The sequence below is a fragment of the Mucilaginibacter sp. SJ genome, from assembly GCF_028993635.1.
GTDB lineage: Bacteria > Bacteroidota > Bacteroidia > Sphingobacteriales > Sphingobacteriaceae > Mucilaginibacter.
Window position 1 is genome coordinate 6,340,945 of record NZ_CP118631.1, and the last position, 57,671, is coordinate 6,398,615.

45 protein-coding genes (2 of these 45 only partly in view) are annotated in these 57,671 nt (G+C 44.5%); 29 read left to right on the forward strand and 16 right to left on the reverse strand.

Annotated features, from left to right (window positions below; translation table 11 throughout):
- The 8 genes from MusilaSJ_RS25940 to MusilaSJ_RS25975 form a co-directional block, all read left to right on the forward strand.
- A protein-coding gene (locus MusilaSJ_RS25940) for a SusC/RagA family TonB-linked outer membrane protein (protein ID WP_274987659.1) crosses the window boundary here: on the forward strand, positions 1–774 show its end. 2,679 nt of this gene lie to the left of the window's left edge; only the last 774 of its 3,453 coding nucleotides appear in the window; the start codon falls outside the window, past its left edge; it ends in the stop codon at positions 772–774.
- 11 nt (positions 775–785) lie between these two features.
- Positions 786–2,276: a SusD/RagB family nutrient-binding outer membrane lipoprotein gene (locus MusilaSJ_RS25945; protein ID WP_274987660.1), complete on the forward strand. Its 1,491-nt coding sequence runs from the start codon at positions 786–788 to the stop codon at positions 2,274–2,276.
- A 32-nt stretch (positions 2,277–2,308) separates the two neighbouring features.
- Positions 2,309–3,808 (forward strand): DUF5689 domain-containing protein, encoded by a 1,500-nt coding sequence (locus MusilaSJ_RS25950; protein WP_274987661.1) that lies wholly within the window; start codon positions 2,309–2,311, stop codon positions 3,806–3,808.
- 243 nt (positions 3,809–4,051) lie between these two features.
- Complete coding sequence (locus MusilaSJ_RS25955; protein WP_274987662.1) at positions 4,052–5,467, forward strand: calcineurin-like phosphoesterase C-terminal domain-containing protein; 1,416 nt, start codon at positions 4,052–4,054, stop codon at positions 5,465–5,467.
- Positions 5,468–5,528: 61 nt separating this feature from the next.
- On the forward strand, positions 5,529–6,362 hold the full coding sequence (locus tag MusilaSJ_RS25960) for a glycerophosphodiester phosphodiesterase (protein WP_274987663.1): 834 nt from the start codon (positions 5,529–5,531) through the stop codon (positions 6,360–6,362).
- A 265-nt stretch (positions 6,363–6,627) separates the two neighbouring features.
- Positions 6,628–8,028: an alpha-L-fucosidase gene (locus MusilaSJ_RS25965; protein ID WP_274987664.1), complete on the forward strand. Its 1,401-nt coding sequence runs from the start codon at positions 6,628–6,630 to the stop codon at positions 8,026–8,028.
- Between the two features lie 153 nt (positions 8,029–8,181).
- Entirely contained in the window at positions 8,182–10,656 is a 2,475-nt protein-coding gene (locus MusilaSJ_RS25970; RefSeq protein ID WP_274987665.1) for a glycoside hydrolase family 95 protein, read from the forward strand.
- Complete coding sequence (locus tag MusilaSJ_RS25975) at positions 10,653–11,408, forward strand: SGNH/GDSL hydrolase family protein (protein WP_274987666.1); 756 nt, start codon at positions 10,653–10,655, stop codon at positions 11,406–11,408. Before MusilaSJ_RS25970 ends, MusilaSJ_RS25975 begins: the two co-directional genes overlap by 4 nt.
- A gap of 7 nt (positions 11,409–11,415) precedes the next feature.
- Here MusilaSJ_RS25975 and MusilaSJ_RS25980 read toward each other — a convergent pair whose 3' ends face one another.
- A complete protein-coding gene (locus tag MusilaSJ_RS25980; RefSeq protein WP_146750446.1) occupies positions 11,416–11,682 on the reverse strand; it encodes a CHC2 zinc finger domain-containing protein in 267 nt (88 codons plus the stop codon).
- A 346-nt stretch (positions 11,683–12,028) separates the two neighbouring features.
- Between MusilaSJ_RS25980 and MusilaSJ_RS25985 the strand changes: the two genes are divergently transcribed.
- From MusilaSJ_RS25985 to MusilaSJ_RS25995, 3 genes are all read left to right on the forward strand, one after another.
- Entirely contained in the window at positions 12,029–12,478 is a 450-nt protein-coding gene (locus MusilaSJ_RS25985) for a GNAT family N-acetyltransferase (protein WP_274987667.1), read from the forward strand.
- A 350-nt stretch (positions 12,479–12,828) separates the two neighbouring features.
- Positions 12,829–13,302, forward strand: a complete 474-nt coding sequence (locus tag MusilaSJ_RS25990) for a Dps family protein (RefSeq protein ID WP_274987668.1) — start codon at positions 12,829–12,831, stop codon at positions 13,300–13,302.
- A 518-nt stretch (positions 13,303–13,820) separates the two neighbouring features.
- Positions 13,821–15,581: an alpha-L-rhamnosidase-related protein gene (locus MusilaSJ_RS25995; protein ID WP_274987669.1), complete on the forward strand. Its 1,761-nt coding sequence runs from the start codon at positions 13,821–13,823 to the stop codon at positions 15,579–15,581.
- A gap of 4 nt (positions 15,582–15,585) precedes the next feature.
- On the opposite strand, the gene MusilaSJ_RS26000 is transcribed toward MusilaSJ_RS25995, so the two are convergent.
- On the reverse strand, positions 15,586–15,957 hold the full coding sequence (locus MusilaSJ_RS26000; RefSeq protein WP_274987670.1) for a VOC family protein: 372 nt from the start codon (positions 15,955–15,957) through the stop codon (positions 15,586–15,588).
- 161 nt (positions 15,958–16,118) lie between these two features.
- Here MusilaSJ_RS26000 and MusilaSJ_RS26005 point away from each other — a divergent pair, with 161 nt between their 5' ends.
- The 6 genes from MusilaSJ_RS26005 to MusilaSJ_RS26030 all read left to right on the forward strand — a co-directional run bounded on the left by MusilaSJ_RS26005 (position 16,119) and on the right by MusilaSJ_RS26030 (position 25,049).
- Positions 16,119–16,754, forward strand: a complete 636-nt coding sequence (locus MusilaSJ_RS26005; RefSeq protein ID WP_274987671.1) for a (2Fe-2S)-binding protein — start codon at positions 16,119–16,121, stop codon at positions 16,752–16,754.
- The gene (locus tag MusilaSJ_RS26010; RefSeq protein WP_274987672.1) at positions 16,751–17,743 is read left to right on the forward strand and encodes an FAD binding domain-containing protein; all 993 of its coding nucleotides are present in this window, start codon (positions 16,751–16,753) and stop codon (positions 17,741–17,743) included. Before MusilaSJ_RS26005 ends, MusilaSJ_RS26010 begins: the two co-directional genes overlap by 4 nt.
- A 39-nt stretch (positions 17,744–17,782) precedes the next feature.
- Positions 17,783–19,915, forward strand: coding sequence for a xanthine dehydrogenase family protein molybdopterin-binding subunit (locus tag MusilaSJ_RS26015; RefSeq protein ID WP_274987673.1), 2,133 nt, complete (start codon positions 17,783–17,785; stop codon positions 19,913–19,915).
- A gap of 14 nt (positions 19,916–19,929) precedes the next feature.
- Entirely contained in the window at positions 19,930–21,069 is a 1,140-nt protein-coding gene (locus tag MusilaSJ_RS26020) for an XdhC family protein (protein WP_274987674.1), read from the forward strand.
- 459 nt (positions 21,070–21,528) lie between these two features.
- Complete coding sequence (locus tag MusilaSJ_RS26025) at positions 21,529–22,821, forward strand: NAD(P)/FAD-dependent oxidoreductase (RefSeq protein WP_274987675.1); 1,293 nt, start codon at positions 21,529–21,531, stop codon at positions 22,819–22,821.
- Positions 22,822–23,504: 683 nt separating this feature from the next.
- Positions 23,505–25,049 (forward strand): carboxylesterase/lipase family protein, encoded by a 1,545-nt coding sequence (locus MusilaSJ_RS26030; protein ID WP_274987676.1) that lies wholly within the window; start codon positions 23,505–23,507, stop codon positions 25,047–25,049.
- A gap of 101 nt (positions 25,050–25,150) precedes the next feature.
- On the opposite strand, the gene MusilaSJ_RS26035 is transcribed toward MusilaSJ_RS26030, so the two are convergent.
- The 5 genes from MusilaSJ_RS26035 to MusilaSJ_RS26055 form a co-directional block, all read right to left on the reverse strand.
- Positions 25,151–25,630, reverse strand: coding sequence for a hypothetical protein (locus MusilaSJ_RS26035; RefSeq protein ID WP_274987677.1), 480 nt, complete (start codon positions 25,628–25,630; stop codon positions 25,151–25,153).
- 179 nt (positions 25,631–25,809) lie between these two features.
- Entirely contained in the window at positions 25,810–26,703 is an 894-nt protein-coding gene (locus MusilaSJ_RS26040) for a hypothetical protein (protein ID WP_274987678.1), read from the reverse strand.
- A gap of 64 nt (positions 26,704–26,767) precedes the next feature.
- Positions 26,768–27,670 carry a ribose-phosphate diphosphokinase gene (locus tag MusilaSJ_RS26045; RefSeq protein WP_274987679.1) on the reverse strand — a complete coding sequence of 301 codons (903 nt, stop codon included), beginning with the start codon at positions 27,668–27,670 and terminating at the stop codon, positions 26,768–26,770.
- 65 nt (positions 27,671–27,735) lie between these two features.
- Positions 27,736–29,154: a nicotinate phosphoribosyltransferase gene (locus MusilaSJ_RS26050; protein ID WP_274987680.1), complete on the reverse strand. Its 1,419-nt coding sequence runs from the start codon at positions 29,152–29,154 to the stop codon at positions 27,736–27,738.
- 831 nt (positions 29,155–29,985) lie between these two features.
- The gene (locus MusilaSJ_RS26055; protein WP_112654126.1) at positions 29,986–30,672 is read right to left on the reverse strand and encodes an NUDIX hydrolase; all 687 of its coding nucleotides are present in this window, start codon (positions 30,670–30,672) and stop codon (positions 29,986–29,988) included.
- 207 nt (positions 30,673–30,879) lie between these two features.
- Here MusilaSJ_RS26055 and MusilaSJ_RS26060 point away from each other — a divergent pair, with 207 nt between their 5' ends.
- On the forward strand, positions 30,880–31,473 hold the full coding sequence (locus MusilaSJ_RS26060) for an RNA polymerase sigma-70 factor (RefSeq protein WP_274987681.1): 594 nt from the start codon (positions 30,880–30,882) through the stop codon (positions 31,471–31,473).
- A 12-nt stretch (positions 31,474–31,485) separates the two neighbouring features.
- Here the strand turns inward: MusilaSJ_RS26060 and MusilaSJ_RS26065 are convergent, their stop codons facing one another.
- Positions 31,486–32,016 carry a hypothetical protein gene (locus MusilaSJ_RS26065; protein ID WP_274987682.1) on the reverse strand — a complete coding sequence of 177 codons (531 nt, stop codon included), beginning with the start codon at positions 32,014–32,016 and terminating at the stop codon, positions 31,486–31,488.
- A gap of 170 nt (positions 32,017–32,186) precedes the next feature.
- On the opposite strand from MusilaSJ_RS26065, the gene MusilaSJ_RS26070 reads away from it, so the two are divergent.
- From MusilaSJ_RS26070 to MusilaSJ_RS26095, 6 genes are all read left to right on the forward strand, one after another.
- On the forward strand, positions 32,187–33,155 hold the full coding sequence (locus tag MusilaSJ_RS26070; RefSeq protein ID WP_274987683.1) for a FecR family protein: 969 nt from the start codon (positions 32,187–32,189) through the stop codon (positions 33,153–33,155).
- A 258-nt stretch (positions 33,156–33,413) separates the two neighbouring features.
- Entirely contained in the window at positions 33,414–36,752 is a 3,339-nt protein-coding gene (locus MusilaSJ_RS26075; RefSeq protein WP_274987684.1) for a TonB-dependent receptor, read from the forward strand.
- Between the two features lie 11 nt (positions 36,753–36,763).
- Positions 36,764–38,389, forward strand: coding sequence for a RagB/SusD family nutrient uptake outer membrane protein (locus MusilaSJ_RS26080; protein ID WP_274987685.1), 1,626 nt, complete (start codon positions 36,764–36,766; stop codon positions 38,387–38,389).
- A 43-nt stretch (positions 38,390–38,432) separates the two neighbouring features.
- Positions 38,433–39,569 (forward strand): SusE domain-containing protein, encoded by a 1,137-nt coding sequence (locus MusilaSJ_RS26085; RefSeq protein WP_274987686.1) that lies wholly within the window; start codon positions 38,433–38,435, stop codon positions 39,567–39,569.
- Positions 39,570–39,635: 66 nt separating this feature from the next.
- Positions 39,636–40,790 carry a glycoside hydrolase family 76 protein gene (locus tag MusilaSJ_RS26090; RefSeq protein ID WP_274987687.1) on the forward strand — a complete coding sequence of 385 codons (1,155 nt, stop codon included), beginning with the start codon at positions 39,636–39,638 and terminating at the stop codon, positions 40,788–40,790.
- Between the two features lie 98 nt (positions 40,791–40,888).
- Complete coding sequence (locus MusilaSJ_RS26095) at positions 40,889–41,956, forward strand: glycoside hydrolase family 76 protein (protein WP_274987688.1); 1,068 nt, start codon at positions 40,889–40,891, stop codon at positions 41,954–41,956.
- A gap of 562 nt (positions 41,957–42,518) precedes the next feature.
- Here MusilaSJ_RS26095 and MusilaSJ_RS26100 read toward each other — a convergent pair.
- The 3 genes from MusilaSJ_RS26100 to MusilaSJ_RS26110 are packed head-to-tail and all read right to left on the reverse strand — an operon-like array spanning position 42,519 to position 45,494.
- Entirely contained in the window at positions 42,519–42,899 is a 381-nt protein-coding gene (locus MusilaSJ_RS26100; RefSeq protein WP_274987689.1) for a GIY-YIG nuclease family protein, read from the reverse strand.
- Entirely contained in the window at positions 42,899–44,806 is a 1,908-nt protein-coding gene (locus tag MusilaSJ_RS26105) for a DUF294 nucleotidyltransferase-like domain-containing protein (protein ID WP_274987690.1), read from the reverse strand. The genes MusilaSJ_RS26100 and MusilaSJ_RS26105 overlap by 1 nt, the downstream gene beginning before the upstream one ends.
- Positions 44,790–45,494 carry a 3'-5' exonuclease gene (locus MusilaSJ_RS26110; protein ID WP_274987691.1) on the reverse strand — a complete coding sequence of 235 codons (705 nt, stop codon included), beginning with the start codon at positions 45,492–45,494 and terminating at the stop codon, positions 44,790–44,792. The genes MusilaSJ_RS26105 and MusilaSJ_RS26110 overlap by 17 nt, the downstream gene beginning before the upstream one ends.
- Positions 45,495–45,615: 121 nt before the next feature.
- Here MusilaSJ_RS26110 and MusilaSJ_RS26115 point away from each other — a divergent pair, with 121 nt between their 5' ends.
- Positions 45,616–48,291: a glycoside hydrolase family 2 TIM barrel-domain containing protein gene (locus MusilaSJ_RS26115; protein WP_274987692.1), complete on the forward strand. Its 2,676-nt coding sequence runs from the start codon at positions 45,616–45,618 to the stop codon at positions 48,289–48,291.
- A gap of 144 nt (positions 48,292–48,435) precedes the next feature.
- Here the strand turns inward: MusilaSJ_RS26115 and MusilaSJ_RS26120 are convergent, their stop codons facing one another.
- The 3 genes from MusilaSJ_RS26120 to MusilaSJ_RS26130 form a co-directional block, all read right to left on the reverse strand.
- Positions 48,436–49,257: a DUF4249 domain-containing protein gene (locus MusilaSJ_RS26120; RefSeq protein ID WP_274987693.1), complete on the reverse strand. Its 822-nt coding sequence runs from the start codon at positions 49,255–49,257 to the stop codon at positions 48,436–48,438.
- Positions 49,258–49,261: 4 nt separating this feature from the next.
- Positions 49,262–51,925 carry a TonB-dependent receptor gene (locus MusilaSJ_RS26125; protein WP_274987694.1) on the reverse strand — a complete coding sequence of 888 codons (2,664 nt, stop codon included), beginning with the start codon at positions 51,923–51,925 and terminating at the stop codon, positions 49,262–49,264.
- 64 nt (positions 51,926–51,989) lie between these two features.
- Positions 51,990–52,982 (reverse strand): FecR family protein, encoded by a 993-nt coding sequence (locus MusilaSJ_RS26130; protein WP_274987695.1) that lies wholly within the window; start codon positions 52,980–52,982, stop codon positions 51,990–51,992.
- A 229-nt stretch (positions 52,983–53,211) separates the two neighbouring features.
- On the opposite strand from MusilaSJ_RS26130, the gene MusilaSJ_RS26135 reads away from it, so the two are divergent.
- Positions 53,212–54,399: an ATP-binding protein gene (locus MusilaSJ_RS26135; protein WP_274987696.1), complete on the forward strand. Its 1,188-nt coding sequence runs from the start codon at positions 53,212–53,214 to the stop codon at positions 54,397–54,399.
- Between the two features lie 116 nt (positions 54,400–54,515).
- On the forward strand, positions 54,516–55,070 hold the full coding sequence (locus MusilaSJ_RS26140; protein WP_274987697.1) for a dihydrofolate reductase family protein: 555 nt from the start codon (positions 54,516–54,518) through the stop codon (positions 55,068–55,070).
- An 8-nt stretch (positions 55,071–55,078) separates the two neighbouring features.
- Here the strand turns inward: MusilaSJ_RS26140 and MusilaSJ_RS26145 are convergent, their stop codons facing one another.
- Together MusilaSJ_RS26145 and MusilaSJ_RS26150 are read right to left on the reverse strand one after the other, a co-directional pair.
- Positions 55,079–55,666 carry an RNA polymerase sigma factor gene (locus MusilaSJ_RS26145; RefSeq protein WP_274987698.1) on the reverse strand — a complete coding sequence of 196 codons (588 nt, stop codon included), beginning with the start codon at positions 55,664–55,666 and terminating at the stop codon, positions 55,079–55,081.
- A gap of 243 nt (positions 55,667–55,909) precedes the next feature.
- Positions 55,910–56,221, reverse strand: coding sequence for a hypothetical protein (locus MusilaSJ_RS26150; protein ID WP_274987699.1), 312 nt, complete (start codon positions 56,219–56,221; stop codon positions 55,910–55,912).
- A gap of 268 nt (positions 56,222–56,489) precedes the next feature.
- Here MusilaSJ_RS26150 and MusilaSJ_RS26155 point away from each other — a divergent pair, with 268 nt between their 5' ends.
- Together MusilaSJ_RS26155 and rlmF are read left to right on the forward strand one after the other, a co-directional pair.
- Entirely contained in the window at positions 56,490–56,960 is a 471-nt protein-coding gene (locus tag MusilaSJ_RS26155; RefSeq protein WP_274987700.1) for a pyrophosphohydrolase domain-containing protein, read from the forward strand.
- A 24-nt stretch (positions 56,961–56,984) separates the two neighbouring features.
- Positions 56,985–57,671, forward strand: the 5' portion of a protein-coding gene (rlmF, locus tag MusilaSJ_RS26160; protein ID WP_274987701.1) for a 23S rRNA (adenine(1618)-N(6))-methyltransferase RlmF. 276 nt of this gene lie beyond the right edge of the window; 687 of the gene's 963 nt are visible here — the first part of the coding sequence; its start codon is at positions 56,985–56,987; its stop codon lies beyond the right edge, outside the window.

The window sequence follows — 57,671 nt, forward strand, 5'->3', positions numbered from 1 at the left end:
AATGTTACCGCAACATTCAGCGCTAATAAAAACACTATTGAACAGCTTGCCGATAGTGCTGTTGTGTTACGCAATGGCCCAACCGGCGGCGGCCAGATTGTTGCCCGTGTAGGTGGCAGCATGGGCGATATGTACGGTCGCGGCTATTTACGCTCGCCCGATGGGCAGATCGTTTACGATGCTTCAACAGGCTTCGCCAAACTATCAGATGATCTGGTTTATTTGGGCAACACCATCCCTAAATGGAAGGCAAGCATGGGGCATGATTTTAGGTACAAGCAATTTAATCTGCACCTGTTATTTGATGCCCAGGTTGGCGGCGTGTCATATTCGTTATCAAACTATAAACTGGCCGAGCAGGGTAAAACAACGCTTACCTTACCGGGCAGGTATAACGGCATCATAGGTAAGGGTGTTATCCAAAACCCTGACGGCAGCTACAGACCGAACGATGTTATTGCAACAGATGTTGACGGTTACTACCGCTCACACTATGGTATTGATAACGCCGAAGGTAATACGTTTTCAACCAACTTCCTGAAATTCCGCGAGGCAAGGTTTGACTATTCATTAAGCCCGCGTTTAGTTAAACGCCTTGGTTTGCAGCGTGCTACGGTTGGTGTATATGGTCGTGACCTATACATCTGGACTAAGTGGCCAATCTTCGATCCCGAATTTGGTACGCTTTCGGGTACCGACATTGTACAGGGATTTGAAGTGGCACAGTTTCCATCAACCCGCACATTTGGTTTTAACATAGTTATTGGCATTTAATAATTAACAATATGAAAAGGAACGGATATATACTTATATCAATGATGATGTTGTTCGTTAGCATAATGTCGTCATGTAAAAAGGATTTTATTGCACTTAATACTGATCCCAACGGTACGCCTAATGCTTTGCCGCAGCAATTGCTGGCCCCGGCATTGGTGAATACATTGGGTACTAATATGCTTCGTGCCCGAAATTTTAATAACGAGCTGATGCAGGTTACTGTAGATGCAGGCGATTCGGAGGGCAGAGTGTTCAGGTATGATATTAAACGTACCTGGGCCGATGTTACCTGGAATGCATGGTACACGCAGTTAACCAACTTTAAAGATATTTATACTATTGCCGGCAAGGAGGTTACCTACAACAAAACTTATATGGGGATATCGCTCATATGCCAGGCATGGTTGTATTCAATGCTTACCGATACTTATGGTGATGTACCTTACTTTGATTCAAATAAAGGCAAGGACGGAAATTTTACGCCTAAGTTTGATAAGCAGAAAGATATCTACCTGGATATTTTCAAAAACCTGGAAGCAGCAGATACCCTGCTTAATGCATCGGCAAATGTTGTAGCAGGAAGCGATCCTGTGTTTAACGGGATTGCTTTAAAATGGCGCAAGTTTGGTAACACGCTTTATTTAAGGTTGTTGTTAAGGATATCGGGCAAAGCCGATGTTTCGGCTGATGTGATAGCTAAGATCAAACAGATCGTTGACACCAACCCCGATGCTTACCCTATCATGGGCAGCAATGATGATTCGGCAGTTTTACGTTGGACAGGCTCCGGTGCTTTAACATCGCCGTTTATTGGCGGAGTACGTGAACAGGACTGGCGGCAACCCGGCGTTTGTGAGTTTTTTGTAAATAACCTTGCTAAATGGGCCGATCCGCGGTTGACGAGCAACCGCTGGTCGATATCAAGTTACCAGGGTGGCATACAGGGTATTCCGAGTGGTTATGCACCAGGTGAAAATGTTGGTATCAAATCATATTTCCTTTCTACCACATCAACAACTACCTTAATGAACGACCCGTTGATGGGTAATATCATGAACTATTCGGAGTTACAGTTTATCCTTGCCGAGGCTGCTGCCAAAGGCTGGATAGCCGGAGATGCATCAGTCTACTACAAAAATGGCGTTCAATCGGGCATCACGTTCTGGATCCCAACCTATGCGGTGCCTATTGATACCTATTTAGCAGGCGCTGATATCACCTGGGATAATGCTGCTCCGCTTGATGAAAAGATGGAAATGATCCATGTTCAAAAATACTACTCGATGTTTTACACCGATTTTGAGCAATGGTTTGAGTACCGCCGCACAGGTCACCCGGTATTGCCAAAAGGTAATGGTTTAAGGAACAACGGCATTATGCCGGCAAGGCTGCAATACCCGGTTTATGTTCAATCGGCCAATCCCGATAGTTACAAGGCTGCTGTGTCCGTGCAGGGTGCCGATGAGATTAGTACGCAGGTGTGGTGGCAAAAACAATAACAAACCGGTTTTAAAACTAAGATATCCATAAAATGAAAAAGATATATTTATTACTGGTGCTTGCAACGGCTGTCAGTATAAGTTCATGTAAAAAGAATAAATATGCCGAAGGTACATTAAGCCCTATCATAGCTGTTGTTGACCTTAGGAATATTTATAAAGGCTCGGATGTTGTGCTTAACAGCAGCAATATGGGCGGAGCCAAGGAAATAGTAGGTGTTGTAATCTCAAACGCCGCTGCAGGCAACAGCCCGGCTGGCATATTAGTGGTACAAAATAATCGGAGAAATGCAATAAGAGGGATTTCCCTTGAAATAGGAAATACAGCTGCAAACTATGTTCCCGGCGATTCGGTGGTGGTGCAGGTGGAGGGTGCAACGCTTACTAAAGTAAACGGCAGTATGCGTGTTAAAGGCTTTACCGAAAGTTCGGTGAATAAAGTTGGTACTAACAAAACTGTCAAAGTTCAGTCCGTCCCATCAGCAACCTTGCTGGCTTCGCCTGATGTTTATGAAGAAACATTGGTTACAGTAGCAAAAGCCGTAACCAATCCGGAGCCGCAACAAGGCGAAACCTACGCCGGCGATAAAACCATTAATGACGGTTTTGGCAAAATAACCATGCACACTGAGGCTAATGCAAGCTTTGCCACAACTGAACTACCGTTCAGCGCTAATTTTAGCGGGATCCCATTCGCGATAACATCAGGTGCAGATACCAAATTGCAGCTTTGGCCTCGTACTATTGACGATGTATTTACGCTTGCAGCAAGCAAACCATCGCCAATCATAATAACCGGATACCTTACCAATCCTTCGGGCAGCGATGCTGATTATGAGTATATCCAGTTCAAGGCAACTAAGGATATCGACTTTTCGGTAACCAATTATGCTGTAGTAACCTGTAATAACGCTGGTACCAACCCGGCACCTGCCAATGGCTGGGCGCAAGGTTTGGCAAAAACCTACAAGTTTAACCTTACATCCGGCACAGTTAAAAAAGGGCAGTTTTTTTACGTAGGGGGTAATAAAAATATCTGGGGCAAGGGCTCAACAGATATCAGCTCATCCAACTGGATCAACAGCACCATGTATGCCGAAGTGCCGGGTGCTGATTTCGGTAATGTAACTACCAATCTGCTGGCTAACAGTGGTAACGTAGCAGGAGTTTCAGTTTTTGCGGGCATAACAGTTAATGCCTCAAGCGTTCCGCTTGATGTGATCATGTATGGTGGCGGTGGCACCGTGTACTCGGCTGGCCCGCCGGAGATTGGTTACCGCATCACCAATACCGATTACTACAGTACCATTAACCCGGTAACCCGCACCGAGCAGGGCTTTTATGGCGGCGGCTCCAATACGTCAAAACTACCTTTACCAACCGATGGCTTATTTAGCCAGTTAGGCGGTGTTTATGATGCGCTTACCGGAAGATGGGTGGCCGGCCGCACAGTAACCAGCGTTACACTTACACTAACATCGCCAATTAGCACCATTGAAACGGCTACAGGCGTAACAACAATTCAGAACTAAAAAAGCGTAAAGGCTGGTGGTAAATTGATAAAAATAAAAAGCGTCGGATAGTGCGATTCCCCTCTCGAGAGAGGGGTGGAGGGGTGTGTTTCTGCTTCGATAAGCAAGTCGCAAAACACACCCCTGCCAACGCTCTACCTAAAGCGCCCCCTCTCAAGAGGGGAACTTATATTTATCACCGGCCTTCTTTCTTCTACACTTACCAAAGCTCAGCACCTGTTTGAGCTTCGAAAATATTATCAAATGAACAGAAGATCATTTTTACAGGGCGTTGGCCTTATAACCGGCGGTGCATTCATATCGCTCCGTGCAAATGGGTTCACCCAGCTACTAACAACTGATACCGTAAAAGGCCGCGTTACCGTTGGCAAAAAAGGCATAAAAGAGGTTGTAATATCTGATGGCTTTTCAGTAGTGCTTACTGATGATAAGGGTAATTACGAACTTACACCCAATGAAAAAGCCAAAAGCATTTTCATGAGCACGCCATCAGGCTACGAGTTTAAAACCGACTATAACGTTGCCAAACATTACGAAAACATAGGCGGCAGTTCGCATTTTGATTTTAAACTGCAGGCTTTAAATGCAGATGACAATAACCATCATTTCATTATCTGGGCCGATCCGCAGGTAAAAAACAAAAAGGATGTAAAGCAGATGATGGATACCTCGGTTCCTGACACCATCGCTACCATAAAATCATTAGGTAAAAATGCACTGGTACATGGCATTTGCGTAGGCGACATTGTTTGGGATAACCACGAGCTTTTCCCTGCTTATAATGAAGCTGTGGCGCAAATGGCGATCCCGTTTTTCCAGGCGATAGGTAATCACGACATGGATTACCGCCAGGGCGGCGATGAAACATCGGATGTTACTTTTAAGAAGATCTATGGCCCAACCTACTACTCATTTAACCGCGGTAAAGCACATTATGTAGTGCTCGATAATGTTCGTTACCTTGGTGTTGAACGTGAGTATGACGGCTATATCACCGAAGACCAGCTAAACTGGCTGGCTAAAGATCTGCAATACGTTAAGAAAGATCAGTTACTGATCATCAACCTGCATATCCCGGTTTATAACCAGGTGAAAAATAACAAGGACTTTTATAAAGTATTAGATGGTTTCAGCAATGTACACATCATGTCGGGCCATACGCATTATCATGATAACAATATCACCAATGGCATTTTTGAGCACAACCACGGTACAGTATGCGGCGGCTGGTGGACGGGGCCTATTTGCGTTGATGGTACCCCACGTGGATACGGCGTGTATTCAGTAACCGGTACTGAGCTGAAATGGTACTATAAATCTACAGGTTTGCCTGCCGAAAACCAGATCAGTGTTTATGCCGAAAAACTAACCGACCAGATGCGCCTCATTGCCAACGTTTGGAATTATGACCCCGAGTGGAAAGTTGTGTATTATTTAGATGACAAACCGATGGGAGCGTTGTCAAAAGAGCAGGGATATGATCCCTTATCGGTAAGTTTGTATAAAGGCGATCAGCTACCGGCAGGCCGGCATTTTGTGGAGCCGCATGAAACGGGGCACCTGTTTGTGGCGCACTTTGAGCTAACGGTTAAGAAAGTTAGGGTTGAAGCTACCGATCGTTTCGGAAATAAATATTCAAACGAATTAGATGCGAAATAAAATAAACATTGTTACCGGTATAAGTCTTATCTTGTTATCAGGCTTTACTGTTGTTAAAAACATGGAACTAAAAAATGCAGATTTCCCCTCATTCAGTGCCGAAGCGCATCGCGGTGGCAGGGGACTGAGGCCCGAAAATACCATTCCTGCAATGAAAAACGCCATCGATCTGGGTGTTGTCACCACGCTGGAGATGGATACGCACATTACCGCGGATGGGCAGGTGGTTTTATCGCATGATGAATATATTAACCCGCTGTTTTCGCTTACGCCTGATGGTAAGGAGATTAGCAAGGAAGAAGCTAAAAACCTGATCCTCTATAAAATGAAATATGAGGATCTGAAAAAATATGATGTAGGTTCAAAACCGTACAGCAAATTTCCGCGCCAGCAAAAAATCAAAACCTATATGCCGCTGCTGTCTGAATTGATTGATTCGGTACAGCATTATATTAAGGTAAATCATAAAAAGCCGGTATTCTACAACATCGAAACTAAATGCTCACCCGAAGGTGACGGCATTTATAATCCGGCTCCAGACGAGTTTGTGGATAAGTTGATGGCTGTTTTGATCGAAAAAAAGATCCTGCCCTACGTGGTGATCCAGTCGTTTGATAAACGTACGCTGCAGATCATCCACAAAAAATACCCTGATGTACGTACTTCTTATCTTATCGAAAACAAAAAATCGTTTGAAGATAATATGGCCGATCTGGGTTTTACCCCATTCATCTACAGTCCGGATTATAAGTTGGTTGATGCCGACCTGGTAAAGAAATGCCATGATGCAAAGATTAAAGTATTACCATGGACCGTAAACACCAAAAAGGAAATTGAGCAACTTAAAAGTTTAGGTGTTGATGGTGTGATTTCTGATTATCCGGATTTGTTTTAAGTGGGACTATAAATAAAAACATAACTTCTTGCGCTCATTTATAATGAGTGCTTAAAATGGGCTTGCGTTTGTAACGCAACGGGCGATACAATCGCCAAATCATGTTAAGCGCTCGTTGCAAACGAGCGCAAGTTAAAAGTTTTATTTAGGGCGCTCACGCCAAATAAGCTGAATGTAATGTCAATTTCCGATAATCTAAACATTAAATTTAAATGTGATATTGCAATTGTTAAAACGTTTTATCACATTTAACCAACAACCAATCATGTTTAAGTTAAAAGCTATTTGCTTTATTGCGATTTGTGCTGCGTCCCTCTCACTAAAAGCACAAACGGCACAGCAGCCTGTAAAACCGCTTGCCCAGCTTCAGCAGGAATTTGTCGACCTGCGTTTCGGTATGTTCATCCATTTTAACATTCCAACTTATATGGATCAGGACTGGGCCGATCCTGATGCTTTGCCAACCATCTTCAATCCTAAAAAATTGAATTGCGACCAGTGGGCAAAGGCTGCAAAATCGGCCAACATGACTTACGGTTGCATCACCACCAAACATCACAGCGGTTTTTGTATCTGGGACACCAAAACAACCGATTATAACGTGATGAACAGTCCGCTGAAAAAGGATGTAGTAAAAGAGTATACCGATGCTTTCAGGGCTAATGGCTTAAAAGTGTTCCTGTATTATTCTATTTTGGATACCCACCACAGGTTAAGGCCAAACATGATCACGCCAAAGCATATTGATATGGTAAAAGCGCAGATCACCGAGCTGATGACCAAATACGGCGAGATTTCGGCCCTGATCATTGACGGATGGGATGCACCATGGTCGAGGATCTCATATGATGATGTTCCGTTTGAAGAAATCTACACATTGGTAAAATCATTGCAGCCAAACTGTTTGGTGATGGACCTGAATGGCGCCAAATATCCTGCCGAAGGCATGTATTATACTGATATCAAAACTTACGAAATGGGAGCAGGTCAGCGGGTTTCAACTAAAGATAACCGGATGCCGGCCATTGCCTGTTTACCGTTGCAGGCCAATTGGTTTTGGGAAACAAGCCACCCAACAACCCCGGTTAAGGAACCTGCTAAACTGGTTAACGATATCCTGAAACCGTTGAACAATGTCGACTGTAATTTTATTCTGAATGTAGCGCCTAACCGCGATGGCTTGTTTGACGATAACGCTCTTGCCGCACTTAAGGAAATTGGTAAGCTTTGGAAAAACGAAGGCCCGGTAGCTAAGCTTTCTACGTTGGATGCACCGATCATCTCATCAAACATTGCAAAAAATCAGCCGGCAAGCGCAAGCTGGAGCGATGATTCGGCTATTATGGATTTTGCTAACGATGATGATTTTCATAGCTCATGGGTGTCAAACCCAACAGTTAAAAATCCATGGTACGAGATAGATTTTAAGAAAGACCAGGCGCTGAACACCATCGTTATTGCTGTAGAAAAACCGAACATATCGCATTACCGCCTGGAATATTACCTGAACGGAAGCTGGAAACCCTTGTTTGATGGCGAAAACGCTAACAAGATTAAAGTACACCGTTTTGACAGGGTATGGGCCGGTAAGGTTCGGATCTCGATAGATAAAGCCGATCACCAGGTATCAATAGCCGAGTTCCAGGTTTATAACGAAAGAAGATAATACACTATAACTGAAACTTACTAAGGAAGACCCGCCCGCAAGGCGGGTTTTTTTGTTTGCTGTAACCCGTTTTTGTATATTAAAATGCCAATAAGCATTATTTTTTATCGCTGTTGCATTGGTATACTTGTAAAAATAATTTTAACCAATTTTATGAACCAAGGCCTGAAAACAACACTCCTGTTTGTAGTTTTACCGCTATGTATGCAATTGATTGCGCCAAACGCAAAGGCGCAGAACAATACTTTATGGTATAAAAAGCCCGCCAAAGTGTGGACAGAAGCTTTACCTATTGGCAACGGCAGGTTAGGAGCCATGATTTTTGGTGGTGTTGATGATGAATTGCTGCAACTCAATGAATCTACCCTATGGTCGGGCGGGCCGGTGAAGCAAAATGTAAATCCCGGTGCATTTCAATACCTGGCCCAGGTAAGGGAGGCGTTGTTTAAAGGTGATTATCAAAAGGCGCATGAGCTAACGCAAAAGATGCAGGGCTTATACTCTGAAAGCTTTTTGCCAATGGCCGATTTGCATATCAAACAATCATACAATGTTGGTAAAACCGGTAGCTATTATCGCGACCTGAATATCGGCAACGCTGTTGCTACAACCAAATATGCTGTCAACGGGGTAAACTATAAACGTGAAATCTTTGCTTCGGCACCCGATAAAGTCATCGTGATCCGGTTTACGGCTGATAAGAATAAACAGTTAAACCTTAAAATAAATACAAGCAGCCAGCTTCGTTTTCAAAAGGAGGTGCTGAATAAAAACGTACTGCAGCTAAGCGGTAAAGCCCCGGCACACGTTGAGCCAAGCTATGTTGATTCAAAAAATCCGATAATTTATGCCGACGATGATAAGTGCCGGGGGATGCGTTATGAAGTGGTGGCAAAAGCTGTAACTAATGATGGCAAAATTACCACCGATACCAGTGGTATCACGGTGAGAGGAGCATCTGTTGTGACGCTTTATGTTGGCGCCGCTACCAGCTTTAAAGCTTACAACCAATGCCCTGACGGCGACGAAAAGGTTGCGGCCAAAAATCTTGATAAAGCTGCTGCCAAACCTTATGCGCGGCTGCTTGCCGCTCACCTGGCCGACTATCATCGCTTTTTTAACAGGGTAAGCCTTAAAATTAATGATACCAAGGGCAGTCATACCGAATTGCCTACAGATGAACGGCTTGCGCTTTACAATAAAAATCAGGGGGCCGATCCTGGTATTGAAGCTTTATATTTTCAATATGGCCGTTACCTGCTGATAAGCAGCTCAAGAACACCTGGCGTTCCTGCTAACCTTCAAGGCATCTGGAATAAAGAGTTACGTGCACCCTGGAGCTCAAACTACACCAGCAACATCAACGTGCAAATGAACTACTGGATGGCTGAAGACTGTAATTTGTCTGAAATGCACCAGCCTTTATTTGAACTGATCAAAGGATTGTCGGAAACGGGCGCTGGTGTTGCTAAAGATTTCTACCATGCTAAGGGTTGGGTAACTCACCATAATACAGATATCTGGGCTTTGGCTAACCCGGTAGGTGACCTTGGCCATGGTGACCCTAAATGGGCAAACTGGGCAATGGGGGGCGACTGGCTAACCCGCCACCTTTGGGAGCACTATTTATATACCGGCGATAAAGCGTTTTTAAAAAACACAGCTTACCCATTAATGAAAGGCGCTGCCGAATTTACTTTTGATTGGTTGGTGCCCGATGGTCAGGGCCATTTAGTAACTGCACCGTCGATGTCGCCCGAAAATGATTTTATTTATGCTGAAGGTAAAACCGGGGATGTTTCTGTTTCTACTACAATGGATATGGGTATCATCCGCGATCTGTTTGATAACCTCATTGCAGCAAGTAAAGTATTGGGTGTTGATGCCGCTTTCAGGGATTCACTTATCGCCAAAAAAGCTAAACTGATCCCATATCAGATAGGCAGCAAGGGACAATTGCAGGAATGGTATAAAGACCAGGAATCGCCAGATCCGCATCACCGTCACGTGTCGCATTTATATTCCGTTTATCCGGCTAATGAAATTTCGATAGCTGCAAACCCGGAGCTGGCAGCGGCGGCAAAACGTTCGTTAGAGTTACGCGGCGATGAAAGTACCGGATGGAGCCTGGCCTGGAAGGTAAACCTTTGGGCCCGGTTAAGAGATGGCAATCACGCCTACAAATTATACCGCGACTTGCTGCGCTTAACCGGCGAAAGTGGTTACAACTACAGCGAGGGTGGAGGACTTTATCCGAATATGTTCGATGCTCACCCACCGTTTCAGATAGATGGTAACTTTGGCGGTACCTCTGGTTTGGCCGAAATGCTGCTGCAAAGCCAGAACGGTAATGTACACCTGCTACCTGCATTACCCGATGCCTGGGCCAACGGTGAAATTAAAGGTTTGGCAGCAAGAGGCGCATTTGTAATTGACATGAAATGGGCAGCGGGTAAGGTTGTGACCGCCCAGGTGTTATCAAAAGCAGGAGGCACCTGTCATATTGTATCTAAATCAAAACTGACAGTTAAAGGTTTGAATGCTACTCCGGTTAAAGTGAAAGAAGGGTATGAGCTGGTGATCAATACAGAAAAAGGCAAATCATATCAATTAGTAAGCAGCATATGAGCAACAGCAGGAGAAACTTTTTAAAGAAAGCATCATTGGCCGGCGCAGCGGCAATAGCTGCCCCCCAGTTGGTATCCGCATCAGCAAAAAATGATAATTTTATACCTGATGATGGCACCGGTAAAACCTTCCTGTTTCAGGGCGACTCAATAACTGATGGCGGCCGTAGCTATGATAAAGACTGGAACCATGTTTACGGGCAGGGCTATGCTTATTTGATAACAGCCCGCATTAACTTTGACTATCCTGGTAGGGATTACCAATTTTTTAACCGGGGTATCAGTGGCAATACCATAAATGACCTTGCAGCACGCTGGCAAAAGGATACATTGGATATTAAACCCGATGTATTGAGTATATTGGTAGGCATTAACGATGTGCATAAAGTAATAATGCAGGGCGATAAATCAACTGCCGAAGATTTTGGCAAAGCCTATAATCAACTTTTAACCCAAACTACAGGCGCCTTACCCAATGTTAAATTGATTTTATTGGAGCCATTTATCCTACCCGTAGGTATGGTAAACAAGAATCCTGAGCTATGGGCAGCTGAGGTTCAAAAACGACAGGTAGTTGTCAGAACGCTTGCCCTAAAATTTAACGCCATTTTTGTGCCTTTGCAGGATGTATTCAACAAGGCATTGCAAAAAGCCAAAGCCGAACATTGGATCTGGGATGGTGTTCATCCCATGCCCGCCGGGCATGAGCTTATTGCCCTTGAGTGGATGAAGTCGGTTAAAAAGCTGTATTAAGTTTTTCCTAATTACTTCCCGCAATCATTTGAATAGCCTCTTCGCGGGTTTTGTGTTCAATGGCCATTACAAATTCAACGGGGCCGCCGCCTTTACCGCAGCCAAAGCATTGAAAAATGTTTTTTTCGGGCGATACCATTAGTGATGTCGCCTGGTCTTTATGAAAGGGGCAGCGGCCTTTTAAATTTCTCCGGCTTTCTTCAAGCAGCACATATTTTGAAACAATTCGTACAAGATCGGCCTGTACCGGCGACAGGGAATGAGATGCAGACATGTTGGGTAATAGAATGATTAATTATCCGGCTGCGAAAATAATTTTTTACCAGGTTGCAATAAGGGATTGTTGAAAAAAAATTGATTTCCACGGGACAAGGTAATGCCTCTTTATCACAAGTGGTAATTTACATAGCAACTGGGCATCACTTTTATTTAGGCGCCCACATGCTAAGTTGATGGATGTTTAACAGATGGCTTGTCCTGCGCATTCCCAAAACAAGTTCGGTATGACTTTTTTTAAGTAACTGGCCATACTTTCTGCTTTTCTCAGAAATATTTACTTTAGCCACTCAAGCAAATCGCCAAAACCTTTGAGCCTTTACGAATGAGAAAAATCAAACACCATGAACTACACTCAAATTTGCAAAGCTTTTAATGATTTAACCGTTACCGAATTGTACCAATTATTAAAACTCAGGAGCGAGGTATTTGTAGTTGAACAACATTGTGTGTTTTTAGACACCGATGATAAAGACTACGCTTGCCACCATCTGTTATTGTTTGATGGTGATCAGGAACTGGTGGCCTATGCCCGTATTGTACCCGCAGGTAAATCATACGCCGAAACATCGATAGGGCGTATAGTAAGCAGCAAAAAGGTGCGGGGTAAAGGTGTAGGTAAAATACTAACCCAGGCCGCCATCGATCAAACTAAAAAGATCTATGGAGATGTGCCTATCCGGATAGGGGCACAGTACTATGCTGTCAAATTTTATGAACAATCGGGTTTTAAAATTGATGGTGAAATTTATGATGAGGATGGTATCGACCATATTGAAATGATCCTGTCCTGATAGATATCTATCTGAAAATAGCTTTAATGATTGCTTATGCCTGCTTAACTAATTCGACGCAGCTGTAAATGTGATACCACTAATTTTATGATAATACTCCCGGAAATCTGCATACTACGAAGGTCATGATCCGTGGGACGCTGATGTCTACCTCGCCTGTATTGTCATCTATTAGTTGACATTTGTCATACACATACCATGATCATTATGCCCCGTTGATTTTTTACTTTGGGGTAACTGCATTTACGTTATATTGGCCCCGCAAAAAGGCTGTTCAGCAGGTAATACACATCCGCCAAAATATGAATAAGTTTATAACAAGAAAATAGCAATCACAAATTACATATATCATGAAAACAAACATCGGAATTAATGAAGCAGACCGCCAGGCCGTTTCAGATCAGTTAGCCAAATTATTAGCCGACGAATTTGTACTGTACACCAAAACCCGTAATGCCCACTGGAATATTGAAGGTCCCGACTTTCATTCAATGCATGTGTTTTTTGAACAACAATACAACGAGCTTGATGAAATTATGGACAGCGTGGCCGAACGAATCCGTAAAATAGGTCATTACGCACCGGCTACTTTAACCCAGCTGTTACAACTTACCCATTTAACCGAAAAGCTCGATCACAAAAATGATAGCCCGGGCTTTTTGAAGGAATTGCTTGAAGACCATGAAAGCATCATCGAGTTTATCCGCGGTAATATCAACCCCTTCGCTAACCAGTTTAATGACGCCGGTACCAGCGACTTTATTACCGGTCTTATGGAAACACACGAGGGCATGGCCTGGATGCTGAGGTCGCATTTCAGATAAAATGATCTCCCCTTTAAATAAAGCTTTTCGGCTCAAATGATCTTCCGGATGCAAACGGAAGATCATGAGCGAAAAGTAAAATAATTATCTCTGCAATATTATTCAGCTTGCTCATGGTAAGTTAGTTGTTGATGATAATCCTATTGCCATGCAAACCTTTTGCACCTTCGGCACATTTTTACTTGTTCCTGAAGTAAGATCTCCAGGGAGAGCGTTAAATACCATCGATAATATAATGTATTAAAAAAAGATAGTACAGGATGCCAGATCATGATGAAAGCGTTAGTATTGTTTAATTATAAACTTACCGGCTTTCACGATAAATCTGTATTATTTTGTATTTAGTCTCCCGTAATATCTTCAAAGAAAGTGCGGTTAACGAACTTGAATCGATGAAAAAGACTGCGTTTAACCGGGCAACTAATAAAGCAGTGCGAAATACACCTTTGCTGTGGCATTTTCCATTGTGCTCCTTCTCAAGAGCGGAATTTTAAAGACAGACAAAAAGATATTTTCACATGAAGAAAATCATCGGTATACTCATATTGACTATCATCTGTTTTATTTGCAAGGCCCAAAAGCTTCCTCCGGTTTTTGATGCTAAGCGATCTGCCGAAGCGGAATCGACAGAAACGGTGAGGAAATATCTTTCACCGGTCCGCATCCTTTGGAAATCGCCCGATGCAGCTACCAATATTATCAATGCCGAAAAACTGCTGAAGCAAGGTGATGGACAAGCCAATCTTTCAGGTAATGACTTGTGCATTCTTCAAAGTAATGAAAAGGGCAAACCCGGTTTATTGCTTGATTTTGGTAAGGAATTGCACGGCGGTTTGCAATTGGTAACCGATCAGTCGAGGGGTGGCAAGCCAGTGAGGGTGCGTATCCGTTTTGGCGAATCGGCGGGCGAAGCTATGTCAGATATCGATACCATAAAAGGCGCTACTAACGACCACGCTATGCGCGACATGATCATGTCCCTGCCATGGTTGGGTAAGCTGGAAATTGGCAACACCGGTTTTCGTTTTGTACGGATAGATTTGGTGGACGATAATAGTCAACTTAAGCTGAAAGAAGCGAGGGCTATTTTTGTTTACCGCGATATCCCTTACCTCGGCTCATTTAAATGCAGTGATACGCTGCTTAACAAAATATGGCTTACCGGTGCATACACCGTACATCTCAATATGCAGGATTATCTTTGGGACGGTATTAAACGCGACAGGCTGGTTTGGGTAGGCGATATGCATCCCGAAACATCAACCATTGCCGCTGTATTTGGTGATAATCCGGTAGTGTCCAAAAGTCTTGATTTGGCCCGCGATATTACGCCATTGCCGGGCTATATGAACGGGATGGTATCTTATTCCATGTGGTGGATCCTAATCCAACGCGATTGGTATATGCACACCGGTAATTTGAAATATCTGCGGCAGCAGAAAGCTTACCTGGTAAAGTTGCTGAATCAGTACGCTGTACAGGTTGATGCAAATGGCAGCGAAAAGCTGGACGGCGCCGGTCGGTTTTTGGACTGGCCATCGAGCGAAAATAAACCTGCTATTCATGCCGGTTTACAGGCCATGCTGGTGATGACCCTGAATGCCGGTGCCGAACTCTGCAAAATATTGAAAGATCCGGCCACCGCCAAAAAATGCGAAGATGCGGTTGCTAAACTAAAAACCAATGTGCCGGATGCCAGCGGTTCAAAACAGGCGGCAGCCTTATTGGGATTATCGGGTTTACTCCCTGCCCGAAAAGCAAACGATATTCTTTCTAAAGATGGAGTACACAATTACTCAACGTTTTTTGGTTATTATATGCTGTTGACCAAAGCCAAAGCCGGCGACTACCAGGGTGGCATTGACGCTATCCGTAACTTTTGGGGGCCGATGCTGAACCTTGGCGCTACTACTTTTTGGGAAGATTTTAATATCGACTGGCTGCCCAACGCTTCGCGGATAGATGAGTTGGTGCCCAATGGTAAAAAAGATATCCATGGTGATTATGGCGCTTATTGTTATAAAGGTTTCAGGCATAGTCTTTCGCACGGCTGGGCATCAGGGCCAACACCGTGGTTAACTGAGTATGTGTTGGGTGTAAAGATAATAGCGCCAGGTTGTAAGGTAATTAAGATTGAACCCCATTTGGGCGATCTGAGCTATGCCGAAGGAACTTATCCAACGCCATATGGTATTGTGAAAATTGAACATGTTAAGCAGGCTGATGGTAAAGTGAAATCGGTGATTAATGTCCCAGCCGGGATTAGGGTAATTCAATAAATATCTACCGTTGCCGCTGGCAAAACCGTAAAGTATTGCCGTCAGTATCCGTAACATAAAACTCGCGCGTTCCCCAGGTTTGGTCGGTTGGTCCCTGGTGAACGGGCGACTCTTTTTTAGCAGAGGTATCCAACCCGCGGGATACGTAATATGTAAACCGGCTATCCACATCATCAATCCAAACATTTACCACCGAACCAAATAAGCGGTCGCTTTCATATACGGTTAACTGCAGCTCTCCAAATTCGCTTATTAGGTCAACAACGCCGTCATCATTGGTGGCTTCAGGGTATTTGAACCTGAAATCAAGCACGTTCGTGTAAAATCCAATAGCCTGCCGCAAGCTCTGGCATTTAAAAAGTGGGATCATTTTCATTGTGAAGTATTTGCTTAAAGTTAGCCCTAAACTTTTGTTGGAGGAAATATTAAAATTGTAGTTATTGATATAATTGGATTTTTCATTGTTCAAAACAAATTTGTTACGGAGTTATTGATATTAAAAGTGCTATCTTGGTGTAATTATAAATCGCTGTACCTATGTCTACAATAAAGCCCTGCACTCCAACCGACGGCGAAGACATCTCAAACGGAACGCGCCGTGATTTTCTTAAGCAAACATCGCTGTTAACGGCCATTGCCTTAACACCGGTTACTGTAGTTAAAGCGGCCGAAAACCAATGGGATGAGAAACTTGCCGGCGTTTTTGAAAAGCAAGCCCTGCACCTGGAGGTGAACGGTGTAAAACATGAATTGATGGTTGAACCGCGTGTTACCCTGCTGGAAGTGCTGCGCGAATACCTCGATCTTACAGGTACAAAAAAGGGTTGCGACCGCGGCCAATGCGGCGCTTGTACGGTGCATGTAAATGGCGTACGCATTAACTCGTGCCTGAGCTTGGCATTAACAAATGATGGTAAAAAGATAACCACTATTGAAGGCCTTGCCAAAGAGGAAGAGCTGCATCCCATGCAGGAGGCATTTATTAAGCATGATGGTTTTCAATGCGGATATTGTACATCAGGACAAATTATGTCGGCTGTGGCTTTGCTTAAAGAGGGACATGCCGGTTCTGAAACCGAGATCAGAGAGTTTATGAGCGGTAACATTTGCCGTTGCGGCGCTTATCCCAATATTGCTAAAGCTATTCAGGAAGTTAAGGGGGGTATGGTATGAACCAGTTTCAGTATGCACGGCCAGCCGAAACAGCTGCCGCCGTTAAATCATTGGCGAAAGAACCCAATGGGTACTTTTTGGCAGGCGGAACCAATTTGGTTGATATGATGAAGATGGGACTGGTGGTACCCGATAAGCTGATTGATATTAACCGCCTCCCGCTTAAAAAGATAGAGAAAACAGCCACAGGTATGCACATCGGTGCTTTAGCCTCCAATAGTGAGGTTGCTGAGTACGCTTATATAAAGGCGCAATACCCGTTGCTGGCGCTGGCGATCAATGCCGGTGCTTCGCCGCAGCTGCGCAACATGGCTACCGTTGGGGGCAATCTTATGCAGCGTACCCGCTGTCCTTATTTTTTTGATACTGCTATGCCTTGCAATAAACGTACACCCGGAAGCGGTTGTGGAGCGTTGGAGGGGATTAATCGCATGCATGCCCTTTTTGGCGCCAGCGATAAATGTATTGCTGTTAATCCCAGTGATATGAATGTGGCGCTGGCCGCGTTGGATGCCACCATACACGTAACGGGTATAAAAGGCCCGAGAACTATTAAGATCGGCGATTTTCACCGCTTGCCAGGCAATCATCCGGAACTTGATAATACCTTGCAAAAAGGCGAGTTGATCACTTCAGTTGATCTGCCTGTAGCATCATCTGCTTATAACAAGCATGTTTACTATTTAAAGATCCGCGACCGTACATCATATGCCTTTGCTCTGGTATCGGTAGCTGCTGCTCTGCATATCGAAAATAATACTATTACAGGCGCAAGGCTGGCCATGGGCGGGGTGGCACATAAGCCGTGGCGTTTAACCACTGCCGAAACATTTTTAAAAGGTAAAGCTGTTACTGAAGATAATTTTAAGCAGGCTGCTCAAATTGCCATGCAGGGAGCTAAAGCTTATGAGTACAACAAGTTTAAGTTAAAGCTTGCGCCCAATGCTATCGTACAATCCTTGAAATTGGCCACCGGCCTTGCAACATAATTAACGATTATTTAGCTAATAGATTTAATACTGATCTTCATGAAAAAAGACGCAATTGGCGATTCCTTAAGCCGTGTAGATGGCCGGTTAAAAGTAACCGGCAGAGCTAAATACAGCGGTGAATATAAAGTGCCCAACCTTACCTATGGTGTGCTGGTATCGGCAACCATTGCTTCGGGCACGGTAGCTACGCTTGATACCAGGGCTGCCGAGCGCGCGCCGGGGGTGCTTGCTGTCATTACGCCATTTAATGCGCCAAAAGTACCGGGCTACCAGGCCGGCGCCGAAAGACCGGTACGCGGGCTTAAGTTATTTAATGATAATAAGATCTATTTTAACGCGCAACCCATTGCGCTGGTAGTTGCCGATACCTTTGAACGGGCTACCTACGCCGCAAGCCTGGTTAAAGCAACTTACAATACGGAGCCTTTTGAAACTGATTTTCATAAAAACATAGATAAAGGGGTAACACCTCAAAAGGGTAATTATAAAGATTACGTGCGCGGTGAGGCAAATGCTTATAAAAATGCGCCGGTAATGGTTGAAGAGGAATATCTGCTTCCCACAGAAGTACATAACCCTATGGAGTTGCACGTTACCACCGCTTTTTGGGATGGGGATGATAAGGTTACACTGTATACCAAATCGCAGGGCGTAAAAGGCTCCCAGCGATCCATTGCTGCGGCATTCGGACTTAATCTCGATAATGTGCAGATCAATTCAAGGTTTGTCGGTGGAGCTTTCGGCTCTTCGTTACGTACCTGGCCACATGAAATTGCAGCCGCACAGGCAGCTAAACTGGTAAAACGTCCGGTTAAACTTACACTCACCCGCGAACAGATGTTTACGCAGGTAGGCTATCGCCCTTTAACCATCCAAAAAATAGGACTGGGTGCCACTGCCGATGGTAAGCTGATTGGCATTACCCATGAATCGCATTCGCAAACAGCCGTTTATGAAGAATTTACTGAAGGGGCGGTAAATGTATCGCAGTTTTTATATAACAGTCCTAATGTAAATACGCTTTACAAGGTAGTGCCTTTAAATGTAGGCGTGCCTGCGCCTATGCGCGGTCCGGGTGAGGCTACAGGTTCTTTCGCACTTGAATCGGCGCTGGATGAGTTATCTTACAAGCTTAATCTCGATCCCATAGAGTTAAGACTGAGAAACTATACCGATACTGATCCTGAACGGAACAAGCCATGGTCGAGCAAATACCTAAAGGAATGTTACCAGAAAGGGGCCGAGGCCATAGGCTGGGCCGATCGTAAAGCACAACCCGGCACCAATAAAGAGGGCGAATGGCTGGTAGGCTACGGGATAGGCTGCGGTGCGTTTGGCGCATATCGTGGTAATGCCATGGCTAAAATAAAGTTAATGGCTGATGGCAGCGTAAATATTCAGAGCGCTACCAGTGATATTGGCCCGGGTACGGGAACATCAATGGTGTTGATAGCTGCTGATACTTTGGGGATCCCCGCAAATAAGATCACATTTGAGCTGGGCAATTCGGCTTTTCCTAATGCGCCAACGCAGGGTGGGTCGGCAACGGTATCATCTGTTGGCTCGGCGGTTCATGATGTGTGTGTGGCTTTGAAACAGAAGCTGTACACCATGGCCGGTAAGCCAGCCGACAGCATGGAGCCTATTGATTACGTTGCCGTGTTAAAGCAAAACAATATGCCGTCGGTTGAGCTTACACAAGAATCAAAAGGCAATCCCGAAGCGCAAAAATATTCCATGTACTCGTTTTCGGCACATTTTGCCAAAGTGCATGTACACCCGCTTACGGGGCAGGTTAAGATCAAAAAGATTGTAGCCTGTGTTGATGCCGGAAAAATAGTTAACCACAAAACCGCCAGCAGCCAGATGATTGGCGGTGCGGTTGGCGGTGTAGGCATGGCCATGACTGAAGAAGCTGTTTTTGATGATCGTTACGGGCGCTACATTAATGGTAACTTTGCGGATTACCACGTGCCGGTAAATGCCGATATCCAACAGATAGAAGCTATATTTATTGATAAGCCCGATCCGGTTTTAAATCCGGTAGGCACCAAAGGCATTGGCGAAATTTCATTGATAGGGGTGGCCCCCGCTTTGGCAAACGCCATTTATAATGCTACGGGCAAAAGGGTAAGGGAACTGCCCATAACGCCCGATAAACTGATATAGCTGTAAAGCTGCTGATGAAAGAGATCATTGACATTGTCGCCGCCTATGATGAGGCACATGCGCTGGGTAAAAAAACTGCCCTGGCTACTGTTGTATTGGTGGAAGGTTCTGCCTATCGCAGGGCTGGTGCACGCATGCTGATAACTGAAGACGGGCAACTTACCGGCGCCATAAGCGGCGGGTGTTTGGAAGGCGATGCCCTGCGCAAAGCCCGACTGGTGATCCTGCAGCAACAACCTTTACTGGTAACCTATGATACTACCGACGATGACGATGCCAAACTGGGCGTGGGGTTAGGCTGCAATGGCATTATCCATATTCTTATTGAGCCTATAACGGGCGATATCGATAACCCAATTAGCCTGCTAAAAGAGATCATCAGTAATGTCCGGAACGCTGTACTTGCAACTGTGTTCTCCATTAAAGACAGAAAAACGCCACAGCCGGGCACTTGTCTTTGCCTTACCGAAGACAAACTTACGGTGAGCCATTCCGGGCATCTGCAATACCAGGTTGCTTTGGTAAGTGATGCTGAAAGGGTACTGGAGGAACAGCGATCAGAAATACGGTTTTACCAGGCTGATACCGAGTATACCGCTTTTGTAGAACATATTAAACCTGTGATTTCGCTCGTGATTGTGGGGGCAGGTAACGACGCAATTCCTTTAACACGAATAGCTGCGGTTTTAGGCTGGAATATTACCGTGATAGATGGTCGGCCTAATTATGCCGTTAAGCAACGCTTCCCGTTTGCTCAAAATATTGTAACTGCCAAACCAGCCGATGTATTATCACATATAAAGATCAATGATCGTACGGCTATTGTTATGATGACCCACAATTATAACTATGAGGTAGCACTGCTTAAAGAACTATTACCTACATCGTTACCTTATATCGGCATCCTCGGCCCTAAAAAGAAACTGGAACGTATGCTGGCAGAAGTCAAAGATGCAGGCATATCTATCAGCGAGGCACAATTGAACGACATCTATGGCCCGGTAGGCTTGGATATAGGCGCTGAGGGGGCAGAAGAGATAGCCTTATCGATTATGTCTGAAATTAAAGCGGTGTTATCAGCACGCCAGGGATATTCATTGAAATATAAACCTGCGCCCATTCATATTTCTAATCTTCAATACCTGGTTAAATAGTTGTCAGGTATCTTGATTTGAAAGCTAAAAGCAGAATGCAAAAAGCCGAAAGCTCAAATTCCAAAGATTGCCTATTAACTTTATTCAAATATTTTATATGAAATTAGTAGACTCTCTATATAATTACTTTAGTTAGTTTTTCAATTCTTCTTCGAATTAACAGTTTTGATTGCGATTTGTCATACCGGAATCATTAATTGTCCCGAACCGTAAAATAGACAAAAACATCAGAACTTCAGCCATTTTTAATCAGGTATTACTGCGCAATTTTGTATTGCATAGGCGAGGTAAAGCAGCCAAACCGAATGGGTTTTTAACTGTGTAATAATTACACTAAGATGAGGCCTGTTGTCATAAACTTTAGTAAATTTATGGTAGAAAAACGAGGCAAATGAAGCCGGAATATTTTTCAGATCAGGACCTGAGCCTGCTTTACCTGCCTATAAAATATTAAGTATCATGACAAGTATAACACCACAAAACGGCAAAACAAAGATTGTAATAGTTGGCGGTGGTTTTGCCGGACTCAACATTGCACAGCAGCTATATAAAAACAATTATTATGATGTTACCCTGGTTGATAAAAATAACTACAATTATTTTACGCCGCTGCTTTACCAGGTGGCAACCAGTTTTCTCGAACCATCAAGTATCAGCTATCCGTTCCGTAAGCTTTTCATGGATAAAAGATTGAGTTTCCGTATGGCAGCCGTGGTTAAGGTTGATCCTGCGGCAAAGATTGTTTATTTAAGCAATGGCGAGCTATCTTATGATTACCTCGTTTTCGCGGCCGGTGCAAGTACAAATTTTTACGGTATTGAGAGTATCAAACAAAATGCTATCTCCCTTAAAGAAATTGACGACGCGCTCCGAATGCGTAACAGCCTTATTAAAACAATGGAAAAGGCGGCCATTACTACCGATCCCGTTGAGCGTCAAAAGCTTTTAACTATAGTAGTTGCTGGGGGTGGCCCAACAGGTGTTGAGGTAGCGGGTATGCTTGCCGAAATGAAAAACTATATCCTGAAAAAGGATTACCCCGAGCTAATGAATGCCAAAGGCAAAATTTACATAGTTGATGGCGGCCCTGATTTGCTTGCCCCCATGAGCGATAAAACTCACAAGGAAACCCGCCAGGCGCTGATTGAGTTGGGTGTCGAAGTTAAATTAAATGCCCATGTAAACGATTTTAATAACGGTGTGATAACCTTTGCCGATGGTGAAACACTTGAAGCCAAAACCCTTATTTGGGCTGCCGGTATCGTAGCCAATACTTTTGAGGGGATCCCTGCAAGTAGTTTAGGTATAGGTCGCCGCATGATCACTGATGAATATAACCGGGTTAAAGACCTTGAAGATATATATGCCATAGGCGATATCAGTGTGCAAATAACCGATCCGGTTTATCCAAAAGGGCACCCGCAACTGGCACAGGTTGCTATACAAATGGGACGCAATACCGCCAAGAACTTTATAGCCATGGCAAAAGGCAAAGCCATGAAACCATTTAAGTATTTCGACAGGGGAGATATGGCCATTGTTGGCCGGCATAATGCCGTGGTCGACCTGTTTAAGCACAAGGTACACCTTAGTGGTATTGCAGCTTTATTTGTATGGCTATTTATCCACCTGATGTCCTTAGTAAATTATAATAATAAAATTAAAACTTTGTATAACTGGGCGGTAGCCTTTTTAACACGCGACCAGGCACTAAGGATGATATTCGGGAGCGGGCAGAGCCGGGCAGATTAATCGTCGGTATTAAATGGTTTGCTTATTCAAAAAAGGGGCAGCGCCTGGTGTAGGTTGCTGCCCCTTTTTTGTTGCTCAAATAATGTGCAAGCGCCTTTATGGCCAGGATCAATTGTAACAAATGAGGTGTCCCAATTTTTTGATTCCCGAAAAAAAAAATGAAAAAAGGCCGGTGCTCTTTTTTTGAAAATCCATGTGTTCCATTTTTTAAGTGTAAAATAACGGAACAGGTTAAAAATGTTATTCGTTGATAATCAGCGGTTTGTGCTTTTGGATGGGATATAGTTAAATTATTGATAATCAGTATTTAAAACTTTTTGGAGTATTTATTTAGTGTTTCACCTTTAATCCAAACGGGGGCTTATTTTTGAGTTTATTTTTATACTTTTTTTAATGTTTTTTGATAAGGCCGGTTAACGGAGTCTTGATGGTGACAAAGTACTGCCACCATTGCTTAAAGCCGGTGAGATTAGCTTTGCGCTTTTCTGTGTATATGACGAAGCGAAGCTTCGTCGGCCCCGAGGCTTGAGTCACTTTATTGCCGGTGTACATATGCTGCATGTGCTTTACTGATATTAGTTTTAGAGATACCCGAGAAACGCGCAGCAGCACGGTAAAATACTTGTTTTCACAGTTGTGAATTAGCGGTTTAATGGTAGTTTTGAACAACCAATCGCAATTTTATGAGACGTTTAATTTTTATGCTTGCTTCAGTGTTTACTGTGGTAGCTGCCAATGCACAACCGGCTCCTGTTAAGGTAAATGAAGGGCTGCTGCAGGGTACCTTTGAAAATAGCCTCGCAGTTTATAAAGGCATTCCATTTGCCGCTCCTCCGGTTGGCAAATTGCGCTGGTGCCCTCCGCAGCCCGCCGCGAAATGGGATGGTGTGCGCCTGGCCGACAAATTTGCCCCGGAACCCATGCAGGGTGGCAACCCCGTGTCGGGAAAAAGTGAAGATTGCTTGTACCTGAACGTTTGGACGCCTGCTAAATCAACCGATAGCAAAATTCCGGTCCTTGTATGGATTTACGGCGGTGCTTTCAATGCCGGCGGCACTGCCGAACCGGCTTATAATGGCGCCAACCTCGCGAAAAAAAATGTAGTGCTGGTAAGCATCGCCTATCGCGTGGGCCAGCTTGGATTTTTGGCGCATCCTGAGTTAAGTGCCGAAAGTCCGAATCACGTATCCGGTAACTACGGCCTTCTTGATATGATAGCAGCACTTAAATGGATTAAACAAAATATCGCGGCCTTTGGGGGCGATCCTGGCAAGGTAACTATTTTTGGCGAGTCGGCAGGAGGCATCGCGGTTAGTATGTTATGTGCAAGTCCACTGGCTAAAGGACTGTTTCGCGGGGCCATTTCCGAAAGCGGGGGCTCATTCGGCCCAACGCGTACCACAACTTTTCCGGGCGAAAATATGAAAAAGCTGCATGATGCCGAAGCTGCCGGCGAAGCATATGCTAAAGGTGCCGGGTATCCCTCAATTGACAGTTTGCGAAAAGTTGATGCTGATAAGCTCCCTGCCGTACGCGGGCTTGCATGGCCCATTGTTGATGGCTGGGTAATTCCCGATGATCAGTATAAGCTCTACGAAGCCGGGAAGTACAACGACATACCGATACTGGTTGGCTACAACTCTGATGAAGGGGCCAGTTTTTCGCCGCCCAAAACTACGGATGACTATATAGCCGCGGTAAAAAACCGTTATGGAAAATTCGCCGATGAACTTATTAAGGCTTATCCGCCCGGCACCGGTACGGTAGCAAAAACCGCGCGCGACTTAACACGTGATGCGGCGTTTGGCTGGCATACCTGGAGCTGGGCTACATTACAGGCGAAGAGGGGCAAATCCAAGGTTTTTTATTATTATTTTGATCAACACCCCGAGTATCCGGCAGGTTCCCCGCAGGCAGGTTATGGATCACCGCATGCGCAGGAAGTGGCTTATGTATTCGGCCTGCTCAATGCCTCAGGTGCGCAGGCTAAAGCAGACCTGGATATTTCGGATGCGATGAGTACTTACTGGACAAACTTTGCAAAGTATGGCGACCCCAATGGTGCCGGAAAGCCCCAATGGCCGGCCTACAGCCCCGCCCGTCCGGAAGTAATGTATTTTTCCCAAACGGCGCATACCGGCCCTGTTCCGGACCTTGCGTCGCTGAAAGTATTGGATGCTTATTTCAGATGGAGGCGTTCGCCCGATGGCCAGGCCGGTGTTAAGTAAACCGGGGTGCCTGGCTCGCATGAGTATCAGGCATTTTTATAAGGTAAATGCCTGAAAGCGTCATGCCGTTAAGCTGAAAGCTTAACACATTTTAGGAAGCTTCAAATAAAATCGATTATTTCAGCCTCTCCAATGCAAACCGGGCCCTCGTGTATTCGCCATTTCCGGCCCACGCTCAGATATTGTTCTATTTGCGGACGGAACAAAAATCTAACAGTTACTACTTTTTCTTCCCCCGGCTCAATAGCAAGTCCATTATACCAGGTAATATCACCCATGAATGCTTCAAGTCTGCCATTGTTTTCGGCGTATTCAAAAAAATGATCGGGCCTGTACCCGCTCAATATTCCGGTTCGTCTTCCGCCATCCGCGGTTGCTTTTAATTTTAATAGGGCACTAACTGCTACCTGTTCGCATTTTTCCTGCTGCTCTGGATCCTTGATGCTTACAAGCGTATTTTTATTATAAGCCATAACATCAAATACTTTTGATGCCCCGGTATCAAGCCATCTTTTGTAAATGAGTTTGCCGTTCATGTATACGTAGAGTTCGCGATCTTTGATTTCTTTGTGGATTAGCATGGTATTTATAAAGGTAGAAATTGTGCGTGTAAACACCATGAACTATAAGACTTAAGCTGGTCTAAGTTTAGCTATAGAGTAACTTAGACCTAAAACTATGCAAGCATTTTGCTTGCGTAGTCCGACTGGCAGTAAAGTAATTACCACCGTCAAAAGTTAAGCTGAAAGCTTAAATCATTTTAGGACGAAGTTACGCTGTCGCTAAACTTCGACCAGTTGGGGGAAAAAATTAAGCAAACGCCGCGATGATTGTCAGCATAGTGGCCCCAAATTGCCGAATTTGTACAGTTCCCAAGAAATGATGCCGAATACCAATTTGAGTACATAATAGTTTCCAGCTTGTCCAGAAAACTATCGGGTAACTCCATGGTTAGAAAATATACATTCGAATTTAAATGCTCAGCGGTCATTTCATTGTATTTCACCGCGAGTTGTTGCTGTTTTCTGATTTGATCAGCTATAGAAAAGATTAAATCAGCAGAGTTAGTGTTGCCAACAAGTTTTTTTTCGAGCCGATTAATCAATTTAATATAGATATGGCTTCTGGAAATGTATTTTTCCATTTCTGGCAGTTCATGATAAAATAAGCGCTCTTTACTAAAACCTTCTTGGTAATATATTTGAGAAACTGTATTAATAGCATAGTGTTGAACGAACGAAAGATATGAAGATAATTCACGTCTGCGAATTGGAGCCCCGCGTTTCGAGAGTAAATCGGATAAGTTGCTAATAAACTTATGTTTAAAAAAAGCTGTTTTTATCTTTCTAAAGAGCGCTAAGCTTTGAGGGGTTTCGTAAATATTCCCGTAGGAATTAAGCGGTAAATCGTCGGCGGTAAGCTTTTTTGATTCTCCCAATAGTAAGTATAAAAAGAATATACGGCTTACGCAACGCAAATAATTAATCAGAAAATTCTCCCAAACAATTTGGTCTCCTTTCCAAAAGATGTCACGATAGCCTTCCATCGGGTCATTTAGCTGATCGGGAGAAGCAAAATATATCTGTTGTTTGGCTAATTCCTGATGCTTTCCTAAAAGATTCTCAATTCTTCGGAAGCGATAAATTTCGTTCATGCGATATTGGTTTAAGTGTTTTTAGCAAATGCATTATTAAAGGAAAATAAAATCTTTCCTCTTTTCACCCACAAATCAACCCCGCCACGCTCCTCACCTCTACAAAATCATCGCCCTCCAGATCCTTACAATTCACATGTGTATCGGTGCAGATCAACTTCTTAATAGCCCCGCAGGCTTTTAACTTACCAATGCCATCGTTCACAAACAAACCATGTGTGGTGATCACATAAATATCCCCTGCACCGGCATTTTTATAAGTCAGTGCGGCGTTTACGATGCTGCCGCCTGAGCGGATCATGTCGTCATAGATAATAACCGTTTTCCCGGCTACGTCGGCGTTGATGGCGCTTACCTCGGTATGGTCGCCTTTGAGGCGGCGTTTGAGGATGAAGGCGGCGTTTACACCCATATCATTAGCCAGTGATTCTACCCATTTGGCCCTGCCCGCATCGGTGCTGGCCATTACAAAGTTGTCGCCGCCGTATTGGGTGGCAGCCTGTATTACAATATCCTTACAGTATACGTGTACGGGGTAAAGGTCCTGCTCAAAGTAGTACTGGATACCTTCGCTATGCAGGTCGAACAGCATCACTTTATTGCCCCGGTTTGATTTGGGTATGGCCGAAAGCAGGCGGGCGCGGGTTTTGGCGGTCACAATTTCGCCGGGTTTAACGGCGCGTTCCATGGTGCTGTAACCAAAGTAGGGGATCACCAACGTAAGCGAATCGGCTCCATAACTCACCAGTGATGAAGCAAGGTCATACAGTTCAAGCGTGGCGCTGTCACTCACGGTTCCGCCGATCAGCAACGCCTCGCGACCTTCCACGTTGGACAGGATGCGCTGGTAACGCTCGCCGTCGGTAAAGTGGCTTACTTCAATTTCGCCGCGTTCGCAATGGCCAAGGGCAAGCACTTTTTCGGCAAGGTATTCATATCCGGTTATGGCGAATAGTAATTTTTTCATTTGAGCATCTATATATGAGCTGAAAGCAGAATGCTTAAGGCTTAAAGCTTTTTTGTTAATGTGACTTATTGGTTCTGTAAGGCGTCGATCACCTGTTCAAAGGTAAAATCTTTCATGATATGGCCGTTCTCGAAAACGGTTTGTAACTGGTCGGCCAGTTCGGGTTGTTTATTCTGCTGAATGGTTTTGTAGCCTTCAGTAGTTTTTACCAGTTTAAGGCGGCCGCCTTTGCTCTTTTTAAAGCTGGTGGTAATGTTGCCATTGGCATCCATTTCGGCCGGACTTTTCTCAACGGCTACCTCTTTGCTATTTATCACGGCGCTGCTGCATTTCAGGGCAAACTTTTGCGTATCACGATCAACCTTTTGCAGTAAGGCCCCGCCCATGCCCAGCACCAGGTTTTCGGCGCTGATTGCATTTTCTTTTAAGGCTTTGTAAATCACGCCTATCTCGGTATAATTAACCCCATCGCCCTGGATCACCCTAACCTGCGGAGGCAACACTTTATAGCCCTTGGCATTGGTGGTAAAGCCGAATTTATCAAACAGAATTCCGAAAATCTCCAATAAGGTCATGACCGGGTCGCCGCTATCCGGGCGGATCACCAGTGTACCATCGCGTTTCAGGATCTCTTGTTTCAAATCCTCGCCCCAGTACTCGCTGCAGGCACGGAAAATGTTGTAGCTGTCGCTTACACAGGCAATGACGCCGGTAGGGAAGCTGCGCAACACATGTTTAAATACTTCCAGTTCGCCTTGCTGCCCAAGCAGGGTACAAATGCTGTGCTCGGTAGCAGGGATGCTGAGGCCGTATACTTTATCGGCGTGGTAATATTTAATAGCCATGCCGGAGCCTGCCAGGTTATCACTGCCTGCAAAGCTAAGCAGGTGGGCAGCCCCGCCAATTTTGGCACTCTCCACGCTGCTCACCCCACGGAAACCAAAATCATTCAGCACAAAGCCTATTCCGCCGAAAGCTTCGGGTGTGGCGGTATCTTCGTAGTACCGGGTAACTACTTTTTTAACCTCGTGGCTAAGTGTGGCCACGGTACAAGGGTACCAAACCTGCATCAGCAGGGTTTCGAGGAAGTTGGTGAGCCAGTAACATTCCGGGTCGGTATTTTCAATGGTCATGAGCACGTTGCCGGTGGGTACGCTGCTGCCTTCGGCAACGGCTTTAATGCGCACCGGCAGGTGACCGTTATATTTATCCAGTATGTACTGAAACTTGCTGCAGTCAAACACATCATCGCGGCCAAATACCTGTTTCAGAAATTCGTCGGCCTCATCCAGATCAACCTGGTTAAAGGCCGGTCCCTGCAGGTATTCCTTCAAAAAATATTGCAGACCGAAAAAAACAGTTTCGTTGAACATTCCCCCGCGGCTTTCCAGGTAACTGTAAATATTGGTGGTGCCGGGGTAGTAAAATTTATGGTGGGCGTATTTATATGCGTCGGCTAAGAGGATCAGATTTTCCTTTTTCATGGCTTTAATTTTTAAGGTATTTGCCGGTGATGAAATTAAACAATTCAATGTGTTCTTCGCTTACAGAGCTATCTTTTATCATTAAAGGCAGGTCTGTTAGTTTAAACCAGGCCAGGTCGGCAATATCATCCTGGGCTTTTGGCTTATATTTACCCGTGTTTTATTATATTGTGTCAATTATACGCAAATATAAATATGTGTTTTTTATACACAAATTATTTTTTAGAAATCTTTGATAAGCTCGTCATGCTGAGTGATTGAATCCATGGACTCTGAAGGTTAGATGACAAAGAGGGCATGTCAGTCTGAGCTTGTCGAAGACTCGTGTGCAGAGGCCTGCCCGCCATACTTCGACGGGCTCAGCATGCAATGTCATTAAGTTAAGAAAAATCCCCCAGAGGGGGAACAGGTTTGTAGCAAAATATTATACCAATAACAACCGTGCCAGAGGTACGGAACACCGGAGTTGTGTACCGCTGGCACACCAAAAATCTATTCAAAATGGTTTCTACAAACCTTTTGCACCTCTGGTGCAGCTTGTCAATCTCTTAACTTAATGACATTGCTCAGTATGACACCCATTTTTTAAGTTGTCATGGGTAACTTGTTTCAGCACCCCACAAGCCGAGGCGCAAGCATAGCGGAGACTTAGCCTGTGGGATCCCGAAATAAATTCGGGATGACGAATGGGGCATGCTGAACTTGTTTTAGTACCCCATAAGCAGAGGCGCAAACATAGCGGAGACTAAGCATGTGGGATCCCGAAATAAATTCGGGACGACGAAATAGTAAAAGTCTCCCCAACCGGGGGGGATTTAGAGGGGGCTTGGCTTATATCTCGAAACTAATTCCCTCTTTCTTCAACTGAAAATACTTTTCCTCATTAAAGCGAAAAAGGTTACCCGGTCTGCCGGCGCCTTCGAGGGCTTGTTTTTCGGTAGTTTCTTCGAGGAAGCCGTATTTGGTGATCTTCTTTTTAAAGTTACGGCGGTCGATAGGACGGTCGAGCACGGCGAGGTAGAGTTTTTCGAGTTCGGAGAAGGGGAACTTTTCTTCAAGCAGCTCGAAACCTACGGGCTGATAAAGCATTTTACTTTTAAGGCGTTCGCGCGCTACGCTGATAATGGTTGTATGATCGAATGCCAGGGCCGGGAGCTTTTTGATATTGAACCAGTTTACATCGCTGGCGTCGGTAGCGGCTTTAACAACAAAGGCATCAGGCCGCACGAGGCCGTAATACGTTATGGAGATCACCCGGTTACGTGGGTCGCGCCCTGGCTGGCCAAAGCTGTATAACTGCTCCAGGTAGGTGATGTTTACGCCGGTTTCTTCCCTTAGCTCACGCTGAATAGCTTCCTCTAATGATTCATGGTCGGCCACCAGGCCGCCCGGCAGCGCCCAGCTGTTTTTAAAAGGCTCAATATTGCGTTTGATGAGCAGTACGGACAATCCCTCTTTGGAGGTATATCCAAATACTACGGCATCAACGGCAACCTTTATATTTTGGGCGACTGACATAATACAAAGTTAGATATTGAGAAGCGGTGGGGCAAGAGAAAGGCAACTATTCAATCAATTAAAACCAGCGTATGGGCCACTATTTCATTATGTTTTATTAGCTGATGAGGTAACCTGTTTAGCGGGAGGAATATTTAAAAGTTTTTTTATTTAAAAATTTTCTTGTAAATATGCCCTACCAATCAGTAAACCGTTTTACCGCCGCTTATGCTCCACGATAAGGAATATCAAATGTGGCCTGATGCCCGGTTATTGGAGCAGTTAAGGCTTGATGACCGTAAGGCATTTGAAATCCTGTACCATAAATATTCGTCGAAGTTGTTTTACGCGGCTTATAATCTTTTCAGGGATAAGGATGTTTGTGAAGACCTGGTGCAAGAGTTATTTATTGATTTATGGACAAAGCGCAATCAGCTAAATATCACTTCGCTCGAAGCTTACCTCAAAGTAGCCATCAGGCACCGCGTGTTATTTTATCTTCGCACTAAAAAGGCATCGGTAGATCTTGCGGTGATTGAAACGCTCGTTGAAAAATATTCGGCAGATAGTAAATTGTTCCAGGATGATATTGCTCATTTACTGGAAGATGGCGTGGCTCAGTTACCCGAAAAATGCAGGCAGATCTTTACCCTGAGCCGTAAAGAGTATCTCAGCAATAAAGAAATAGCTGCCCGGCTAAACATTTCTATTAAAACCGTCGAAAACCAGATCACTATTGCTTTGAGGTATCTGCGTACCGGTTTAACCGATTATCTGCCGTCGGTGGTGGCACTGGTAATGCTGCATATGTTTGGCAAATAGTGGTGTTAATAATCAGCGATTATTTCCTCGTGTTTTATTTTTCTTTTCTGGCTTCACTTTACTATCTGTGTTGTCGAAACTAACCTTTCCTGTAGCATCATCTTGTTTGCTGTTAAAGTTAAAGTCAACCGTACCAATTACCTCTTCGCCCCTATAATATTCTTCTATTAATTTATCTATACTATATTTTCCTGAATGATAAAATAACAATGCGGTATTAAGAATGCGCCATGCTTTTCTGGTGTCGTTTGATTTACGAACGATATTGAATGCTGTTAATAATGTTAATGAAATGCTTGAAACAATTGCACATATTTTTAATATTTGAGGACATACTGCTAATAAAGCCGAATCTTCCTTCTTAACTCCAATAAAACCAGCTACAAAAACAGAGGTGGATATAGAAATGAACCCCAATATATAAATCGCGTAATTATAAGCCGTTGAAATTAGGTTCCAAGTTTTTAAGTGACCTTTTATCTTATGTACAATTTCGCCCTCTGTCATTGCATAGGTGCTGTAAGGTGATCTTTCGGTAGGCATCGGTTTGTTTTTTTAAGTGTTTAGGTGTGGCAGGAAATAATTAATTATCTAATTTAATAAATATAATTTTCTTATTATCAATTACTTGTATGTTTTTGGTGGTTTTTTTAAAAATATTTTCAATTGCTTTGGGGGGTACCCCGGTTTATTGCATCCTGCAATTATAAACCATGGCAAAATTCCCTTTCAGAAAAAAACAATCCGGTGCAAATAACAGGCATTTGCAGGAAGAGCTTGTAAATAAATATTTCGACGAGCTCGATCTCCGCGGCGTACAAAACGAGGCAGGTGATGAGGTGGAATTTAACGCTGATGGCGTATACAGCAGGATCAATGCAGCTATAGATAATAGGGAAAAGAAAACATCAGGTAAATCAAAAAAATGGATGGTTGCCGCCTCGCTTCTTGCGGGCCTATGTGTTTCAGTAACTGCGGCCTATCATTACCGTTATGCCCTGCTTGATCGTTTGGATCCTATCGCCAGTAAACAATTGGTTGCAGCCAACGGGCAAACTGTAAACTTTACCCTTGCCGATGGTACTAAAATATGGTTAAACGCAGGCAGTAGGCTTATCTATCCCGAAACTTTCCGGGGCGAAAAACGGGAGATTAAGCTTGAAGGCGAAGCTTTTTTGGATGTAGCCCACGACCCTGCCAAAGCTTTTATTATACATACGGGGCAGGTGAGCACCCATGTATTGGGTACCAGTTTCAATATCAAAGCCTACGCTAACGAGCGCTTTATAAAGGTTGATGTTTTAAGTGGAAAAGTAGGGGTGGTTACCCCCGCAGGTAAGGCGAAAAGTACAACTACATTTTTAACCCCCGCCGAGGAGGTTGTGTTTAATAAGGATGGCCTATCTGTTACCAAAAATAAACAGGTTGATGTGAATGCACTAAGTAGCTGGAAAGACGGTGAACTGGTATTTAAAAACATGGCACTGCCCGAAGTGCTCAACACCATTAACCGCCATTTCAACGTAACCGTAAAGGCCGATGTTAACCTGGCGCGTTGCTCCATCACGGCCAATTTTACCAATGTTTCACTGGAAAATATTATGAAGATCATATCGAAACTGGTGAAGGGAAAAGCTGTGCAGAAAGGCTTGGCTTATCAGCTAAAAGGCAAGGGTTGTTAACATAAAAACCAATTAATAAAAGAGATATACCAATTATCAGTTAACCTAAATACAAGCTATGATAACATAAATACATTAAAAAACCCTGCTCAAAAGGGATTTTGACAGGGTTAAACTAAAATGCCGGGTTATTAATAAGTGCAGCGTTTAGAGGTCCAATTCAGAACGAAGCACTTGAATTTCAAACACTTTAATTTTCTCAAATCTATGAATATATCTCTATTTTCAAATGGAGTAATTCGTCATGTATTAATATTAATGAAAATTACCTCGCTCGCCTGCTTTGTGGTTTGCCTCATGTGCTTTACGGCCGTGGCAAACAACTCGTTCGGGCAAAAATTTCTGGAGGTATCGGTTACGCTCAAATTAAAAAATGCCAAACTAACCGATGCGCTGGATAAGATCTCGAACGAAAAGCATATCAAATTTGCCTATGCCGATAATGTACTTAAACCAACTTATGTCATAAGCCTTAAGGTCAAGGACAAAAGTATCAGGGAAGTACTCGACCAGGTTTTAACGCCCTTTAATCTCAGCTATAAGATCATTGACGATGTTATTGTTATTGATGAAAAGCCCGAGATTGAGAGTAACACAGGGGGCATTGAGCATGGCCCCAGGCAACCCATCAAAGTTAAAGGTAAAGTTACCGACGAAAACAACTTAGTGATACCCGGCGCAAGCGTGCGGGTTAAAGGTACAACCATTGGCACCGTAACCGATATTAACGGTAATTACACCATTGATGCGCCCGATGCTGACGCTGTACTGGTGTTTAACTTTATAGGCTATGCAACAAAAGAGCAGCCCATCGGCAACCAGGCTACGCTGAACGTGCAGTTGGTTCCTGAAAGAACTTCGCTTAATGAGGTAGTGGTGGTAGGCTATGGTACCCAACGGCGCTCCAATGTTATAGGCGCGGTTGACCAGATCAGCGCGAAAGCCATTGAATCAAAACCTTCAATAAACTTAACGCAGGCTTTGCAGGGCACATCGCCCAACCTTATTATACAACAAACCAGCTCCGAACCCGGAGCTTATGCCAATGTGAACATCAGGGGGGTAAGTACGCTTAATGATAATACGCCCCTGGTGGTTATTGACGGTATTACCGGCGGGGATATCAACTTGCTTAACCCTTTGGATATCGAAAGTGTTTCGGTACTAAAAGATGCCGGTTCGGCGGCTATTTATGGTTCGCGCTCGGCAAATGGGGTTATTTTAGTAACTACCAAAAAAGGTAAAAATAATTCGCGCACTACCGTGAATTACAATGGGCAGGCAGGTATCCAGTCGCCGCATGTTGGTTATAAGCCTGTGCATAGTTATGAAAATGCCATTTTGCGCAATGAAGCGATGGTCAATGCCGGTTTGCAGCCAATTTATGGTCCGCAGCAAATTCGTGATTTTCAGCAACAGGGCGACCAGCAATGGTTTTTGGATGCCATTTTGAAAGACTCATGGCAGCAAAGTCATAACCTGAGTTTAACAGGAGGCAATGCCACAACATCGTTCCTGGTATCGGCGGGGGTAACTGATCAGCGAAGCAACCTGGTTGGTCCCGATTACGGTTTAAGGCGCTACAATTACCGCATGAACTTAACCAGCAACTACGGTAAATTGAAACTAACAAGTATCCTGGCTTACTCACGTTCCGAAATTCGTGAACATTCTTACAGCACAGGTACCCTTATAGTTGATGCCGGCCGTACGCCTACCTATTATAAAATTAAAGATGATCAGGGACGGTATTTAACCAATGATGTACTCACAGAGTTTAATCCGCTTGGCATCCTGGAACAGGGCGGTTACCGTACCCATGATGATGACAACCTGCTGGGTAATTTAAATGCCGAGCTGTCGGTTACTAAAGATTTTAAACTGAAAGCTGTTTTTGGCGGTCGTTTGCTCGCAAACCATCAGTTTACCAGGGTTAAGCAGGTTAACTTTTATCCTTCAGGTACTTATGGCGCCGACAGGAATACCAACGATGATAATAACAAGAACCTGTTTACCAATACCCAGCTATTGGCCGAATACGCTAAAACCTTCAATAAATCGCACAATGTTGATGTATTGGTAGGTGTGGCTAACGAATCTACCACGGCTAAGGCAAACAGCATCCATCTTAAATATACCGACCCGGAACTGGGCACACCTACCACAGGTACTATTATCGACCCCAGCTCAACAGCATCTAATAACGGAACTACCGAAACCAGTCTTAATTCATTATTTGGCCGGGCGAGTTATTCATACATGAACAAATATTACGGTGAGTTTGATTTTCGTGTAGATGCTTCATCAAAATTTGCACCGCAAAATCGCGGCGCTTTCTTCCCATCGGTATCGGGTGGTTACCGCCTTACCGAAGAGCGCTTCATGCAAAACTATCGTAACAATATCGGCGATTTGAAACTGCGTGCATCATACGGTATTTTAGGTAACCAAAGTGTTGGCGATTACCAGTACCTGCGTACTTACGGCCCCTTCCAAAATGCTTACGGCTTTAACAACTCGGGCGTGGGCGGTACGGCTATAGCTTTTGCCAATCCCGATTTGCGCTGGGAACGTGCTGCAACCCTTAATATTGGGGTTGACGCAGGTTTCCTGAAAAACAGCCTTACCGTTGCTATCGACTACTTTAATAAAACTACCCGCGATATCCTGCTGCCGCCCATTGTGCCGGGAACATTTGGAGCCGGCTTGCCAAGTTATAATGCCGGTAAAGTACAAAACCATGGCTGGGAGCTAACAGTTAACTATTACCTCACTACGCAAAACTTTAAACACTCCTTTAGCTTCAACGTGGCCGATAGCAAAAACAAGGTGCTTTACCTTGAGGGCGGCGATCAGCTAAAAAGCTATGATGAGATGCAGGTGATCAACCGCGTAGGCTTGCCGATAGGCTCATATGTTGCTTTAAAACGCGACGGCTATTTCCAAAACCTTCACGATATTCAAACAGGCCCTAAGCCAACCGGTTTAACCGTATCGCCCGGCGATAACCGCTATGTTGATGTTAACGGCGACGGCGTAATTGACGATAATGATAAGTTTGTTTTCGGTAACCCGTTCCCCCGTTTAACTTTCGGCTTTACATATAATGTAAGCTATAAAGGCTTTGACTTTAACCTGTTTTTACAGGGCGTAGGTAAACGCAGCATGTTTATCAGGGGCGAGCAGGTTGAGCCGTTTCACGTAAACTACTCGCAGGTTATCTATCAGCATCAGCTTGACTACTGGACACCTCAAAACCCCGATGCCCGCTTCCCCCGCCTCGCGGCCAGCGGCAGTCAGTCAAACGAAAACAACTTCAGGCGTGGTTCGGATATGTATTTGTTTGATGGCAAATACCTGCGCGTAAAGAATGTACAGGTAGGTTATACACTTCCTAATGCCTGGGCCAAACTGCTGGGTTTACAAAAGCTGAGGGCGTATGTATCGGGCCAAAACCTGCTTACGTTTTCGGGCGTGAGATTTATCGATCCGGAATCGACGGAATTTAACAGTAACCTGGGGGCCGGTGGTGCCAACAGCGCGCGATCATACCCAACGCCAATTTACTATGGCTTTGGTTTAGATGTAACCCTATAACACTATCCATCATGAAAAAATATTCGACATATAAAACCGCCTTTTTAGTGTTGCTGGCCAGTTTATCGGCCTGTAAAAAACTCGATCTGGCGCCTACCAATAAGTTCACCGACAGCAATTTCTGGACTACCACCGAAAAAGCCGGCGCGGTGCTTAATACCGCTTATTCGCAAATGTTCAGCAACGACTATTTCTTTTACAATGAAGGAGCGTCGGACAATGCATACAATGGCCGCGGTGACAACCAGGGTGCTGCCTCGCTTGCCGCTGGTACATATGATCCGTCGTTAGGGCGTATCAAACAGGAGTGGGGGTTCCACTACAGCGGTATCAAAACCTGCAACATCTTTTTAGAGAATGTGGACAGGGTAACTGCTATGGATGCAACCCTAAAGGCGCGCATGAAAGCCGAAGCAAGGTTTATCCGCGCTTTTCATTATTTTATGCTGGAAACCTGGTGGGGCGATGTGCCTTTGTTTGATAAAGACCTTAGCATTGATGAATCAAAAACTATTGCCCGTACGCCGAAGGCTCAGGTAGTTGATTTTGTTTTAAAAGAACTTGACGCTGCCGCAACTGATTTGCCGGTGAATACCGCTTATAAAGATGCCGACAGGGGCCGGATCACTAAAGGTGCAGCCATCGCTCTTAAAGCCAGGGTGCTGCTATATGAAAGTCGCTGGCAGGATGTGGCAACCACCTGCGAAAAGCTGATGAACGATAACAGCAATGGTACATATAGCCTGTTCCCATCGTACGAAGGTTTGTTTTTACCGCAGAATGAATACAACAGTGAGGTGATCCTCGACCTGGAGTATGTACCGGATGTGAAAACATACAGCAACTTTTTTGATATGGCGCCGCTTGCCGTTGGTGCCCGCTTAAATGCCCTTGCCCCAACCCAGGAACTGGTTGACAGCTACCTGATGGAAAATGGTAAAAAGATTACCGATGCGGGTTCGGGTTATGACGAAAACAATCCGTATGTAAACCGCGACCCAAGGCTTACCTATACCGTGGTGTACAACGGTTATAAATGGAAAAAGCCGGATAACAGCGTACAGGTTATTTATACCAAACCGGGCGATGATCCTGGAGCCACCAAGCCCGATGAATACGCGCCTGGCAAAGTAAGCTCGCCTACCGCTTATTATACCCGTAAGTATTACGACCCTACATCTGCCGTAAACTTCCAGTCTGCTTTAAACCTCATCCTGATCCGTTATGCCGATGTGTTGCTGATGTACGCCGAAGCCAAAAATGAGCTTGGCCAGTTGGATGCCGGTGTTTGGGATAAAACCATTAAAGCGCTTCGCGCCCGTGCCGGTTTTACCGATGCTCCCGCACTTAACTTCAGTGCAACCGGGCAGGCAGAATTGCGGAACATTGTACGTAACGAGCGCCGGGTAGAGCTGGCTATGGAAGGCCTGCGCGTGTTTGATATCCGCCGCTGGCATACAGCCGAAACCGTATTGAATGGATGGGCCCACGGCGCAAAATTTGGCCCGGCTTCGGTTGATAATGGTTACATCAGGGCTAACCTGCGCACGTTTGACAAGGGTAAAAACTACCTGTGGCCAATCCCACGTGATGAGCGCGCCGTTGATCCTAACCTAACTCAAAACCCGGGCTGGTAAATCATTAATTATTTATAAAAAGACATTATAATCAATTACGATCATGAAAAATATTACATACTGCCTCATGGCAGGCATCATAGCCATTTTAATAATTACAGGCTGTAAAAAGGACAAAACCTTAAAACATACACAGGTATCGGCAGTAACCAACCTGTTTGCTCCTGCAAATAACAAATTCATCCAGTTAGAGCCGGTAACAGGTTCGGCCACCTTTGAATGGGCAGAGGCTCACGCCGAAGACAATGGATTGGTTTTGTACGAGGTTGCCTTTGATAAAGAGGGCGGCGATTTTTCAAAGCCGATTTACACTATTCCTTCAGATGCTAACGGACTCTACAACAAGCTTACCATCTCCTACAAAGACCTGAATAAGGTGGCCGATTTAGCGGGGATCCAACCGCAGGCTACCGGTAAATTGAAATGGACTGTAATGTCATCAAAAGGCATCAACGTTGTTAAAGCTACGGCTTCGAGCATCATCGAGGTTCAGCGTGCTGCCGGCTTTACCGATATTCCTGCCGATCTGTACCTGACAGGTTCGGCTACCGAAGGCGGCGACGACTTAAGCAAAGCTGTGCATTTTAAACAAACTGCTGCTGGTGTATTTGAGGCCTGGACTTCATTAAAAGCAGGTACTTATCACTTCGCCGAGCGTAACACAGGCACGCCCGCTACCTATTCTATCGATGGTATTAAGCTGCTGAAAGATGGTAGCACTACCGTAACCGGCGCAACTAAAGTTGAGCGTATCGTAGTTGACTTTACATCTGCATCGGCTACTATAACCGAAGTAACCGAGGTTGGTTTATGGTTTGCGGCAGATAATAAAGTATGGTTCCCGCTACCTTACAAAGCCGGTGGTAAATGGGAAATAGATAACGCTTCTATTGTATTTCACCAGGAATCGTGGGGTAGGGATGAGCGTTACAAGTTCCGCTTTACCTTTAAAGATGCTGCGGGTAACACTTCAACCCAGTTTTATGGCAGCAAAAATTCGGATAACAGTCGCCCGGATGCCAATACAGCCAAATCATTCTGGTACATGGTGCCGGTTAACAACTCGCAATATGATTTCTGCTTTAAGTTTACCGGTGCAGCCGATAATCACAACGCCGATATCGTGGTTGACTTTAGCGCTGATGCTGCTGCTTATACCCACTCTGTTACTGTTAAATAATATTAACCGCCTACCTGCCACCGTGTTGCCAAAACATGGCGGCAGGTTGACGATAAAAGATATTTTATGAAAAATAAATTACTCAACATAGCTACTGGTGTCCTTGTGGGCGGCATGGCCATGACTTTTTCATCATGCCTAAAGGATAAACCGTTCCCCTTGTATGGTAACAAAGCTTCGGCAAAGGTGCAATATAAGTACGCCGAAACAGCCGATTCATTACAGGAAAAAACATACACAACTTTCATATCAGCCAACGGCAACTACTTTGTAGCGAATAACGCGGGTAGTACCACATTTAACTACTGGCCTAACGCGCATACGCTTGATATTTTTACCGATGCCTATCTGCGCACCAATAATGATATCTACAAACAAAGAATGAGCTCGCTTTTAGCCGGGATAAAAACTACTAACGGCGGTCTTTCCAATAATTTTTACGATGATATGGAATGGTTGGATCTGGCTACACTAAGGGCTTACAATGCTACCAAGGATGCCGCTTATCTAACAGCGGCCCATACGCTTTGGACAGATATTCAAACCGGCGAAAACAGCAACCAGGGCGGCGGCATAGCCTGGCGTAAAAATCAGTTGGATTATAAAAATACACCTGCAAATGCTCCGGCCATCATCTTTGCGGCCCGTTTATATGCTTTGGAGAAAAATGAGGCCGATCTCACGACAGCAAAACGCCTGTACACCTGGCTTAAGAAAACCCTGCTTGATCCTTCGGGCATTATCTGGGATGGTATCAACGCCAATGGCGACGGGCAGATCAGCAAGTGGAAATTTACCTATAACCAGGGTGTGTTTATCGGGGCTGCATTGGAGCTTTATCATGTTACCAAAGATGCTGCCTACCTTACCGATGCGGTAAACACAGCCAATGCCACCATTAATGATACAGATATTTCACCCGGCGGCATCCTGAAATCGGAAGGACAGGGCGACGGTGGTTTATTTAAGGGGATCCTGATCAGGTATCTTACACTGCTGGCCCTCGACCCCGATGTTGCTGAAACCGACAAGACTAAGTTTATCAGCTTCCTGAAATTTAATGCCGAAACGCTATATACGGCAGGTATCGAAAGACCATCGCTCATGATCAGTCCTGATTGGAAAAAGAAACCATCGGGAACAACAGACCTTACCACCCAGTTAAGCGGTGTGATGATGGTTGAAGCTGCCGCAACGCTGAAAGCGGCCGGTAAATTTTAAACAAACAGCTTTGTAACAATAAAAGCCATAAAAGTATTCAACCACTTTTATGGCTTATTTTAGTACCTGAATTATACCTGTCTCAAATACAATTATCTATGAAAATTAAATTGATTACCCTGCTTTTCCTCTCTGTTGCTTTAAGTACAAGTGCCCAAACGCCCGGTTATAAAGAGCGAATAAAGATCATCAATCAAAACATCAACAGCTATTTTGCCGACACAAAGACGGGGCTGTATCTTGAAACTACCGACTCGGTTGAGAATAAGGGCAACCATTCGTTTTTGTGGCCACTTTGTGCCCTGGTACAGGCTGCTAACGAAATGGAAGTGCTGGAGCCTTCAAAGCAATACCTTAAACCCGTAATGGTTGCCATTCAGCAATATTATTCACCGCGCTCACCGGCACCGGCTTACCAGGCCATGGTAGCAAAAGAAAAACGGGATTCGCGTTTTTATGATGATAACGAGTGGGTGGCCATTGCCCTGATGGATGCCTATGATCGTACCCATTACAAACAATATCTTGAAACCTCTAAAATGATCTACCGCTTTTTACTAACCGGTTATACCAATGAGGCCGGCGGCGGTTTTTATTGGGAAGAAGGCAACCGGAAAAGTAAAAATACCTGCTCAAATGGTCCGGGGATTTTGGTGGCATTGCAGTTGTACAAAGCAACCGGCCGTAAACAGTATTTAGATACCGCGTTGCTGGCTTATAACTGGACAAACAAGAACCTGCAGGCGCCATCCGGCTTGTTTTATGATAACATAAAGGTGCCGTCGTTAAAGATTGACTCGGCTATTTATACTTACAACGCGGGTACCATGCTGCAGGCCAATGTGCTGCTCTATAACATCACCCATGATAAAAAATACCTGACCGAGGCCCGCCGCATAGCCAAAGCTTCCGAACAATATTTTTACCGCAACAACCGGCTGCCCGGCAATTACTGGTTCAATGCGGTTTTACTTCGCGGTTATCAGGAACTTTACCGTGTTGATAAAGATAAAACACAATTTCGTTTTTTTGTTGACGACGCCAACCGCATATGGCAACAGGAACGGAACGATAAAAACCTGCTCGGCCCGCATCGCATCAAAAGCCTGATAGATCAGGCAGCGATGATAGAGATTTATGCGAGGCTGGAGGAGATGGGGGGGTAAAAACGTCGGTGTACAGCAAAAAAATGGATGTCATGCTGAGCTAAGTCGAAGCATGGTGGGCAGGGCCTCTGCGCGCGACCCTTCGACAAGCTCAGGGTGACAGGCCGGCGCACAGCAAAAAACCGGTGTCATGCTGAGCTAAGTCGAAGCATGGTGGACAGGCCTCTGCGCGCGACCCTTCGACAAGCTCAGGGTGACAGGCCGGCGCACAGCAAAAAACCGATGTCATGCTGAGCTAAGTCGAAGCATGGTGGGCAGGCCTCTGCGCGCGACCCTTCGACAAGCTCAGGGTGATAGGCCGACACACAGCAAAAATGGGTGTCATGCTGAGCCCGTCGAAGCATGGTGGGCAGGGCCTCTGCGCGCGACCCTTCGACAAATTTATGGGGACATGCAGCCTCATGGTGATAAAAACGGCTGTCATACTGAGTGTTTAAATCCGAGACCTCTGAAGGTGAGATGATAAAAGCTGGCCTGTCAGTCTGAGCCCGTCGAAGACTCGTGCGGAGAGGCCCTGCCCACCATGCTTCGACGGGCTCAGCATGACACCCATTTTAAGTTGTCATGGGTAGGCTCTCGAAGCATGGTGGGTAGGCCTCTGCGAGCAACCATTCGACAGGCTCCGGGTGACAGGGCTATTTTTTTGATTTTTCGCTTTAGCTAATTCCGGTAAAAGATCCCAGGTGCCGTTTATGATAGCTTCTTTCTTCTCCCTCCTCCAACCTTTAACTTGCTTTTCAAAAGCAATAGCTTGATTAACGTCGTTAAATACTTCATTAAAAACCAGTTTCAATGGTCGTCGTTTAAAAGTATAACAAGTAGGGTTCTCGCCTGATTGATGCTCAATCAATCTTCGCTCAATATTATTAGTTATTCCAGTGTAATATGAGCCATCAGCACACTTCAATATGTAAACGTGATATTGATTAAGACCAACATTCATCACCCAAACAAATTATTCGTAAACTCCATCTTTATCCTTGTTTGAAAGTTATCTATTGTTTTAAAGATCTCCTTTAAGGCCACTTTTTCAATTTTGGTGAGTTTATCCGGGTCGATGTAGTTGTCGGGTTCGGTGCGGTCCCGGATAATTTGGGAGGCCTGGTTGCGGAGGCGCAGACCCATTAAAAAATAGTACGACTGGATCAGCTCATGAACCTCTTTTTCGTTGAACACACCTTTCTCTTTTAGCGCCTTCAACCGCTCGCCTGTATTCATCTCAAAAATACGGTGGCGCAGGGCGTACATCCGCACCAGGTCGACGATAGGGGTCATTGATTTTTTAATGTCGAAAACTTCCTGGCTACCTTTGGTAAACGTTTTGATGTTTTTGAAAAAGGTGAGGGGGGGCTCGTACTGCAAAGCATTTTTAGCCATATGGAAAAAGATCTTACCCAAAGGTTTTTGCAATTCCTCGTCCAGAAACTCTTTTAACTCATCCATAATGCCGGCTTCGCCATAGAGGTACCGGCAGTCAAAAAAGGTAGAGAACTGGATCACAGTTTCGGGTACGGCCTCGGTCATCCAACTTTCATAATTGCGTTTCCAGTGGGAGAGGGAGTGCGTCCATTTGGGGTTTTGGGCCATGTAGCCGCCGGTACAAAAGCTGAAGCCGATATGATCAAGCTTTTCGGATACCTGCTGCGCAAAGTTCAGGAAATATTCGCGCACTAACTCACGCTGCTCGTTGGCTTTATCTTCATAAATAATGGCGTTATCCTGGTCGGTTTTAAAGGTTTGCTCTTTACGGCCTTCGCTGCCAAGCACCATGAAAACAAATTTGGCTGGCGGTTGGCCCATGGTTGCAATAACGCTTTCAATTACTTTTATGGCGATGGTATCGGCAATAGTGGTGATCACCTGGTTTACAATTTCGGCGTTTACACCGCGACCAAGCAATTGCGTAACCATTTGCGGCACCGATTCCCATTTGCGCTTAAGCTCCTGTACTGAAATGGCTTGTTTTACCGATTGAATGAACACCAGGGGCGATTGCGCCTGCTCGGACAATAATTTATTCCTGCTGATGCTGCCTACAAATTCATCCCCGTTTTTGATGAGTAAATACCGGGTTTTGGTACGGAACATCATCAAAATAGCTTCGTATACATAAGCGTTGGTGCTGATGCAAACGATAGGGTTATCCATAATGTTGCCGACCGCTTGTGCGGTATCAGCCTGTTTGGAAACCACATTATCGCGCAGGGTGATATCGGTTACATAGCCCACAATTTTGGCTTGCTCATCGCGGATAAAAATGCAGCTCACCTTGTGTTTGGCCATCAACCGTGCCGTTTCATAAACCGGGGTACTTTGCGGACAGGAAACGATCTCACGGTATTCAATGCTTTCAATTTTGCGCGAATACATTTGCTCGGAAGCTATGTAGCTTTCCTCAAACGTTGCCGGGCGTTTATAAAAATGGGCAAACTCATCATTGAGCATCCGTTTGCCAAAATCGGCAGTAAAATATTGTACAAAATCCTCGTAAGCTTTGCACAGCGACCGGAAATCTTTGCGATGTAAAAAGAAAACGGTAGTTCCTTTCTTAGCAACCACCGTACGGATAGATTGCTTGCGGTTCAACAACACCGAAATACCGCCATAGCAATAGCCCGAATGGTGGTGCTCTAACAACCGCTTATTTTGCTGGGTGTCGTAAAAAAAGGATTCGTATTCACCTTCGGCAATGATGTCTACGCCGCGCATTTTGGTTACTTCCTGCTGGTAAATAACCGTGTCTTTACTATAACGGATCTCCTGCAATTGGTCGGCAACCTGTTCAAGTACATCGGCCGGGAGCAGGTTAAAAGGGGATACTTTACTTAAAAATTCAAGACGTTGAACCATATAACCAAAAAGCTATGATGATGATCAGTATTAAAACGATGGCTGCGGGTAAAAGGTATTTTTTTTCGGAGCGGATCTTTTGCAGGTAAACTTCCTGGTGTGCTACGCTCTCTTCGGTAATGTCGCCGCGTTTAAGCATCTCAAAAAAACATTCGGCAGTAGCCTCGGCATCTTCAAGGGCGTTGTGCTGCCTGTCGAATGTTTTGTTAAACAGTACTTCGTACAGTTGGTTTAACCTTAAATACTTGGTTTGCGGGTTTTGTACCCACTTGGTGGTAGCCAGCATGGTACAAAAGGTTTTTAAATTTTGAAGCGGATTGGTGATCCCTGTGCGGTAAAACTCAACGCCGGCAACATTCAGGTCAAGCTCAATGAAGTGACCTATTACCAATGGTTCATATTCAAGCAGGTCATTAGCCAGCATGGTCATTACATCTTTGCGCCATTCGCCGTGCTCAACCAAATACTCCTGCGTAAGGCCATGAACAGCATATGCTTTTGGACTGATGGTAAAGTCATTGTCTTTAATATAATGATCTTCACGCTTTACCTCCTGCATGTCATTGGTGTACACAATCCACGACACCTGCAGGGCATAAGGCCAGTTGTCGTTATCACAATAGGGCAGGTCCCACTTTTTGGGCAGGCCGGAGGTTTCGGTATCTATGAATAAAAGGTAATCTTGCACATGCTAAATTTATGAATTTATTTGAATGATGATATGATCTGCGTTTTTGTAACTGATTGTGAACTGCGTTTTTTAAAAAATACCCCTATTTTAGCCCCACCTTTTAAAACCGGTCTGCCAGATGTTCAAAAAAACCACTGTTGCCCTTACCCTGTCCTTCTGCAGCGCATTATTGTTCGCGCAAACCACTATTAAACAAAGCATCAATACCAGCTGGGCTTTTCACAAAGGAGATATTGCCGGTTTGCCCGCCGCAACAACCGATGCTTCGGCCTGGCAAAAGATTTCCCTGCCCCACAGCTGGAACACTACTGATGCCAATGACGATGAACCGGGATATTACCGTGGCATAGGCTGGTATAAAAAGACTATCTACCTGCCCACCCAATGGAAGAATAAGCAACTTTCGCTATTTTTTGAAGGAGCTAACCAGGTGGCCGAAGTATACGTAAACGGTAAACTTGCCGGAAAGCATATTGGTGGATATACCGCTTTTAACATCCCGGTAAACACTTATTTGAAGCCTTTTGCAAAAGATAGCTTAACCGCCAATGAGGTGATGGTGAAGCTGGATAACAGCCACAATGAAGATATCCCGCCGCTTGATGCAGATTTTACATTTTACGGCGGTATTTACCGTGATGTATACGTAGTGGCTTCCAATCAGGTAGCATTTGATAGTGAATTGGCTTCGCCCGGCATCCGAATAAAAACACCTTCTGTGAGTGCCCAAAAAGGGGAATTGCTGATTGAAGGAACAATAAATAACCTGTCAGCGAATAAAACTAAAGTTAAGGTCATAAGTGAAGTAGTGGATGCCGATGGCAAAGTTGTCACAAAAATACAAAGTGCGCTTGTTTTAACTGCTGGTAATAAGTTTGCGTTTATCCAGAAGCAAACAGTGCCTAACCCGCATTTATGGTCGCCGGATGCCCCTTATTTGTACCATGTGGTTTCAAAGATTATGGATACTTCAAACGGACAACAACTCGATGAAACAAGCACTGTTTTGGGTTTCCGCTGGTTTAGTTTTGATGCTGATAAAGGTTTCTTTTTAAACGGAAATGCTGTTAAGCTAATAGGCACCAATCGTCACCAGGATTTCCAGGGGATGGCCAATGCTATCCCCGATGCCATCAATATTCATGATGTGGAGTTACTGAAGGCAATGGGAGCTAATTTTATTCGCATAGCGCATTACCCACAGGATCAATCGGTATTGGAAGCTTGTGACAAACTGGGTATCCTGGCATCGGTAGAAACACCTGATGTTAACCGGATCACCGAAACCGCAGCCTTTGCCGAAGATGCCAAACACATGCAGTTGGAAATGATTGGCCAGAATTATAACCATCCAAGTATTATCATCTGGGCTTACATGAATGAGGTGGAGATCGTGCCGCGGTATAAATGGGGATCGGATGAGCAGAAAAAATATTTCGTTAACCTTGTTAATTTGGCTAAGCAAATAGACAGCCTTACCCGTAAGGAAGATCCGTCGCGCTATACCATGATCCCCTGCCATGGTGATTTCGACAGGTATTATAACACTGGGCTTGCCGCTGTACCGCAAATTGTAGGCTGGAACCTGTACTATGGCTGGTATATTAAAGATTTTGCCGGATTGGATAAGTTTTTGGAAAAGCATCATCAAATGCTCCCGACCAAGCCCATGATCATTACCGAATACGGGGCCGATGCCGATAGCCGTCTGCATAGTTTTGATCTGCAGCGGTTTGATAAAACGGTTGAGTACGAAGTAAAATACCACCAATACTACCTGGAACGCATTAAAAAGCTGCCTTTTGTGGCTGGTGGCGCCATCTGGAACCTCATTGATTTTAACGCCGAAATGCGGCAGGAGGCCACCCCGCATATCAATACGAAAGGCTTGCTAACCAATGATCGCCAGCCAAAGGAGGCTTACCTTTTTTACCAGGCCAATTTGTTGAAACAGTCTTTTATCAAAATAGGTACAAGTACACTAAAAGCAGGTAACGCCAACGGGAATAACGTTTGCCCTCAGCCGCTAACCGTGTATAGTAACCAACCCCAGGTGAAATTATGGCTTAACGGCAAGCTATTGGAAAGTAAGGCTGTGCAGGATGGCCTGGCGACTTTTACTGTTCCTTTTGTGTCCGGAAAAAATACCCTTAAGGCTACAGCAGGTGAGGGGGATAGCCAGGAAGATTTTATGACGGTTGATTTTAATCTTATCCCTCATGATTTGAACAATCCGCAAACACCATTTACCGAACTCAATGTAAGCCTTGGAGATAAGCGCCAGCTGGTTGACGATAAGCTTCACCAGGTTTGGGTACCGGAGCAGGCTTATGCCAAAGGCAGTTGGGGCTATGTGGGCGGCGAGGTATTTACCCTCGGCCAAAACGTACAGTTGCCGTATGGCTCCAACAAAAATATCCTCGAAACCAATTACGATCCTATTTATCAAACACAGCGCGTAGGTTTAAATGATTTTAAGCTGGATGTGCCTGCCGGGAAATATGAAGTTACGCTGCACTTTGCCGAATTGACTACTAACGATAATTCGCCGCAACTGGTTTATAACCTCAATAATTCAACCCAAAAACAAACCGCCGTTACCCGGAGTTTTGATGTGCTTATAAACGGGCAAACCGTTATTGAAGGTTTGAGTAACAGTAACTACCTTGAGCCGTTAAAGGCTTATTCGACTAAGTTACCTGTTACCGTTGGTGCGGAGGGCATAACGATCAGCTTTAAAGCGATAACCGGGCAAGCGATATTGAATGCGGTACAGGTTAGGAAGGTTTATTGAAAAATTCCCTCTTGAGAAGGCGCGTGAAGGAGGCAGCGATAGCAGGGGTGTGTTTCATCGGCGTTTATTATCGCACAGAAAAACACACCCCCTGAACCCCTCTAAAGAAGGGAATCGCACAGACTGGCCCTTTTTACTCTGGCTTTAAGGCGCTGTCAACACCTTCCTCTCCACCGTATGCACACTAAAATAGCCCAACGCGCCGCCCTTGATATTGGTTAACGGATTTGCCGGGGCGGCGTTATTGCCATCGCCGTTGGCGCTGTTACTGAGGCTGTAAAAGTATTTGTAAACGGCCTGGTCAATGCTCATCATTTCAATGGTTACCTGGTTGCCGGGGCGGATATCACGTGCCGGGTTATCGTTGCTGTTGTCAAACCTGAGGTTGTTGTTCACTTCCTGTCCGTTGGTAAATTCGTCATCTTCCAGCATAATTGTTTCCTCTTTGCGGCCGTTTACATACTGTACAAAGCGGTAATAGTTTTTGGCAGCTATAGGGTCGTCATATCGTACGGTAACATATTTACGAGGGGTGCCGTCCTTGTTATTTTCAAGTTCGTCTTTAACCAGGTAAATACTATCTAAGGGAACGGCGGGATGCATTAAGCAGCTTGAGGTGAATGTTTTGCCATCAACACTCACACTAAGCTGATAGGTATGGCCAGGGGTGCCTGTTAAAGTACTGTTCTGGTAAATGCCGGTACTTGTAGCTGTAAGCGGGTAAACATTGTTATTATCATCGGCAATGGTGACGATAGCACCGCCTATCCCATTGAAATCATTATTATCAGTAAAGTTTTTGGTCTTACTTAATAATACTTTACAACCGCCGGCCTCGTTGGTTAATACACCTTCAACCGCATATTGCGGAGTGGTATCTTTCAGTTTAAGGTCGATGGCTTTTTCGCAACTGCTTAAGGTTGCTGCAAAAAGCAGAATAGTTATATAATTTATAGTGTTTTTCATCGGCTTAAAATTTAAAGTTATAGGTAACCGAAGGTACAAAGGTGAATAAAGTAGTACGCACAGCTTCGGTACGGCTTGCGTCGGTTTTGTTATCGCGGAAAAATATGCGATAGGCGTTAGGGTTACCGTAAGCATTATAAAGACTGAATGTTAAATCAGACTGAAACTTAGCCGTTTTCTTAAGTTGCCTGGTGGCTCCCAGGTCTAAACGGTGATAAGCCGGCATCCTGTCGGCATTTCGGTTGGTATAGTAGTAATAAGTTACGCCGTCAACCTGGTATTTACCACTCGGAAAGGTCACGGCATCGCCGGTATAGTAAACAAAGTTGGCCGAGAATGTCCATTTTTCGCTGGCTTTGTACATGGCTACAATGGCAATGTCATGGGTGCGGTCTTGGCGGGCATTGTACCACTGATTGTTATTGATGCCGTCAATCATCCGTTCAGATTTTGACAGGGTATAGCTGATCCAGCCGCTAAGCCTGCCGGTTTTCTTCTTTAGCAAAAACTCGGCACCGTAGGACCGGCCTTTCCCGAAAAGCAACTGTGTTTCTATGGGTTGGTTGGTAAACACATTGGCGCCATTGCGGTAATCTATCTGGTTTTGCAGTTTTTTATAATAGCTTTCAACGGTAAATTCATAATTATGCTCGTTAAAATCCTTGTAATAGCCTACAGAGAACTGATCGGCAATTTCGGGTTTGATCAGGTTGGTGCTTGCCACCCATTTATCCGTTGGTGAACCCGAATTAGAGTTGGAGATCAAATGCAGGTTTTGCGCATTACGGGCGTATGATGCCTTGATAGAACTAACATCATTTAGCTGGAAAGCTGCTGCAATTCGGGGCTCAGGATTAACATAGGTTTTTACCTCCTGGCCGGAAGTGTAATGTTTAGAGCCTACGATGTTCCCGTCAGCATCAATGTCATAATAGTCGCCTGAGCCAAGTATGGTAAAGGCTGACAGGCGTACCCCGTAGGTTAGGGTAAAGCGGTCTGTTACTTTCCAGGTGTTGGTAACATAAGCGGCGTTTTCAAGGGCATACCTGTTTTGCAGGCTTTGAGATATAACGCCGGAGTTACCGGTAGCAGAAATTTCGCCCGGTTTAATGGTATGATAAATGCTGTTTACACCAAAACTGATGGTGTTTTTGCCGCCGGCATACCATTGCATGTCTTCCTTAAAGTTAAAGTCGCGGATCTGTGAATAAATATTGTATTCGTTTACATCCTGCTTAATGTTAAGCTTATAGTCATAATTGCTGTAGATGAGCGAGGTGTTTGAAAATAGCTGACTGTTAAAAATATGGTTCCAGCGCAGGGTAGCCGTGGTATTGCCCCAGTTAATACCGGCTATATCGGCAGCCTTAAGCACATCCTTTCCAAAATATCCCGAAACAAACAACCTGTCTTTATCGCCTAAAACATAATTGGCTTTAGCATTAAGGTCATAAAAATAAAGCTGGCTTTTTTTGGCAATACTGTCTTTTGATAAGGCCAGGAAAGCATCGGCATATGTACGCCGTGCGGAAATCAGAAAGGAAGATTTGCCCTTTTGAATAGGCCCTTCGGCATTGATACGCGCGGCTATAAGGCCAATGCCGCCACTTACGCCAAACTTCTGGTTGTTACCATCGTTCATTTTAATATCCAGTACAGATGAAAGCCTGCCGCCATATTGCGCGGGCATATCGCCTTTATAAATATTGATGTTCTTGATGGCATCCGAGTTAAAGGTGGAGAAGAAACCCAGCAGATGCGATGCATTGTATACGGGGGCCTCATCCAACAGGATCAAGTTTTGATCGGTTGCGCCACCGCGAACAAAGAAACCGCCGCTGCCTTCCCCGGCCGATTTGATCCCGGGCAGTAATTGGATGGTTTTGATCACATCACGCTCGCCAAGCAGCACCGGAATGTTTTTGGTTTCCTGGATGCTGAGGTGTTCAACGCCCATTTGCGGGCTGGCCAGGTCGCGGGCACCGGCAGGCGCCGCTTTAACGGTTACTTCCTGTAATTGCTGGGCATTGTCTTCCAGTTCGATATTTAAACGAAGGTTACCGGCTAATGATACCGGAACAACCGCGGCTTTTTGCCCCATGGCAGTTACCAAAAGCTCGTGATTGCCGGCAGGCAGCGTGAGCGAATAAAAACCGTATTCATTGCTGGATGTGCCCGCGTTTACACCGGCAACCCTGATGCTTACCCCGATGATCGTTTCGCCGGTTTGTTTTGATTTAATGGTGCCGCTTACGGTGTATTTCCCGTCTGCCGGAGCGGCTGCCCGCTTTTTTATCTTAGTCTCATCATATTTGATCAGTACCTCATTATCCAGCACCGTAAAACTAAAAGGGTGCAGAGCAAGGGCTTTGCGTAATACATCGCCTAAAGGTTGATTTTTGGCGTTGAGGCTAACCTTTACTGTGCTTTTGGCAACAGTTTCGTTATAGGTGAACCTTACACCGCAGGCAGCCGTGATCTTATCCAAAGACTGTTTAAGCGGTTCGTTATCGATGCTGATAGTAAAGGGTTTATCTAAAGGCCCCTGTGCTTGTGCTTCGCTTACTGCCATCATTAAAAGTAATAACATGCAGAGTGCCGTTCGGAAGGGTATTCGCGTTATTTCGCAAATCAGCATGGAGGGCCATGCCGGTCTGTTGGTTTTCATAGTTGCTTTAAATTGTTGGTGTGGTTTTCTATCCTTTAGGGATGATGTTTTTAGAATGAAAAGGTTAATTGCTGGATGATAAAGATTGCAGGAAATATTGGCCTTCGACCAGTTTCCAGCGAAGGTCCATTACGGCGCAAAGTTTATTAAACGTTTTGTCGATGGGCTCATTCGTGTTGATATGGCCGTAAAAGCCTTTTTGGGTGATATCCGGCGTGAGGTTTATGCGGATACCATACTGATGCGACAGGTCGTCAACTACGGTTTGCAGTGACGCTCCGTCATAACTGAACAAGCCGGTACGCTGTGAAAGAAATTTGGAGGCATTGGGATAATTTTCCTTAATTAACGATCTCTCAGCTTTGTTATACAAGGCCCTTTGATTAAGTACCATAATAGCTTGCTGGCTTTTGGGCAGGTTATGCTCCTGCACGGCCACTTTTCCGCTGATAACCGTAACTTCAGAGATAATCTGATCGGGATAGGCTTTAACATTAAAGCTGGTACCCAATACAACGGTTTTAAGCTGTCCCGATTGGATAACGAATGGATGGTCCTCATCATGTACTACATCGAAAAACGCCTCACCCTCCAGTATTACCAAACGTTCTTTAGTCCTGAATTTGTCCGGGTAGCTGATCCGGCTGCCGGGACTAAGCCAGATCCGGGTACCATCGGGCAAACTGATTTGCCGGTGTTTGCCAGGCTCTGTAACCAATTCAACCTGTTTGGCTGGATCAATAACTTCCAATACCTGGTTTTTGTAAAGCGCGGCAAACGTAACCAGTAATACCACAGCCGCTGCAGCAGCTATGTTTCGCCATAAGGTAAGTACCTTACGCGCAGGTTGCCCCGGTGTTTCCATTTGCGCGGTTATCTTACTCAAAATACTTTCCCGCAGTTGCTCAGGGGTTTGGTATTTCGAGGCAGATAACAATACTTCCTCATCGCTAAAGTTGGCATACCAGGCATCGAGCCAGGTTTTTTCATCCGGACCGATGGTGCCCTGCATTAACTTATGAGCAAGCTCCTTTACGTTGTAGGTGTTGTTTTCCATTGTAACTGATCTTTCAACCTTTTGCACATATAGTCAGTGATGGAAGCAGATACCCTTAGTGGGAGATTAAATTTTATTACAGGCTTGTTTTCTTTTAGTGAGATTTGTCACCTATACCGTTCGCCGATACTGTTCTAATAGAATCCGGCATAAGATTATCTTCGTGAATCATTATACTATTTGATTTAAATTTTATCATATAGTATTGTTATTTGACTATTTTTACATCATGAAGGTAAGAGGAATCTATCAGGCACTACTTGAACATTCTACCAAAAAGCAGGTAACAGTTATTACCGGTATGCGCCGCGTGGGCAAAAGTACTGCAGTAAAATACCTGTTGAGCCAGTTGGACAATGGTAACAGACTTTATTTGGATTGCGAAAGGATAGAGATCCGTGTGATGTTTTCTTCTACTCATTACGAGAATATTAAGAATGAACTTGAATTGATGGGGTTGGATTTTTCATTGCCGGCGGTTATCGCATTAGATGAGATACAGTTGGTTGAAAATTTGCCCAGCGTCATAAAATATTTCTACGATACTTATGATATTAAATTCATCGTTACCGGGTCCAGTTCCTATTATATGAAAAACAGGTTCTCGGAAAGTCTGGCCGGTAGAAAGCGGATATTTGAAATGTACCCTTTATCTTTCAGTGAATTTCTGGATTTTAAAGGTAAAACGCCACCTGGCGTTGCTAAATATGCCTGGAAAGTTTTTGACGTGGCCTGGTATAACCGCTTTCAGGCCGCCTATACCGAATATATCCGTTTTGGCGGGTTCCCGGAAGTGGTATTGGAAGAAAATCCAGCCGACAAGGTAGAATTGCTAAGAGATATCATCAATTCCTATATCGAGATTGACGTTAAGCTGTTGTCCGATTATTCATTGAGCGAAGAGTTGTATAAACTGGTCAGGGTATTGGCCGCACGTGCCGGCAACAAAGTGGACTACACCAAGATCAGCAGCATTACGGGTATTAACCGGCAAAAGATAGCTTCCTATATTCAGTTACTGGAACATACCTATCTGATCTACCAGGCGACGCCGTTTACCCGGAATATCGACCGCGAGATATCCCAACAAACTAAACTGTATTTTGCCGATACCGGTATATTAAACACATTGGCCGGCGGGGTGTTATCGAGTGGGCAGGTGTTTGAGAATGCAATTGCAATACAATTAAAAAGCCTGGGGAGTATCCAATATTATCAGAAACGAACCGGGCAGGAGATTGATTTTATTTTTAACGGGGATACGGCCATTGAGGTCAAAGAAACATCTGCGCCGAGCGACCTCGCGACACTTATCCAGCGAGCGGCGGCGATTGGCATAGAAAAATATTTGCTCACAGGAAGATATTTGCCGGCGGGCGACTTCAGGGATTTCACCTGGGGCGGCAACATTTTTTAGTATCTCCAAGGCCTATAAAAGTACCATGAAGCTATATAAGTAACAGCATTGCAAATTGAGCGGTTTTGCCGCCCGGAAAATTGCTAATTTTAGTTAACCAAATAAAAACCAATCAAATGAGAAAAGTAATCTACGGTATAAACCTGAGCCTGGATGGTTGCTGCGATCATACCAAATTTAGCGGTGGCAAGGATATATTAGCATATTTTACCCGACTTATGGATGATGTAGACCTGATTGTATACGGGCGTAAAACCTTCGAGCTTATGGTTCCTTATTGGCCGGATGCCGCAAAAGATCCTTTATCAACCAAAGAGGAGAGAGAATTTGCACAGGCATTTGACCGTATTGAAAAACTTGTTTTCTCACGGACGCTGACCAGTACCGACGATAAAAACTCTGTTATTAGTCAAGCAAACCCTGGCGACGAGATCCGCAAACTGAAGCAACAGGCCGGCGGTAATATTTCAATAGGAGGTGTGAACCTGCCCTTACAACTCATTGAACTTGGTTTGGTTGATGAGTTCCATTATGTTATACATCCCGTAATTGTAGGCGAGGGAAGAAGTCTGCTGGAAGCCGCAGGTTTAAAGGGAAATGTAGGCTTAAAACTAATTGAATCAAAGGTCCTTGAATCGGGCTGTATCGCGCTTCATTATGTTAAAAACTGAAGTGTATATTAACTAAGGAGTAAAATTAGCACCGGCAGAGAAATACCCAGCGATTGCCTTAACGAACTTAGTGCCTTTGACATATGAGCTTCAACAGTTTTTTGTGATATGCCCAGTTCAGCAGCTATCTCGGCATAGGTTTTATTTTCATCGCGGCTAAGCAGGAATACGATGCGGCATTTTTCGGGCAGGAGGCTGATGCTGTGGTTAAGTCGTTGGCGCAGTTCTTTCTCCTCCAGCCATTGAATGGTGCTATCGTCTATTTCAGGCAAGGTAAAAGCGAGTTCATCCAGGTGCTGTTGTTTCCTGTATTGGCGATCAAGATGATTGATCACCTTGTATTTAACTGCTACCGACAGATAAGTAGCCATGGTATGGGTTAACTTAAGGCTTGCCCGGCGCTGCCAGATGCTTAAAAATACTTCCTGCACTACTTCTTCGGCCTCATGCTCATCATCTAAACGGTGATAGGCTACAGCAAAGGTTTTATCCCAATACCGGTTATACAACTCCGTAAAGGCATCGCGGTTGTCGCGGGCCATCAGTTGTAATAACTGCTCATCAGTGTAGTTTTTGGGTAGATCAGGGATAGGCATTTTTACATTTTTCGCGTCGGACCTAACGTTTACTTCAACAAGGCGCTTTAAAGTTAGAGTTTTAGCCTAAGTAAATGTTACGTTGAATTTTAATTTTGTAAACGCAAATTGCCCTGGCTTTGGTACAAGCAATAGCATGAAATTGTTCAACGCGATAGCCCCAAAATGTAAAAAGCCAATCATTAAAGCGATAACCTTTAATAATTGGCTTTTGGGGATTTAAAATAAATAAGATGCCTTTTGTTAGGCAGTTGGTTCAGTCTCAGTAGTTTTGGCCTTTTTGCTTGTTGCTTTTACAGGAACAGCGTCATCCGCTTTCTTCTCTTTTTTTACTTTGGGTTCAGCGGCAGCGGCATGTACTTCAGGACTTAATTTAGCCGCCAATATTTTTGCCAGGTTTTTTGCAGCTTTGTCTATAGCTTTTTTAGCTTTGCCGGCATCGGGGCCAAACTCACTTACCAGGGTTTCAATCTGGATTACTAATTTTTCTTTTAATTGTTTCTTAAGGGTTTTACGGGCTTGTTTAGTAGCGGCTTTATCTTTTATGTTTTTCATGTGAATGGATTAGAGATCGGGTGAAGCACAGTTTTTTTCTGCGCGGTGCAAAGTTAGGTTAATATAATGTGGTTTTAATATTATGTTTATGTTAATAATTGCTATTGATGTTAACTTTTTATTAATTGATAATCAGCATTATTAATTGGTGTTGCTTTATTTATTTTTTTGTTTTATAACCTTGCCCCTAAATATAGTTAACACTAATTTTTTGAAAGCCTTGGGGTTAATTGTTAACTTAGCCGTTTATTTATCGCCCTAAAACAACATGATCAAAGATTTAAGTGCATTAACCCAGGTAGCCGAATTTCATGCCACTTTTAAGCACCCTATAATTGAAAAACCTGCAATACCCTCAAAAGCACGTTGCGATCTGCGTATTGAACTTATTGCCGAAGAATTAAAAGAACTGCAGCAGGCTGTTAATGATAATAACATGGTTGAAGTAGCTGATGCTCTTTGCGATCTGCAATATGTATTATCGGGAGCTGTGTTGGAGTTTGGCCTGGGTTCAAAATTCAAGGAACTGTTTGACGAGGTTCACCGCTCCAACATGAGCAAAGCCTGCAAAACAGTTGAGGAGGCCGAAAAAACCATCGAGCATTATAAGAATACGGCCGGTACGGATGCATACTACAAAGAGATAGATGGCTTGTACCTGGTGTATCGTACATCTGATCATAAAACATTAAAATCTATCAATTATTCGCCTGCCGACCTGAATGGCATTGTGGGTTAATCATATACTAAATACACTATTCCATTGTCAGCATCAAAACTCAATCAGCCTGAGGCTAAAACCAATATGCACCCGCGTAATAAACACCGCGGGGGGTATGATTTTAAAGCATTGATCAAAGCCACGCCTGCCCTAAGGCCATTTGTGCGTACCAATGAATATGATAATTTTACCATTAATTTTGCCGATCCGGAAGCAGTAAAAACGCTTAATAAGGCATTGCTGCAACATCATTATGGTATAAACTACTGGGACATTCCCGAAGGTTTTTTATGTCCGCCTATACCTGGCCGTGCCGATTATATCCATTATGCGGCCGATCTGCTTGCTTCTGTTAATAACGGTGTTGTACGTAAAGGCAGAAAAGTACGAGTGCTTGATATTGGGGTAGGTGCTAACCTGGTTTACCCAATAGTGGGATTTAAGGAGTACGGCTGGAACTTTGTTGGCACAGAACTCGACCTGGAGGCTATGGCATCGGCACAAAGTATTGTTGAGCAAAATAGCCAGTTAAAGGTTGCCGTTGAATTGAGGCAGCAAAGCAAAAAGGCCGATATCTTTAAAGGGATCATTAAACCCGGCGAGCGATTTGATCTTACCCTCTGCAACCCGCCGTTCCATGCTTCAGCCAAAGAGGCTGCTGCCGGCTCAGCCCGTAAATGGGATAACCTGGGTTTAAGAAAAGATAAACAACCAATACTAAATTTTGGT

What these genes read in the sequence shown, in the direction of transcription:
- MusilaSJ_RS26000 (WP_274987670.1), bottom strand. Translation starts at nt 15,957, where the DNA reads ATGAAAATGATCCCACTTTTTAAATGCCAGAGCTTGCGGCAGGCTATT.
- MusilaSJ_RS26090 (WP_274987687.1), top strand. Translation starts at nt 39,636, where the DNA reads ATGAAAAATAAATTACTCAACATAGCTACTGGTGTCCTTGTGGGCGGC.
- MusilaSJ_RS26005 (WP_274987671.1), top strand. Translation starts at nt 16,119, where the DNA reads ATGTCTACAATAAAGCCCTGCACTCCAACCGACGGCGAAGACATCTCA.
- MusilaSJ_RS26145 (WP_274987698.1), bottom strand. Translation starts at nt 55,666, where the DNA reads ATGCCTATCCCTGATCTACCCAAAAACTACACTGATGAGCAGTTATTA.
- MusilaSJ_RS25965 (WP_274987664.1), top strand. Translation starts at nt 6,628, where the DNA reads ATGTTTAAGTTAAAAGCTATTTGCTTTATTGCGATTTGTGCTGCGTCC.
- MusilaSJ_RS26155 (WP_274987700.1), top strand. Translation starts at nt 56,490, where the DNA reads ATGATCAAAGATTTAAGTGCATTAACCCAGGTAGCCGAATTTCATGCC.
- MusilaSJ_RS26040 (WP_274987678.1), bottom strand. Translation starts at nt 26,703, where the DNA reads ATGAACGAAATTTATCGCTTCCGAAGAATTGAGAATCTTTTAGGAAAG.
- MusilaSJ_RS25980 (WP_146750446.1), bottom strand. Translation starts at nt 11,682, where the DNA reads ATGTCTGCATCTCATTCCCTGTCGCCGGTACAGGCCGATCTTGTACGA.
- MusilaSJ_RS26095 (WP_274987688.1), top strand. Translation starts at nt 40,889, where the DNA reads ATGAAAATTAAATTGATTACCCTGCTTTTCCTCTCTGTTGCTTTAAGT.
- MusilaSJ_RS25975 (WP_274987666.1), top strand. Translation starts at nt 10,653, where the DNA reads ATGAGCAACAGCAGGAGAAACTTTTTAAAGAAAGCATCATTGGCCGGC.
- MusilaSJ_RS25955 (WP_274987662.1), top strand. Translation starts at nt 4,052, where the DNA reads ATGAACAGAAGATCATTTTTACAGGGCGTTGGCCTTATAACCGGCGGT.
- MusilaSJ_RS26120 (WP_274987693.1), bottom strand. Translation starts at nt 49,257, where the DNA reads ATGAAAAACACTATAAATTATATAACTATTCTGCTTTTTGCAGCAACC.
- MusilaSJ_RS26050 (WP_274987680.1), bottom strand. Translation starts at nt 29,154, where the DNA reads ATGAAAAAGGAAAATCTGATCCTCTTAGCCGACGCATATAAATACGCC.
- MusilaSJ_RS26020 (WP_274987674.1), top strand. Translation starts at nt 19,930, where the DNA reads ATGAAAGAGATCATTGACATTGTCGCCGCCTATGATGAGGCACATGCG.
- MusilaSJ_RS26135 (WP_274987696.1), top strand. Translation starts at nt 53,212, where the DNA reads ATGAAGGTAAGAGGAATCTATCAGGCACTACTTGAACATTCTACCAAA.
- MusilaSJ_RS25995 (WP_274987669.1), top strand. Translation starts at nt 13,821, where the DNA reads ATGAAGAAAATCATCGGTATACTCATATTGACTATCATCTGTTTTATT.
- MusilaSJ_RS26015 (WP_274987673.1), top strand. Translation starts at nt 17,783, where the DNA reads ATGAAAAAAGACGCAATTGGCGATTCCTTAAGCCGTGTAGATGGCCGG.
- MusilaSJ_RS26125 (WP_274987694.1), bottom strand. Translation starts at nt 51,925, where the DNA reads ATGAAAACCAACAGACCGGCATGGCCCTCCATGCTGATTTGCGAAATA.
- MusilaSJ_RS26105 (WP_274987690.1), bottom strand. Translation starts at nt 44,806, where the DNA reads ATGGTTCAACGTCTTGAATTTTTAAGTAAAGTATCCCCTTTTAACCTG.
- MusilaSJ_RS26025 (WP_274987675.1), top strand. Translation starts at nt 21,529, where the DNA reads ATGACAAGTATAACACCACAAAACGGCAAAACAAAGATTGTAATAGTT.
- MusilaSJ_RS26085 (WP_274987686.1), top strand. Translation starts at nt 38,433, where the DNA reads ATGAAAAATATTACATACTGCCTCATGGCAGGCATCATAGCCATTTTA.
- MusilaSJ_RS26035 (WP_274987677.1), bottom strand. Translation starts at nt 25,630, where the DNA reads ATGCTAATCCACAAAGAAATCAAAGATCGCGAACTCTACGTATACATG.
- MusilaSJ_RS26150 (WP_274987699.1), bottom strand. Translation starts at nt 56,221, where the DNA reads ATGAAAAACATAAAAGATAAAGCCGCTACTAAACAAGCCCGTAAAACC.
- MusilaSJ_RS26030 (WP_274987676.1), top strand. Translation starts at nt 23,505, where the DNA reads ATGAGACGTTTAATTTTTATGCTTGCTTCAGTGTTTACTGTGGTAGCT.
- MusilaSJ_RS25950 (WP_274987661.1), top strand. Translation starts at nt 2,309, where the DNA reads ATGAAAAAGATATATTTATTACTGGTGCTTGCAACGGCTGTCAGTATA.
- MusilaSJ_RS26075 (WP_274987684.1), top strand. Translation starts at nt 33,414, where the DNA reads ATGAAAATTACCTCGCTCGCCTGCTTTGTGGTTTGCCTCATGTGCTTT.
- MusilaSJ_RS26140 (WP_274987697.1), top strand. Translation starts at nt 54,516, where the DNA reads ATGAGAAAAGTAATCTACGGTATAAACCTGAGCCTGGATGGTTGCTGC.
- MusilaSJ_RS26010 (WP_274987672.1), top strand. Translation starts at nt 16,751, where the DNA reads ATGAACCAGTTTCAGTATGCACGGCCAGCCGAAACAGCTGCCGCCGTT.
- MusilaSJ_RS25945 (WP_274987660.1), top strand. Translation starts at nt 786, where the DNA reads ATGAAAAGGAACGGATATATACTTATATCAATGATGATGTTGTTCGTT.
- MusilaSJ_RS25970 (WP_274987665.1), top strand. Translation starts at nt 8,182, where the DNA reads ATGAACCAAGGCCTGAAAACAACACTCCTGTTTGTAGTTTTACCGCTA.
- MusilaSJ_RS26055 (WP_112654126.1), bottom strand. Translation starts at nt 30,672, where the DNA reads ATGTCAGTCGCCCAAAATATAAAGGTTGCCGTTGATGCCGTAGTATTT.
- MusilaSJ_RS25960 (WP_274987663.1), top strand. Translation starts at nt 5,529, where the DNA reads ATGGAACTAAAAAATGCAGATTTCCCCTCATTCAGTGCCGAAGCGCAT.
- MusilaSJ_RS26080 (WP_274987685.1), top strand. Translation starts at nt 36,764, where the DNA reads ATGAAAAAATATTCGACATATAAAACCGCCTTTTTAGTGTTGCTGGCC.
- MusilaSJ_RS26100 (WP_274987689.1), bottom strand. Translation starts at nt 42,899, where the DNA reads ATGAATGTTGGTCTTAATCAATATCACGTTTACATATTGAAGTGTGCT.
- MusilaSJ_RS25985 (WP_274987667.1), top strand. Translation starts at nt 12,029, where the DNA reads ATGAACTACACTCAAATTTGCAAAGCTTTTAATGATTTAACCGTTACC.
- MusilaSJ_RS26045 (WP_274987679.1), bottom strand. Translation starts at nt 27,670, where the DNA reads ATGAAAAAATTACTATTCGCCATAACCGGATATGAATACCTTGCCGAA.
- MusilaSJ_RS26060 (WP_274987681.1), top strand. Translation starts at nt 30,880, where the DNA reads ATGCTCCACGATAAGGAATATCAAATGTGGCCTGATGCCCGGTTATTG.
- MusilaSJ_RS26065 (WP_274987682.1), bottom strand. Translation starts at nt 32,016, where the DNA reads ATGCCTACCGAAAGATCACCTTACAGCACCTATGCAATGACAGAGGGC.
- MusilaSJ_RS26070 (WP_274987683.1), top strand. Translation starts at nt 32,187, where the DNA reads ATGGCAAAATTCCCTTTCAGAAAAAAACAATCCGGTGCAAATAACAGG.
- MusilaSJ_RS26130 (WP_274987695.1), bottom strand. Translation starts at nt 52,982, where the DNA reads ATGGAAAACAACACCTACAACGTAAAGGAGCTTGCTCATAAGTTAATG.
- MusilaSJ_RS25990 (WP_274987668.1), top strand. Translation starts at nt 12,829, where the DNA reads ATGAAAACAAACATCGGAATTAATGAAGCAGACCGCCAGGCCGTTTCA.
- MusilaSJ_RS26115 (WP_274987692.1), top strand. Translation starts at nt 45,616, where the DNA reads ATGTTCAAAAAAACCACTGTTGCCCTTACCCTGTCCTTCTGCAGCGCA.